This is a genomic window from Tabrizicola thermarum (assembly GCF_003574395.1).
GTDB lineage: Bacteria > Pseudomonadota > Alphaproteobacteria > Rhodobacterales > Rhodobacteraceae > Tabrizicola > Tabrizicola thermarum.
Map to the genome: position 1 here is coordinate 1 of NZ_QMJY01000080.1, position 54163 is coordinate 54163.

A 54163-nucleotide genomic window follows, 5' to 3' on the forward strand; every position below is an offset into this window, starting at 1 on the left:
AGATTTTCCGAACCGTCGCTTCCGTTCCCGTCCGCTTCCGTCCGTCACCGTCGCCGTTCCGCTTCGGTGAGGCGGTATTTACGGACGAGGCGCGGAACCCGCAAGAGCAAAAAACACCTCTGTCGCAAAATTTTTGCAGCAGTCCGAAAACACCGCAAAATCTGGTGGTTGGCGCAAGAAAGCCCACAACGGACGCGGCGTTGCGGCAATTTTCTTGCGATTGCAGCACAGCCGGAGGCCCGATCAGACCGATGCGCGCCGCCCTGCCCGGGCCTTCGGCATCAGGCGCAGGGCCAGAAGCCCCAGTGACAGGCCGAAATAGACCAGAACCTCGGTCGTCCACACTTTGGACAACAGCGCCAAATGCACCGCCCCGGCCAGAATCGCCACATAGGCCAGCCGGTGCAGCCGGTTCCATGCCGCCGAGCCCAGCCGCCGGATCGCCCCATTCCACGAGGTCGCCGCCAGCGGAATCATCACGAGGAACCCGATCATCCCCACGATCACGAAGGGCCGCTTCGTGAGGTCGGCCAGCATCTCGCCCCAGCGCAGGCCCATGTCCAGCCAGACCCAGGCCACCAGATGCAGCGCGACATATGCAAAGGACAGCAGTCCCAAGGCGCGGCGAAAGCGCAAGAGGTTCAGCCCCACCCGCCGCAGGGGCGTGATGGCCAGCGAGGCCAGCAGGAATTGCAGCCCCCGTTCGCCGAGACCCCGCTCGATCGCCTTGACCGGATCGGGACCCAGCCCCCCGAAGACCGCGCCCCAGACCAGAAGGCCCAGGGGCACCAGGCCCAGAAGGTAGACCACCCAGGTCGGAACGCGGCGCGCCTGCGCGTTCAGCCAGTCCATCAATAGTCCTTCGCCAGGTCCTGACCTGCGTACAAGGACGCCACCTCGGCCTCATAGCCGTTGAACATCAGTGTATCCTGCCGTCCGCCGAACAGGCCCGCACCGATCCGGCGTTCCGAGGCCTGGCTCCAGCGCGGGTGATCCACCTTCGGGTTCACGTTGGCATAGAAGCCGTATTCCTGCGGCTGCAACATGTTCCAGGTGGTGGGCGGCATCTCTGCGGTCAGGCTGATGCGCACGATCGACTTGATCGACTTGAACCCGTATTTCCACGGCACGACCAGCCGGATCGGCGCGCCGTTCTGTTTGGGCATCGGCTCGCCGTAAAGGCCGGTCGCCAGGATGGTCAGAGGATGCATCGCCTCGTCAAGGCGCAGCCCCTCACGATAGGGCCAGTCGATGAACGGGCTTTTCTGCCCCGGCATCTCCTCGGGCCGGACCAGCGTCTCGAAGGCGACGAACTTCGCGGACGGCTGCACGCCCACCCGCTTCAGCAGCCCCGCCAGCTCGAACCCGATCCAGGGCACGACCATCGACCAGGCCTCGACACAGCGAAAGCGGTAGATCCGCTCTTCCAGCGGCTGGCCCTGCATGACATCCGCCAGGTCGTAAGTGCCGGGCTTGTCCACCAGCCCGTCGATGACGATCGACCAGGGGTCCAAAGTCAGCCCGCCCGCATAGCGCGCCGGGTCGCTCTTGTCGGTGCCGAATTCGTAGAAGTTGTTGTAGCTGGTGATGTCCTCCAGGCTGTTCGGCTCGGCATCGGTCGAATAGGCGCTGGAGGCCGCCTCGATCCGGGCGAGGGCCGGGGTCGCGGTCAGGGCCGCAGCCCCGGCGATCAGCTGGCGGCGGTTCAGCCACAGCGGCTTTGGCGTGACATCGGACCAGTGCAGACGCATCAGAAAACTCCGTTTCGGGTTCGCGGAAGGATGCGCCATCTTGCAGGAAAGGCAAACCAAGGCGCGTCACGTGTGCGGCAAGGCCCTGAAACATTGCTTCAGATCGGTCACGTGATCTGAACTCTTCTCACGGAGCTTTTACTGGAAATCCTGAAACGACGCGGCTTAGGGCGCGGCGCCCGGGGGTCAAGGGCAACTCACGGAAATGTCGCACTGATCCGATGTCGCATCCCGCGACTATCCCTTCTGCCAATGACGGCATGACCGATCATCACGGGAGTGACACCACATGATCCGCAGAACCTTTCTTGCCCTGACCGCCGCCACCGCCTTTGCGATGCCTGCCTTCGCACAGGACAAAGACATCGTCGATACCGCCGTCGCCGCGGGCTCGTTCAACACCCTCGCCGCGGCGCTGACTGCGGCTGGTCTGGTGGAAACGCTGAAGGGCGAAGGCCCGTTCACCGTCTTCGCGCCGACCGATGCCGCCTTCGCCGCTCTGCCCGCGGGCACCGTCGAGGACCTGCTGAAGCCGGAAAACAAGGACAAGCTGGTTTCGATCCTCACCTACCACGTCGTGCCGGGCAAGGTCATGTCGACCGACCTGACCGAGGGCATGAAGGCCAAGACCGTGAACGGCGCGGAAGTGACCATCACTCTGGACGGCGGGCCGAAGGTCAACGGCGCCGTGATCTCGATGCCGGACGTTGCCGCCTCGAACGGCGTGATCCACGTCATCGACAGCGTCATCCTGCCGCCGATGTAAGGCAGGTTCGGGGGGCGCCGGTGGCGCCCCCCGTTCCGTTCCGGACCAGCTATCCATCCAACAGGGGACACCACATGAACCGCCGCACCATCCTCCGCCTTGCCGGAGCCGTTTCCGTCGCTGCCCTGCTTTCCGCCTGCGTCGCCACGCCGAAGGAACCCGATATCGTCGACATCGCCTCGTCGAACGAGGACTTCTCGACCCTCGTCGCCGCCGTGAGCGCGGCGGGCCTTGTCGACACGCTGAAGGGCGACGGCCCCTTCACGGTCTTCGCGCCCACCAACGCGGCCTTCGCCGCCCTGCCGAAGGGCACGGTGGAGAACCTGCTGAAGCCGGAAAACAAGGACCAGCTCATCAAGGTGCTGACCTACCATGTCGTGCCGGGTGCGGTGACCTCGGACCACCTGGCGGGCAAGCGGATGGACGTGGCGACCGTGCAGGGCCAGACGGTCCACATCGACGGCCGCAATGGGGTGAAGGTCAACAAATCCCGGGTGACGACGGCGGACATCATGGCCTCGAACGGGGTGATCCACGTCATCGACAAGGTCCTGCTGCCGAAGTGAGCGCGCGCGCTGCCCACATGTGGGCCGCTTTTCGACCTTAGTGAAATCAATGGCCTAGCTGTGGGCGTCAGCCACCCGTCGACCTTTGCCACGCCAGAAGAAAGGGGGCCCGAAGGCCCCCTTTTGCATCAGTGGACGACCGCCTGCGCAGGCCGTTCCCGGCGGCTTTGCACCACCCGGTCGCCGATGATCAGGCCATCCGGCCCCGCTGTCACCCGGATCGTCGTGCCGTCAAGCACCTCGCCGGCCAGAAGCATTTCGGACAGGGGGTCCTGCAACTGGCGCTGGATCACCCGCTTCAGGGGCCGGGCGCCGAAGACCGGATCATAGCCCTCATCCGCCAGCCAGGCCTTGGCGTCGGCATCCAGATCCAGCTTGATCTTACGCGCGGCAAGGCGCTGTTCCAGCCGTTTCAGCTGGATCTCGACGATGCCCGCCATATCCGCCCGGTTCAGCCGGTCGAAGATGATCATCTCGTCCAGACGGTTCAGGAATTCGGGCCGGAAATGCGCCCGGACCGCCTCCATCACCTCGGCCTTGGCCGCGCTGGCATCCGCGCCTTCCGGCAACTCGGACAGCGCCCGCGCCCCGAGGTTCGAGGTCAGGATGATCAGCGTCTGCTTGAAGTCCACCGTCCGGCCCTGACCATCGGTCAGACGGCCATCGTCCAGCACCTGCAACAGCACGTTGAACACGTCCGGGTGGGCCTTTTCGACCTCGTCGAACAGCACGACCTGATAGGGCCTGCGCCGGACGGCTTCGGTCAGCACGCCGCCTTCGTCATAGCCGACATAGCCCGGAGGCGCGCCGATCAGCCGGGCGACGGAGTGCTTCTCCATGAACTCCGACATGTCGATGCGGACCATCGCGCTGTCGTCGTCAAACAGGTATTCGGCCAGCGCCTTGGTCAGCTCGGTCTTGCCGACGCCGGTGGGACCCAGGAACAGGAAGCTGCCCAGCGGCCGGTTTTCATCCGACAGCCCGGCCCGCGACCGCCGCACGGCCCGGCTGACGGCTTCCACCGCCGCCCGCTGCCCCACGACGCGCTTGCCCAGCTCCTCTTCCATCTTCAGGAGCTTTTCCTTCTCGCCTTCCAGCATCTTGCTGGTGGGAATACCGGTCCAACGCTCCACCACTTCGGCGATCTGCTCGGGGCGGACCGCTTCGGCGACCAGAGCCTCGCCCTCCCGGGCTTCGGCCTCGGCCAGCTTCTTCTCCAGTTCGGGGATGCGGCCGTATTGCAGCTCCCCGGCCCGGGCGAAGTTGCCCTCGCGCTTGGCCTGATCCAGTTCGGCGCGGGCGTGATCCAGCTGCTCCTTCAGGCTGCGCGCGGCCTCGAGACTGTCGCGCTCGGCCTGCCACTTGGCGGTCATCTCGGCCGATTTCTGCTGGAGATCGGCCAGTTCCTTCTCCAGCTTCTCCAGCCGGTCCCGCGAGGCCGCATCGTCCTCCTTCTTCAGGGCCTCGGCCTCGATCTGCAACTGAAGGATCTGGCGATCCAGCGCGTCCAGCTCTTCGGGCTTGGAGTCCACCTCCATGCGCAGACGGCTCGCGGCCTCGTCCACCAGGTCGATCGCCTTGTCGGGCAGGAAGCGGTCGGTGATGTAGCGGTGCGACAGCGTCGCTGCCGCAACCAGGGCCGAATCGCTGATCTTCACCCCGTGGTGAAGCTCATACTTCTCCTTGATCCCGCGCAGGATGCTGATCGTGTCCTCGACCGTCGGCTCGTTCACGAACACCGGCTGGAAGCGACGGGCAAGGGCCGCGTCCTTTTCCACATGCTTGCGGTATTCGTCCAGCGTGGTCGCGCCGATGCAGTGCAACTCACCCCGCGCAAGCGCCGGCTTGATGAGGTTCGCCGCGTCCATCGCGCCTTCGGATTTTCCGGCACCGACAAGGGTGTGCATCTCGTCGATGAAGAGGATGATCTCGCCCGCCGCGGCCTCGATCTCTTTCAGGATGGCCTTCAGCCGCTCCTCGAACTCGCCGCGATACTTGGCCCCCGCGATCAGCGCGCCCATGTCCAGCGCCATCAGCCGCTTGTTGCGCAGGCTCTCCGGCACGTCGCCGTTGACGATGCGCAGGGCGAGACCCTCGGCAATCGCCGTCTTCCCGACGCCGGGTTCGCCGATCAGCACCGGGTTGTTCTTGGTCCGGCGGGACAGGACCTGCATCGCGCGGCGAATCTCCTCGTCGCGCCCGATGATCGGGTCGATCTTGCCCTCGCGCGCCGCTTCGGTCAGGTCGCGGGCGTATTTCTTCAGCGCCTCCATCGTGTCTTCCGACGAGGCCGAATCCGCCGTCCGCCCCTTGCGGACTTCGTTGATCGCCGTGTTCAGCCCCTGGGCCGTCACCGCCCCCGCCGTCAGCGCATCCTTGGCCCGCGTGTTCACCAAGGCCAGCGCGGTCAGCAGCCGTTCCACCGGCACAAAGCTGTCGCCGGCCTTCTTCGCCACGGCCTCCGCCTCGTCCAGCACGCGGACAAGCTGCGGATCGACATAGGTCTGCCCGTCGCCGCCCGTGACCTTGGGCAGCTTGGCGATGGAGGCGTTGATCGCCTCGTTCACCCGTTCGGGCGAACCGCCCGCCTTGCGGATCAGGTTCGCCGCGAGGCCCTGGTCGTCATCCATCAGTGCCTTCAGCAGATGGTCGGGCAGCACGCGCTGGTGGCTTTCCCGCATCGCGATGGTCTGTGCGGCCTGAAGGAAACCGCGCGACCGTTCCGTGAATTTCTCCAAATTCATCGGTCATTCTCCTTGTGTTAAGCGCCCCGCCTGCGGTGCCCGGGTATCCAGCCCACCGCGTGAAGGCCTTGCGCTTCATCTGGGCGCGGCCCGAAAACTTTGCAATCCCTGCTTGCGCAAAAACCACAGCGCCGGAAAACCTGTCGCTGCGGCCGGATCTCGGCCTTTCCTTGCCGATCGCGTGCCCCGGCATCGGCGGTATCGGGCTTGCCCCACCGGCCACGGGGCAGGCTGCCCTTGCGCCCGGCCCCTTGGCCTCCCCATCCTCGGAGCTTCCGAACGAAAGGCCGAGGCCCATGAGCGACGCCAAACTTCCCCTGATCCACAAGGCCCCGGTCGAGGGTCTTGCCATCCATGTCGCCCGCACCGGCCTGGCCATCGGCGACAGCGCGCGGCTGGACCGGCTGTCGGACGGGCGCATCGGTGTCTTCGCCCGGCTGCGGAAACCGATCCTGGGCGTGATCCCGCATCACCGCGAAGGGCTGGTCGGCCATCTTGGCCCGGTGGCGGAGGAGATCGTTTCCCCCTCGCTGGCGCATGGCGACGACCTGCGGGTGCGGATCATCGACCTTGTGCCCGAGCATCTGGCGAACGGCTACCCGCCCGAGGTCTACATCTCGGTCTGGGGCGATCCGCGGCACCTGCAACCGATCCTGCAGACGGTAGACCTGCCGCTGCCCGACCCGAAACCCCGGCCGCCGAAGGGGCTCAGCGGCCTGCGGACCGCCTAGGGCTCATAGCGCACATAGGCGAAGGCGCTGCCGTCCGGCGCCCAGGAGGGGACGTTGATCGTGCCCTGACCGCCGATGAATTCGCGCACCCGTCGCCGGTTGCCACCCTCGGGGTCGCAGAGAACCAGAGCGACAGGCAGGTCGGGCGGATGCCCCGTGGTGCTCGGCGGATAGGCCAGATAGACCAGATGCCGCCCGTCCGGCGAAGGATGCGGGAACCAGTTCACCTGATCGTCCGCGAACAGTTGCCGCTGCCCCGACCCGTCCGCCGCCATCACCCAGATCTGCGCATGGCCCGTCCGGTCGCAGTTATAGTAGATGCGCGCCCCATCGGCGCTGAAATCCGGCCCGTCGCAATGCCCCTCGCCGAAGGTCAGCCGCTTCTCCTCCTCCCCCGGCACCAGAGTATGGACGTCGATCACCCGGCTTCCGCCCCGCGAGGCGACATAGGCCAAGGTCTTCCCATCCGGCGACACCCCATGCCACCAACTCGGGCTGTCGGGCGAGACCTTCACCGGCTCGCCCCCTTCCACCGGCATCAGATAGACCTGCGACCCCGCCCCCTCATGGTGCGAGGACAGGATGATCGTCCGGCCATCCGGGCTGATCCCGTGGTCGTTGTTGCATTTCACCGCCGCGCCCGTGTCCAGCGGCTCAAGCGCAGGCTTCGCCAAGGGCACCCGGAACAGCCGCCCCTCGCCGTTCACCAGCAGCCAATCCCCCGACGGCGCCCAGTTCGGCGCTTCGATCCGGCCCTCGACCGCCAGCACCTCGGTCACCCGGCCCGAACCCACCTCATAGGTCTCGATGATGCTGCGCATGGCCTGACCCCTTCAATTCGATTGAAATCGCACTTGCTCTTTTCACAAATACTCCGGGGTCCGGGGCAGCGCCCCCGGGCCAGCCACATGGCACCTAGCCCCGGTCCTTCGCGACCAGCAGCTTCTTCGGCCGCAACCCTTCTGCCGCCTTGAACAGCGAAAATGTCTGACTGACGTAGTTCACCACGCCCGAGAGGCTGTCCAGATAGGCCTGCACCTCTGCCGTCCGCTCCGCCTCGATCAGCTGCACCGGGCGCGAGGGGTCCATCCCCTCGAACTGGACATAGAACAGCGGCTCTCCGCGCCGCAGGATCAGGTCCTTCTGCGGCTCGTGCCACTCGAACGCCCACATCAGGGGGCGCGGCCAGATCGAGATCGGAAAGCGCCCGCCGAAGATCGTGCCGGGCAAGGGATCGGGCCGGTAATGCGCAAAGGCCGACAGTTGCGAGAGGTAAACCATCTCGTCGGCGATGAAGTAATAGGGCAGGTGAAGCTGCACCGTGGGCCGGTCGGGGAAACGCCACTCGGCCTCCGAAACCAGCGTCAGCACCTCGTTCAGCTTCGACGACCGGATGGGCGAGGCCGCACCGGCCTTGTTCACCAGCACCGCCTTGCCCTTCGCGTCGCGCTGGAACCCGATGTGCAGGTCGAAGGGGCATTTCACCAGGAAATACCGGCTTTCCAGCTGGATCACCGCCGGGCAGCGGCTGGCCGACTTGGCATGCGCCTTGTTCGGCGGGCGGATCTGCACCCGCTCGGGCGGGTCATAGAGCACCGCACCCTTGTCCTGCGCCAGGAACCAGCCCACGGTCAGCGGACCGGACTCCGGCCCGTCCTCGGGGCGCTCGAAAGTCAGAGAGATGTCCATGCCGCGCTCCTATGCCAAAGCCTTCCGCAGGGCCCGCACCTGATCCGCCGAGGTCTGCCGCCGGACCGGGGGCGCAAAGCCCAGCTCGACCACGCGGCCCGTGACCGGAACCGCAGCCGAACATGACGCGTGAATCTCGGTGATGCCAAGCCCCTTCAGCTTTGCCGCATTTCCCGGGGTCACCCCCGACCCCGGCATGACCGTGATCCGCCCCGCCGCCTGCGCGACCAGCGCCGCGATCCGCGCCGCGCCCGCCTCGGCCGTCACTGCCCCGCCCGAGGTCAGGATACGGTGAAATCCCAGCGCGACCGCCTCTTCCAGGGCCGCGCCCATGTCGGGCACAAGGTCGATGCAGCGGTGCAGCACCAGATCGGGGGCGTCCGGAGTTTTCGAAAACTCCGGACCGGAGCCTTCGAAGGCTCCGTCCCGATTTCTTCGAAGAAATCGGTCTCCGGCATCCGGCGTCGCCGCCGCCACCAGCCGCCGCAGCACCGGCACATCCAGCCGCCCATCCGGCAGGCTGGCCCCCAGCACCACCCCGGCCAGCCCCGCCGCGCGGACCGCCGCGATCTCGACTTCCATCATCGCGACCTCGGCCTCGGACCAGACGAAATCCCCCGCGCGCGGCCGGATCATCGCCACGACGGGCACGCCACAGCCCGCCGCCAGACCGATCAGCCCGGCCGAGGGCGTGAGGCCCCCCAGCGCCAGCGCCGCGCACAGCTCGATCCGGTCCGCGCCGCCCGCGACGGCCTGGGCCAGCCCCTCGGCCGTATCGACGCAGACCTCCAGCCTCAGCCCCATGCCGCCGCCCCCGCCAGCGCCGCGCCCAGCAGCCCGGCATCGGCCCCGCATTGCGCCGGCACCAGCAGCGGAGCCTTCGTCCGCCGCAGGATGCGCACCCGCACTGCCTCGTCCAGATATTCCACCAGCCCCGGCGCGCGGGACAGGCCGCCCCCCACCGGCACCACATCCGCGCCGAGGACGTTCAGCACCATCGCCAGCGGCCCCGCCACCAGCTCGCGCCAGAGCGCCATGGTCTCGCCCGCCTCGGCCTCTCCGGCCATCCAGCCCGCGATGATCGCCTCTGCCCCCAGAAGCGCGGCCGTCCGCTTGCGGTGCAGCCGCTCCAGCCCGCGCGCCGAGCCGACGGTATCAAGGCAGCCGACCTGCCCGCAGCCGCACCGGAAGGCGAACTCGCCCCGGATCACCGGCCCATGCCCCCATTCCCCGGCATAGCCGCCCGCGCCGGTCAGCACGCGCCCCGCATGGACCAGCCCGCCGCCGACACCCGAGCCCAGGATGACCCCGAAGACCGACCGCCGCCCCCGCCCCGCACCCTGCATCGCCTCGGCCAGCGCAAAGCAGTCGGCGTCGTTCTGGACCAGGACCGGCCGCCCCGTCGCCGCCTCCAGCGCGGGTGCCAGGGCCAGACCGTCGATCGCCGGGATATTGGCCACCCTGCCAACGCCCGTTACCGGATCGACGACACCTGCGATGGAGACCGCGATCCCGCGCTCGGCGCCCGTCGTGAACCGGGTGAGCGCCTGCATGAATGCCGCGGCGTCGCCCGACGGGGTTGCCGCCTCGCCCAGAGGCCGCAGCGCCCCGTCCCAGGCGGCCGCCTTGATCCGGCTGCCGCCGATGTCCAGTGCCAGGATCATCCCTCACCTCGGTTTTTCCGCCAGTCTTGACAGCCCTGTCCCGCGCCGTCAAACCGCCCCGACCCCTACAGGAGAGCCCGATGCCCGCAGATGACCGTCTGATCGTCGCCCTGGACGTGCCGAACGTGGTGCAGGGCCTCGACCTCGTCGCCCGGATCGGGGATGCCGCCGGTTTCTACAAGATCGGCCTCGGGATGCTGACCGGTGGCGGGCTTGCGCTGGCCAATGCGCTGAAGCACGAGCAGGGCAAGCGCGTGTTCCTCGACATGAAGCTGTTCGACATCGGCGCCACCATCGAGGCCGCCGTGCGGGGCCTTGCGCAATACGATCTCGACTTCCTTACGGTCCACGGCGACCCGCAGGTCGTCACCGCTGCGGCCACCGGCAAGGGCGGCACGGGGCTGAAGATCCTGGCGGTGACCATCCTCACCTCGCTGGACCGCGCCGACCTGGATGCGAACCTCATCAAGCCCGGCGACATCCACGCCATCACCCTGGAACGCGCCGCCCGCGCGCTGGAGGCGGGGGCCGATGGCGTGATCGCCAGCCCGCAGGAGGCCGCGATGATCCGCGCCCTGCCGCAGGCGCGGGGCAAGCTGATCGTCACACCCGGCGTCCGCCCGGCTGGCGCCGCCACCGGCGACCAGAAGCGGATCGCCACCCCGCATCAGGCCATCGCCGACGGGGCCGACCACATCGTCGTCGGACGGCCCGTCTGGCAGGCGAAAGACCCCGCCGCCGCCGCCCGCGCCATCCTCGCCGAGCTTCCCTGATCCTTCGCAAAAAGATCGCCGCCCGTTTCCCAAGTAAAAGAATCGGGTTTACAAACCCTAGCGTTTTTGTCAGACAATCGGCAGACAACCGAAGGTCCTGCCATGCGCCTCCTTGCCGCTTTCGTCCTCAGCGCCACCCCCGCCCTTGCCGTCACGCCCGAAGAGGTGACGCGACACTACGCCGACATCGGCCTTGCCACCTATCAGGACAGCCTGACCACCGCCCAGGCCCTGCAAGCGGCCGTCGAGGCCCTGATCGCCAACCCGTCGGAGGACACCCTCCAGGCCGCCCGCGCCGCCTGGATCGCCGCCCGCGTTCCCTATCAGCAGTCCGAGGCCTTCCGCTTTGGCAACCCGGTCGTCGACGACTGGGAGGGCCGGGTGAACGCCTGGCCGCTGGACGAAGGTCTGATCGACTATGTCTCGTCCGACTATGGCAACGAGGAAAACGCCCTTGCCAGACTGAACGTCATCGCCACCCCGACCTTCACCCTGTCGGGTGTCACGATCGACGCCACCACCATCACCCCCGCGCTGATTGCCGGGACCCTGCATGAAGCCGACGGGATCGAGGCCAATGTCGCCTCGGGCTATCACGCCATCGAATTCCTCCTTTGGGGGCAGGACCTGAACGGCACCGGACCGGGCGCAGGCAACCGTCCCTTCACCGACTTCGTGGCGGGCGAAGGCTGCACCGGCGGCAATTGCGACCGCCGCGCCGCCTATCTTCGGGCCGCAACCGACCTTCTGGTGCAGGATCTGACCGAGATGGTGGACAACTGGGACGCCGATGGCACCGCCCGCGCCCGTGTCACCGCCGATCCGCAGGCCGGGCTTCTGGCCATGCTGACCGGCATGGGCAGCCTGTCCTACGGCGAACTGGCCGGAGAGCGGATGAAGCTGGGCCTGATGCTGAACGACCCCGAGGAAGAGCAGGACTGCTTTTCCGACAACACCCACAACAGCCATTTCTACGACGCCGTGGGCATCCGCAACGTCTATCTGGGCCGGTATACCCGGGTGGACGGCACGGTTCTTGAAGGCCCTGCACTGTCCGATCTGGTCGCCGCCGCCGACCCGGCCGTGGACAGCCGGCTCCGGTCCGAACTCGACGCCTCGGTCGCGGCGCTTGGCGCCGTGAAGGCGGCTGCCGAGTCCGGGTTCGCCTATGACCAGATGCTTGCGCCCGGCAATGCGCGGGGCGAGGGGCTCATCATGGCCGGGGTCAATGCCCTGGTGACGCAGACCGCCTCGATCGACCGCGCGGTGACGGCCCTTGGCCTGTCGAAGGTCAGCTTTGAAGGCTCCGACAGTCTCGACAATCCGGGCGCCGTCTTCCAATGATCGTCTGTCATTGCCAGTCCATCACCGACCACGACATCCGCGCGGCGGTGGACTGGATGCGCGCTGCCGATCCGCAGACGCTCATCACCCCCGGCAAGGTCTATCGCGCCTTGGGCAAACGGGCCGACTGTGGCGGCTGCATGCCCCTGTTTCTTGAAACGCTGCGGCTGACCCCGGCCTTCCACATCCCCGCCGCGCCCGATCTCGTCCGCAAGACGGGCTGAGGGAACCACCAACCGCACCCAGCCGTTCACCCGGCACCCGGCACGAAAGGAGTTGACATGAAGGGCGACAAGAAAGTCATCGACTACCTCAACGCGGCACTCCGGTCCGAACTGACCGCAGTCAGCCAGTACTGGCTGCACTACCGGCTGCAAGAGGATTGGGGCGTCGGCCATCTTGCCGACAAGTCCCGCGCGGAATCGGTCGAGGAGATGCACCACGCCGACCGTCTGATCGCGCGGATCATCTTTCTGGAAGGCCATCCGAACCTGCAGAAGCTGGACCCCCTGCGCATTGGCCAGACGGTGCGCGAAACGCTCGAGGCTGACCTGGCCGCCGAACACGATGCGCGCGCGCTTTACATCGAGGCCCGCAAATACTGCGATCAGGTCGGCGATTTCGTGACCCGGGCGCTGTTCGACGAACTTCTGGCCGACGAGGAAGGCCATATCGACTTTCTGGAAACCCAGCTTGGCCTGTTCGACAGCATCGGCGCCGAGAAATACAGTCTGCTGAACGCCAGGCCCGCCAGCAAGGCCGAGTAGCGCCGGGCGGGCGTCGGCTGACGCCCCCGGACGCCCCGTCGCCCTGTGGGTGGTGGTCTTCCGGTCGGGACATTTCGCGTCTTCCCATCGCAGGCTTGCCCCCTGTCGTCGTCGCCTTGACGGCGATGGGTCGGGCAGATCGCCGAGGAGGTGGGCCATGCCCCCGACCGCGCCGGACTGCGGCTGCCGACGGGGCGGACCCTGGGCGAGGACCCGCGCGCCCAACCGGGCGCCGATGCGATATGACGAACAGCCGGATGACCCGGAGTTTCTGTGATCCCGCACCGCAGGGGGTCCGACCGCGAGCTGCGGCAGGACCAGGTGCGTGAAGCAAAGCAGAACTCGTTACGCGCACCGTTCTGATGTCGCCATTGAATCGCAGGCCGCGTCGAAGGCAATCGTTTTCGGGCGGTTTCCGGCTGCGGCGAAGTGACCGCACAGGTCCGGCAGCTTGTCGGGCAGGCCATTGTCCGCGCGGGGAAAACGCCTTGCCGCGCCGCGGAAGCATTTTCCCGATTGAATCCGTCAGGAAATCAGGAGTATGACTCCCGCGACGGAGGCCACCATGCGTCTTGCCCTTCTGCTTTGCCTTGCCGCCGCGCCCGCCCTTGCCGAGGGCCTGGACGACCGCCACCTTGCCGTGATCCCCCGCACCGCAGCCGACGACGCCAGGATCGCCGCCGTTCTGGCCCCCCCTACCGATTTCTCCAGACCCGAGCCCTTCGAGGCCAGGCCCGCCGGCGCCGCCACCGTCCGCGCCATTGCCACCGCCGATGCCTTCAGCCAGCACTCCGCCAACATGCCCTTCGAGCGCGAGATGGACTTCAAGCTTGGCAACGCGCTGTTCCGCAAGACCTGGGTCGCCGCGCCGTCCTCCACGCTTGCCTCCGACGGCCTTGGCCCGCTCTACAACGCCCGCGCCTGCCAGGACTGCCACCTGAAGGACGGCCGCGGCCATACGCCCGCCGATGCCGACGCCTCTCGGGTGTCGATGTTCCTGCGGCTCTCGGTCCCCGGCGGCCCCGTGCCCGAAGGCATCGCCGACTGGATCGCCACCAGCCCGGACCCGACCTATGGCGGCCAGCTTCAGGACCTTGCCGCCCCCGGCCATGCCGCCGAGGGCCGGATGGACATCGTCTGGACGGAAACCCCCGTGACCCTTGCCGACGGCACCGTGGTCAGCCTCCGCGCCCCGACCTACAGCTTCGCCGCCCCCGCCTACGGCGCCCCGGCCGAGGGCCTCATGCTCTCTCCCCGCGTCGCGCCGCAGATGATCGGCCTCGGCCTGCTGGAGGCGATCCCCGCCGCCGACATCCTGGCCCGCGCCGACGAGGACGACAGGGACGGCGACGGCATCTCCGGCCGCCCGCAGATCGTGCCTTCGGTCGAATACGGCGTGCCGATGCTTGGCCGCTTCGGCCTCAAGGCCGGCGCTCCGACCGTGCGCGAGCAATCCGCCGGGGCCTTCGCGGGCGACATGGGCCTCTCCACCCCCCTCCACCCCGAGCCCTGGGGTGACTGCACGAAGGCCCAGCCGACCTGCATCGACGCCCCGCACGGCCAGGAACCGGGCATCCGCGACGGGCTGGAAGTCGATGCTGCCTCGCTCGACCTCGTCACCTTCTACGCCCGCAACCTGGGCGTCCCCGAGCGTCGCAACATCGACGACCCGCAGGTCCTGCGGGGCAAACAGGTCTTCTACAGCACCGGCTGCCAGTCCTGCCACACGCCGAAACACGTCACACACCGCCTGGAGGGCCAGCCCGAGCAGAGTTTCCAGCTGATCTGGCCCTACACCGACCTCCTCCTCCACGACATGGGGGAGGGCCTGGCCGACAACCGCCCCGAGGGTCGCGCAACGGGCAGCGAATGGAAGACCCCGCCGCTCTGGGGCATCGGGTTGACCGAACAGGTCTCCGGCCACAGCGAATACCTGCACGACGGCCGCGCCCGCAGCCTGCTTGAAGCCATCCTCTGGCACGGCGGCGAGGCCCAGTCCCAGCGCGACGCCGTCGCTGCCATGTCCACCGAGGACCGCAACGCGCTCCTCGCCTTTCTGGAAAGCCTCTGATGCGCGTTGCCCTCCTGGCCCTGCTTCTCGCCACCCCCGCGCTGGCCGACACCGCCGCCGTGGTCACAGATCACGCCCGCCCCGGCTTTGCCGCCTTTGCCGAAGCCGCCCAGAGCCTGGCAGACCTTGACACCTGCGACCCTGCGACGCTCCGCCCCGCCTTCCACGCAGCCTACGACGCCTGGATGGCGGTCGATCACCTGCGCCTCGGACCCGCCGAAGAGGACGGCCGCGGCCTGGCCGTGCTTTTCTGGCCCGACCCGAAAGGCGCAGGCTGGAAGGCCCAGCGCGCACTTCTCGCAGCCCCCCCGACGGCCGAGGCGATGGCGCAGCAATCCGTCGCCGCCCGGGGCCTTCCCGCGCTTGAACGCCTGCTCTACCCCGCCGAGACCCTGCCAACCGACCCCTGCCCGCTGATCCGGGCCACCGCTGACGATCTTGCCGCCACGGCGTCACGCCTCGCCGCCGACTGGGGGCCCTTTGGTGCGCTGATGCTGGGTGCGGGCGCGCCCGACAACCCCCGTTTCCTGAAACCGGACGAGGCGACCCAGGCCCTGTTCACCCAGCTTGCCACCGGCCTTGAAGCCCTGGCCGACCGCCGCATCGGCCGACCGCTCGCGAGCCTGGACAAGCCCCGACCCGACCTTGCGGAAGCCCATGCCTCCGGCCGCTCGATCCGCAACATCGCCCTGTCGCTCGCCGCGCTGAAACAGCTCGCGCTGACGCTGAACCCCGACAGCCCGCGCAGTCTTGCGGCCTTCGATCAGGCGCTGGCGCTGGCGCAAGGTCTCGACCCCGACATCGACCGCATCGCCGACCCGCAGGCCTGGCTGAAACTCGAAATCCTGCAACAGGCCGTGCGCCAGACCCGCGACACCGTCCTGGCCGAGCTTGGCCCCGCCCTGGGCGTCGAGCTTGGCTTCAACGCGCAGGATGGCGACTGATGCGGCGCCGCGCCTTCCTGGCCACGCTGGCCGCAAGTCTTGCCCCGCGCCTGACCTGGGCCGACATCGGAGCCCCGGCCTTCCTGGCCGCCGGGAAGGCGGGCGAGGCCTATGTCCTGCACGGCCTCTCCGCCGCCGGCACCAGCCTGTTCCGGGTCGCCCTGCCCGGTCGCGGCCATGCCGCCGCGGCCCACCCCGTGCGCGCCGAAGCCGTCGCCTTCGCCCGCCGCCCCGGCACCTTCGCTCTTGTCATCGACTGTGCCACCGGCACCACCCGACACCGCCTGACCCCGCCCGACGGCATGCAGTTCAACGGCCACGGCGCCTTTTCGGCGGATGGCACGCTTCTGATGACCTCCGAAGTCGTGGCCGAAACCTCCGAAGGGCGCATCGGCCTTTGGAACACGCAAGGCTACACGCGCCTGACCGACTGGCCCAGCCACGGCATCGGGCCGCATGAAATCAGGCGCCTGCCCGACGGCCGCCTTGCCGTCGCCAATGGCGGCATCCGCACCGACCCGGTGGACCGCACCAAGCTGAACATCCCGGACATGGCGCCCAACCTGACGCTGCTGGCGGAAGACGGCGCGCTTCTTGACCAGATCGACCTCCCCGACCTGCGCCAGAACTCCATCCGCCACCTTGCACTGTCCGGCAGCGCCATCGCCTTCGCCATGCAATGGGAAGGCGATCCTGCCGAACCCGTCCCGCAGCTTGGCCTCTGGACCCCCGGCACAGCACCCCTGCTGTGCGCGCCGCCCGAAGCAGAGGCCTTCACGATGCAGGGCTATGCCGGGTCCATCGCCGCAACGCGGGACCGCGTTCTCATCACCTCGCCGAAGGGCGGCGCGCTGATGCTGTTCGATGCCAAGGGTCGCCACATCGCCACCCACCACCGCGCCGATCTCTGCGGCGCGGCCAGCACCGAAGGCACCTTCACCGTGACCGACGGCAGCGGCGCGGTCTGGACCGCCGACGACACGGGCCTCACCCCCCTCGCCCGCGCAGACACCCGATGGGACAACCATCTGGTCGCCCTAGGCTGACCACACCCCTTGCTCTTGCCCTTTGCCAAATACTCTCCGGGGGTCTGGGGGGCGAAGCGCCCCCAGGTCCCGAGGAGGAGGCGCAGCCCGACGACGAGACAAAAGGCTTGCGCGGAACGCGCTCCGGTTCACCAGCGCCGCCACCCGCGATACCGTCACCGGACCCGGTGCCGTCATCCCCGCTCTCACCACCCCGGAGTGAGGCCCTGGGCAAACGGAAGCGAACCCGGAAAAGGTAAACGTTTTCCTGACGCCCACAGGCAAGCCATTGATTTCCCAGAGGCTGACCGCCTGTCCGCACGCGGCGCGTCAAACCAGCAGCCGCGCCCCGTCCTGGCCCGCGATGCGGACCTCCAGGATCGTCCCCTCCGGCTGGTCGGCGGCGAAGGCCACCTCGGCGAAGCCCTCGGTCCGCCCGACTCTCGCCCCCTCGGTCAGCACCCGGTGGACCCGCCCCACCTGAGCCGCCAGATGCTCGGCCAGCACCCGGTCCCCCAGGGCCCGCAGCCGCGCCGCCCTTTCCCGGATCTCGGGCCCCCGGACCTGCGGCATCCGCGCCGCCGGGGTGCCCTTGCGGGGCGAGAAGGGAAAGACATGCAGGAAGGTCAGACCGCAGTCCTCGACCAGGTCCAGCGACCGCTGGAACATCGCCTCGGTCTCGGTCGGAAACCCCGCGATGATGTCCGCCCCGAAGACGATCTCGGGCCGCTGCGCGCGGACCTCCTGGCAGAAGCGGATCGCATCGTCCCGCAGGTGCCGCCGCTTCATCCGTTTCAGGATCAGGTCGTCTCCGGCCTGCAAGGACAGGTGCAGATGCGGCATCAGCCGCGGTTCGGTCGCGATGGCCTCGATCAGCGCGGGATCGGCCTCGATGCTGTCGATCGAGGAAATCCGCAGCCGGGGAACCTGCGTCAGCTTCAGGATCCGCCGCACCAGATCGCCAAGCCGAGGCTCCCCCGGCAGGTCCGCGCCCCATGAGGTCAGGTCCACCCCGGTCAGCACCACCTCGTTGAAGCCGCGATCCACCAGACGGCTGATCTGCTCGACCACCACCCCCGCCGGGACGGATCGGGAGTTTCCCCGCCCGAACGGAATGATGCAGAAGGTGCAGCGATGGTCGCAGCCGTTCTGGACCTGGACATAGGCCCGGTGCCGCCCGAACCCGTCTATCAGGTGGCCCGCCGTCTCGCGCACCGACATGATGTCATCGACCTGCACCTTCTCGGTCGTGCCGATCAGGTCGGGGGCGGCGATGGCCGTCCAGGTCTCGGCCTGCATCTTCTCGTGGTTGCCGACGACCCGCGTCACCTCGGGCATCGCCGCGAAGGTCTCGGGTTCGGTCTGGGCCGCGCAGCCGGTGACGATGATCGCCGCCCCCGGATTTTCGCGCGCCAGCCGCCGGATTTCCTGTTTGGCCTTGCGCACCGCCTCGCCCGTCACGGCGCAGGTATTGACCACGACCGCCCCGCCCAGACCGGCCGCGGCGGCCAGTTCCTTCATCGCCTCGGTCTCGTAGGCGTTGAGACGGCAGCCCAGCGTCGCAAAGACCGGGGGCTTCTGCGGCGCGTTCATCGGTACGCCGCCAGATAGTCGGGCGACAGCATCCCGTCGAAGACCCGCGCCACCGGGCCGGTCAGCCAGACCCCATCCGCGCGCCAGTCCACCTCCAGCTCGCCGCCATCGACCGTCAGCGCCACGCGCCGGCCCGTCATGCCGCGCAGATGCGCCGCCACCGCCACGGCGCAGGCGCCCGAGCCGCAGGCCAGCGTGATCCCGGTGCCGCGTTCCCAGACGCGCATGCGGATGCGCCCGGGCGAGATCAGCGAGGCAAACTCGACGTTGGTGCGCTGGGGAAACAGCGGATCATGCTCGATCCGCGGCCCGAGGGTCGCAAGGTCCACCGCCTCGGCATCCGGCACGAAATGCACGCAATGCGGATTGCCCATGCCCACGGCCACCGGATCGCCCGGCAGGGGCAGATGCAGATGGTCCACCTCGCGCGCGAGGGGAATCGCGGTCCAGTTCAGCTGCGGCGGACCCATGTTGACCCAGATCCGGCCATCCGCTGCCCTCTCGGCCCGCAGACCGCCCCGCGCCGTCACCAGCGAGACGCGATCGGCCCCGAGCCCCCGCATCACATGGTCCGCGACACAGCGCGTCGCATTGCCGCAAGCCCCGGCCTGCGAGCCGTCGCTGTTCCAGAACACCAGACCGAAATCGGCCTGGTCGGAGTCGGTGATCTCGGCCAGTTGGTCGAAGCCGACACCCCGATTCCGGTCCCCCAGCGCCTGCGCCAGGGCAGCCGTCATCACCGCCCCGCGCCCGCGCGAGTCGATCACCACGAAGTCATTGCCCGCGCCGTGCATTTTCATGAACGGCAGGCCGGTCTGCGCCCGGGTATCCATCATGGTCCGGCATATACGCCTGCGCTGCACGATTTGCCAGTGCGGCACGTTTTTGCCCTTGACCCCCGGTGCGGCCTTGCCTAATCAGCCGCCTCGTGGGGCCGGTAGCTCAGTTGGTAGAGCAGCTGACTTTTAATCAGCGGGTCACAGGTTCGAATCCTGTCCGGCTCACCACCCGCACGAAAGGCCCGAGGGAAACCTTGGGCCTTTCGCATTCAGATCATCCTGATCGTGTCCTTGCCGACGGCCAGCATGTAGCCGCGCCGGGCGATCGTCTTGACCAGCAGTTCACTGACCAGCTGGTTGCCCAGGGCATCGCGCAGCCGCTTGACCCGGGTCGCACCCGCCGCCTCGTCGCAATCGGCCTCGTTCCGGCCCGAGATCACCGCCTCGATCTGGGCGCCGGTCAGGACCTCGTCATCCATCCGCGCCTCGGCCAGAACGGCCAGGGTTTCCAGCGCGGCTTCGGTCAGCTGGAATTCAAGGTCGTTGATGTAGACCGCCCTCGCCTCGCGGGAGATCATCAGGCTGGCGACCTGGATGCCCGAGCGCTGGATCGCCGAGATGCGCCGGTTCAGCGCGATGATCATCACCAGAAACACCAGTGCTGCGATCAGAAGGGCCGTCGAGAACACCAGAAGGACGAAGATCACCGACCGATAGCTGGTCAGCACCTCGGAAAACGCGGTGCCCGACTGCGCCAGAATCTCCAGAAGCTTGATCTGCGCGTTCGAGGTCAGATCGTTGTTTTCGACGAAGATCCGTTCGACCCGCGCGTTGAAGGCATTCGCATCCGGCAGGTTCAGGAACAGGAAAAGCGCCGCACCCAGAAGGATGAGGACGATGGCCGCAATTCCGAAGGCGACGACGCGGTTGCCGGCTTTCAGGCTTTCAGTAACGGAGGAAGTAGTCTCCGGCACTCGCTTTCCTTTCCTCGAGACCTTCGGGCCCGAATGTGGACAGAACGTTCAGAAGCGTCCAGCCCGCGGCCGCCAGTCTCGGCGCCAATTCGCCTTCGGCCGCGCCGGGGCTGCAGTTGGCGTCCGACACCCGCGCGACACCGTAATGCAGTTGCAACGGCTCGTCACGCTTGGCCTTGTAGTCCGCATAACACTCTGCCGCGGCCGGACCCGCAAGGGCCAGGGCAAGGGCGACAGTGGTGACAAGTCTTTTCATTTTACCGCTCCGGCAAGGAGGCTGCTCGATCACGACGGACAATGCGCCGACGCAGGGTGATATTCAATATCACGCCAGAGTTTGCCGCCCTGTTATCGGATAGCAAGTCGGCATTCCCCAACCGTTATTCCATAGCGGGCGGGCGATATTGCTTACCGGGCGGGCCGAGGGCGAGGGTTGGCCATCGGGGTCGCACGGCAGGTCGGGTGGCCCTCCGGGACCAAGACATCCGTATCAGGAGGCAACCATGTCCGTAGAGTTCAGAAGCAAGTCGCATCGCGTCAGTTCGCAGGGAATCTCTGAAAGCAACCTTTCCGGGCGCCGGTTCGCGGCGATGCTGACAGGCGGTGCGGCAGCGCTGGCGCTGGTCCTGGCGACGGCCATCCCGGCCAAGGCCGACAAGAAGGATGACCTGACGAAGGCGCTGATCGCGGCGCTGGTCGTGGGGGCCATCGCCCATGAATTGAACGACAACCGCAAGCCCGCCCCGGCCCCCGTGCCCGAGCCCGAGCCCGAGCCGGTCAGGTCGAAGCGCGTCCCCTCGGTCTGCGCAATCTCGATCGACGGGGCGGATCGTTCGGTGACGCTGTATTCCGAAAGCTGCCTGCGCGGGGAAGGCTTTGGCCATCGCCTGCCGCGCGGCTGCGCCAACAGCGCGACGATCTTCGGCGAGCGCGACCGGGTCTATTCGGCGCAATGCCTGCGCGATGCCGGGTTCCGGGTGACGGGCCGCTGAGGCGCTCCATCCACAGCACGGGGCGCCGAGGTGCCCTGACCGAAGCGGGATTGCCCTGTCCCGCTTCTTCTGAGGGGGTGGGAGGGTGAGCAGCTTCCACCCCCTTTTTCTGTCGGTGTTTCCGGGATAGTCCGGGGCATGGCCGCACCGATCCCCGATCTTGCCCATGAGACCGCAGCCCTGGCGCGTGGCGCGCTTCGGGTTGTGGGGGTGGACGAGGTGGGCCGGGGTCCGCTTGCAGGCCCGGTGACCGCCTGCGCCGTGCGGCTGGATCCGGACCGGGTGCCGCAGGGCCTGCGCGATTCCAAGCAGCTGACGGCCGCGCGGCGCGAGGCCCTGTTCGACGAGATCATGGCGGTGGCCGAGGTTTCCGTCGCCCATGCCAGCGTCGAGGAGATCGACAGCCTGAACATCCTGCGGGCCAGCCACCTGGCGATGGAGCGGGCCGTCGCCGGCTTGCAGGCCGACCATGCGCTGATCGACGGCAACCTGATACCGCGCGGGCTGCGCTGTGCGGCGACCGCGATCGTCAAGGGTGACGCGAAGTCCCTGTCCATCGCCGCAGCCTCGATCGTGGCCAAGGTGACGCGCGACCGGATCATGGTGGATTTGGCGCAACAGCACCCCGGCTATGGCTGGGAAGCCAATGCCGGCTATCCGACTGCCGCCCATCTGAAGGCCCTGCAAACTTTGGGCGTGACCCCTTGGCATAGACGTTCCTTCAGACCCGTCCACAACATCTTGTATCAAGAGAATTCTGTAAGCTGTTGATTCAAAAAAGAATTTGACGGCGATTCGGGTCTGACTCATGATTCCGGGCAACATCGGCACGACAGAGGCCGGGGGCAGAGGCAGAAGACATGACGACCAGGAATACCACGGCGGGGGTAGCTCTTCCGCTGAACCAGATCCTTGCGGGTGACTGCGTGGAGGTGATGAACACCCTTCCGGCGGGCTCTGTCGATCTGATCTTTGCCGACCCGCCCTACAACCTTCAGCTGAAGGGCGAGTTGCACCGCCCGGACAATTCCAGGGTCGATGCGGTGGACGACCACTGGGACCAGTTCTCCAGCTTTGCCGCCTATGATGCCTTCACCCGCGACTGGCTGGCGGCGGCAAAGCGGCTGTTGAAGCCGAATGGCGCGATCTGGGTGATCGGGTCCTATCACAACGTCTTCCGCCTGGGGACCGAGTTGCAGAACCAGGGCTTCTGGCTGTTGAACGACGTGGTGTGGCGAAAGTCGAACCCGATGCCGAACTTCAAGGGCAAGCGCCTGACCAACGCGCATGAGACGCTGATCTGGGCCAGCCGGGACGAGGCGGCGAAATACACGTTCAACTACGAAGCGCTGAAGGCCCTCAATGACGGCGTGCAGATGCGGTCGGACTGGGTGATCCCGCTGTGCACCGGGCATGAGCGTCTGAAGGACGAAAACGGCGACAAGGCGCATCCGACGCAGAAGCCCGAGGCTCTGCTGCACCGCGTGATCGTGGCGACGACGAACCCCGGCGACGTGATTCTGGACCCGTTCTTCGGGACCGGGACGACGGGGGCGGTGGCCAAGATGCTGGGGCGCGACTTCATCGGGATCGAACGCGAAGAGGCCTACCGCAAGGCCGCCGCCGAAAGGATCGCGCGGGTGCGCCGGTTCGATGCCTCGGCGCTGGAGGTCTCCGGATCGAAGCGGGCCGAGCCGCGGGTGCCCTTCGGGCAAGTCGTGGAACGGGGGATGCTGCGGCCGGGGGAGGAGCTGTTTTCCCTGGGCAACCGGTTCAAGGCCAAGGTCCGCGCCGACGGCACGCTGATCGGCAACGACGTGAAGGGCTCGATCCACCAGGTCGGCGCGGCGCTGGAGGGGGCGCCGTCGTGCAACGGCTGGACCTACTGGCACTTCAAGCGCGACGGGAAGATGGTGCCGATCGACATCCTGCGCCAGCAGATCCGCGCCGAGATGGAGGCCGACGGCAGCCGAACCCACTGAGTTTCCGCAACACGCCTGTCCCCCGGACCGCCTGGGGGACACCTTCACCCCGCCGGGATGTCCCGGCGGGGTTTTTTCCGTTTCCGGCGGTGGAGTTGGTTGATCCCGGCACCCATGTTTCCTATCCCGGTTCCGACAGGATTGGAGAACGGATGGTCTTTCGCCGTCGAACACCGCTGAACCTGATGCAGAAGCTGCGCGCCCTGGTCTTGCCTAAAGGCGGCTGGGGCCGGGCGTTCCGCTATCTGCGCCATCGCGCCAGCCGCATTCCCGACGCGCCGCACCGGATCGCCCGGGGGATTGCCTGCGGCGTCTTTGCCTCGTTCACGCCGCTGTTCGGGCTGCATTTCTTCCTCGCCATCTTCCTGGCCTGGATCGCGCGGGGCAATGTCATCGCCGCGCTGATCGGCACGGCGGCGGGCAATCCGTTGACCTTCCCGTTCATCGCGGTCCTCTCGATCGACCTTGGCCACATGATCCTGGGGTCGCGGGCCGATGGCGTGCCGGTGTCGCAGATCATGACGGCCTTCGGCCAGGCCGGGGACGAGATCTTCCGCAACATCCGCGCGATCTTCGGCGCCGAGGAGATGCGCTGGGACCGGCTGGAGCGGTTCTTCCGCGGGGTGTTCCTGCCCTATCTCGTCGGCGGGCTGGGACCGGGGCTGGTCGCGGCCCTGGTATCCTACTGGCTAAGCCTTCCCGCCCTGAACGGGTATCAGAGGCTGCGGGCCGCCCGGCGCGAGGCGCGGGCGCGCAAACCGGCAGAGAAACCCGCCCCGTCGAAGGAAGAGGACAGGACATGAACGGTGCCGAGACCCTGGTGCAGACCTTGCTGGCCAGCGGCGTGCGGGTCTGCTTTGCCAACCCCGGCACGTCCGAGATGCATTTCGTCGCTGCACTGGACCGACACCCCGAGATGCGCTGCATCCTGTGCCTGTTCGAGGGCGGGGTTTCGGGCGCGGCGGATGGCTACTACCGGATGTCGGGCCAGGTGGCGGCAACGCTGCTGCACCTGGCGCCGGGGTTCGGCAATGCCTTTGCCAACCTGCACAACGCCCGGAAGGCGCAGAGTGGCGTGCTGAACATCATGGGCGACCATGCCGACTACCACCTGCGGTTCGAGGCCCCCTTGAAGGGCGACACGGTGGGGGTGGCGCAGGCGGTGTCGCACTGGACGCGGGTCTGCTCTTCGGCCGAAAAGGTCGCCAGCGACGCGGCCGAGGCGGTGCAGGCGGCGCGGGCCAAGGGCGGGCAGATCGCCACGCTGATCCTGCCGGCGAACACGGCCTGGGAGGAGGCGTCGGGCCTTGCGGTGGCGGCCCCGGCCCCCGCCTTGCGGCGCCCGTCGCCGGGCGAGGTCAGGGCGGCAGCCCATGCGCTGCGCCAGCCGGGGGCGATCCTGATGATCGATGGCCCGGCGCTTTTCACCGATCTCGGCCTTTTGGCCAAGCGGATCGCCAAATCCTGCGGTGCCCGGCTGATGCAGCCCTTCTTCGTCAGCCGTTTCCGCCGCGGCGCGGGCTCGGTCCTGATCGAGCGGATGGCCTATCGGATCGAGGACAACATCAGGCTTCTGGCCGGGGCATCGTCGCTGGTCCTGTGCGGCACGGCGCGGCCGGCCGGGTTCTTCGCCTATCCCGGTCTGCCTTCCACCCCCGATGACCCTCAGACGCGGCTGATCGAGTTGTGCAGCCGGGACATGGACATCGAGGGAACGCTGAGGGCGCTGGCGGAAGAGGTGGGAGAGGCGGAACTGGGACCGGAGGATTTCGTGCCCCTGGACCTGCCCACGCTGCCGCAGGGCGAGCTGACCGTGACCAGGGTCGGCGAGGCGATTGCCGCGCTGATGCCCGAGAATGCGGTGGTGGTGGATGAAGGGATCTCGGCGTCCTACTACCTCGCGCCGGGGCTGAAGCGGGCACGGGGGCATGATGCGCTGACGATCACCGGGGGGTCGATCGGCTTTGGCCTGCCGAATGCGGTGGGCGCGGCGGTGGCCTGCCCGGACCGCAAGGTCGTGGTGCTGGAGGGCGACGGGTCGGGGATGTACACGCTGCAGTCGCTGTGGACGATGGCGCGCGAGGGGCTGGACGTGACCACGGTGATCTTCGCCAACCGCGGCTATCAGATCCTGCGCGACGAATTGGCGGCGATGGGGGTGAACGAGGTCGGCCGCAACGCCCGGCGGATGTTCGATGTCGAGAGACCTCTGCTCGACTGGGTCGCGCTGGCCCGGGGACATGGCGTGCAGGCGGTGCGGGTCGACGACATGGGCGCGTTCAACGCGGCCTTCGCCGCAGCGATGGGCCAGCGCGGGCCTCGGCTGATCGAGGTGGTCTGCTGACGCAGCCGCTGCGGAGAGGCGCAATCTGGCGCCGGGTTTGCCGGTCAACCGGCGACCGGGTTCAGCGCCTTGTTGTAGGGATGCCAGTCCGTGATGTCGGGGTAATGCTGGCGGCGCCAGTCCTTGACCCGCCGGTTCATCACCCGCTTCCACAGCGGCGGGACCATCGCGATCATGGTCATCAGGGGATAGCCGAAGGGCAATTGCGGCGCATCGCTCTTGCTGTAGGTCTGGAGGACTGGAAACCGGCGGTCGGGCTTGTAATGATGGTCCGAATGGCGCTGGAGGTTGATGAGAAGCCAGTTCGACGCCCGATGATCGGCATTCCAGCTGTGGCGCGGCAGGACATGTTCATACCTGCCCCCGCCCAGATGCCGGCGGGTCAGGCCGTAGTGTTCGATGTAATTCACCAGCTCCAGCTGCCAGATCGCCGTGAAGGCCTGGACCAGGAACAGACCGAGGCCCGGCAAGCCACCCAGGGCAAGCGCCAGGGCAAGGAATGCCGCCTGAAGCCCGGCATAGCGCCAGAAGGGATTGCTGCGGTGCCAGGCGGGCAGGCCCTTGCGGGCCAGCATCGCCACTTCGGCCCGCCAGGCCGAGGCCGGGCACTGCACCAGTACGCGGGGGAAAAAGCGGTGGAACCCTTCATTGTAGCGCGCCGTGACCGGGTCCCTTGGCGTGCCGACGTGGATATGGTGCACGCGCAGATGCTCTGACCTGAAATGCGAATACAGGACCGAGGCCAGCAGAAGGTCGGCCAGCCAGCGTTCCAGCCGCGACTTCTGGTGCATGAGCTCGTGGCTGTAATTGATGCCGATGGTGCCCGACAGGACGCCCATGCCGAAGAACAGGGCAATCCGCTCTCCCGTGGCAAGATGCGGGGCCTGCGGCACATGCCACAGCATCGCGGCCAGCAGGGCGAACTGGAGCGGTGGCCAGATCAGCGTGACCAGACGGTAGGCGGTCAGCGCATCCTCGGGCGTCCGGGGGTCCGGGTTGGCGGTGTTGTGGCCGGTGATCGCGTCGAGAACGGTGAACAGACCCCAGGTCGAGATCGGCAGGAGCGCGATGGTCCAGCCGCCCTGGGCCATGCCCAGAACGGCCAGAGGCAGCAGGCAGAGGGACATCCAGAACGGCAGCGCGGCGGGAAGCGGGCTCATGCGGGCGAGTGTAGCGGAAGCGGGGGGCGGCGTGAACTGTCGGATGATGCGGCTTCCGCGCGATCTTCCGCAGCGGTGGTCGGGGTCAATTCAGCCGGTCGCGGGCAAGGTCCCAGGCCTTGCGCATGACCGTGGGCAGGTCGGAGGGCCGGAAGGACTGGCGCGGGATCAGGTCGCCGCGGCTGGGCGGGCCGTCCAGAGGCGCGACAAGGACGGCAAGGATCAGGTGGAAATGGGTGAAGGTGTGGCGGACCTCGCCGATCCTTTCCCATTGCGCGGGGGCCGGGGCCGGGCCGCCCTGCCCGTCCCAGCCATCCCCCGGAATACCCAGCATCCCGCCAAGAAGGCCCTTGTCCGGGCGGCGCTCCAGCAGGATCGCCCCGTCCCGGTGGCCCAGCCAGAGCGTGCCATGGCGGGTCGGTTTCTCGGGCCTGGGCGACTTGCGCGGCAGGTCGGCCTGGATGCCTGCGGCCCGGGCGATGCAGGCGTGTGACCAGGGACAGATTCCGCAGGCAGGCGAGCGCGGCGTGCAGATCGTGGCGCCAAGGTCCATGATGGCCTGGGCATGGTCGCCCGGTCTTTGGCTGGGCGTGAGGCGGGCGGCGAGATCGGTCAGCTCGGGCTTGGCGGCGGGCAGCGGGGTTTCCACCCGGAAAAGCCGGGAAAGGACGCGCTCGACATTGCCGTCGACCACGGTCGCCGGTTCGTCATAGGCGATGGCGGCGATGGCCGAGGCCGTGTAGGGGCCGATGCCGGGGAGGGTCAGGAGGCCCTCACGGCTTGTCGGGAACTGGCCGCCGTGGTCGGCAACGACGGCGCGGGCGCATTTCAGCAGGTTCCGGGCGCGGGCATAATAGCCAAGACCCGCCCATTCCCCCATCACTTCGGCATCCGGCGCGGCGGCCAGCGCAGCCACGGTCGGCCAGCGGGCGGTGAAGCGGTGGAAATAGTCCTTAACGGCGGCCACGGTGGTCTGTTGCAGCATCACCTCGGACAGCCAGACGCGATAGGGGTCGGGGCGGACACCCTTTGCCCGGTCCCCTGGCGACACGCGCCAGGGCATCACGCGGGCATGACGGTCATACCAGGCAAGCAGCCGGGCAGAGAGGGATTCGGGGTCGTCCATCGCGGCGAAGATAGCCGAGCCGGGGCGGGCGGCCAGTCCCGTCTTCCCGGCATCAGGTAAACCCTCGCTAACGCAATGTTTATTCCTGTTTCAGCCTTGCCACTGGCGGGGGGCGGGCCTTGCGGTAGAATGCAGCCCAAGGAACCGGAGCAGATGAGCCGCAAACCCCTTCCCTCGCCCAGCGCCGATCACCGGATGCGCGGGTTCGAACCGGCCTTCGGGCTGATGAAGGAGGCTGTCCGCGCGGCGGGGGAATCGCGGGGCTTTGCGGTGGCACGGCTGCTGACGCACTGGGCCGAGGTGGCGGGCGAGGAGATGGCGCGCAAGACCCGGCCGGTGAAGATCGGTTACGGCAAGGGTGGCATGGGTGCGACGCTGACGCTGCTGGTCAAGGCAAGCGAGGCACCGATGGTGCAGATGGCGCTGCCGGTGCTGAAGGAACGGGTGAACGCCGTCTACGGCTACAACGCCATCAACCACATCCATCTGACCCAGACCGCCGCCACCGGATTTGCCGAAGGCCAGGCAGAGTTCGCTCCGGCCCCGAAGGTGGGCAAGACCCCCGATCCCGCCACGCTGGCCAAGGCGCAGGCCGTGGCCGAGGGCGTGACTGACCCAAGCCTGCGCAGCGCGCTTGAACAGCTGGCGCAAAACATCTTAACTCGCCCCCGATCCTGACCATCGGGCTGACAAAGGACGCCGACCCATGATGAAGCTGAACCGCCGGGCGATGATTGCCCTTGCCGCTGCCGCGACTGCGGCCATGACGCCGGCCCTGGCGCAGGAAACCGCCACGGCCGCCACCGCACCGGCGGTTGGCGATTATTCCCTGGGCTCACCGGACGCCAAGGTGAAGATCGTCGAATACGCCAGCTTCACCTGCCCGCATTGCGCGCATTTCCATGATACGGTCTTCAATCAGCTGAAGACCGACTACATCGACACCGGAAAGGTCCACTTCACCCTGCGCGAAGTGTATTTCGACCGCTACGGCCTGTGGGCCGCGCTGATCGCCCGCTGCGGCGGCGAGATGAAGTATTTCGGCATCCACGACATGCTGTTTGCCAAGCAGAAGGAATGGGCCGCCGCCGAGAGCCCGCAGCAGGTGGTCGACAACCTCAAGACCATCGGCCGGGCGGCAGGGCTGGAAGATGCGGCAATGGATGCCTGCCTGAACGACACCGCCAATGCCGAGGCGCTGATCAAGCAGTTCCAGACCAATTTCGAGGCCGACGGGGTTCAGGGTACTCCGACGCTGTTCATCAACGGGACCAAGTATTCGAACATGGCCTACGCCGACCTGAAGGCCATCCTCGACGCCGAGCTGGCCAAGTAGCATGGCGGCACCGCTGGAGGGCATCCGCGTCATCGAACTGGCGCGGATCCTGGCTGGCCCCTGGGCCGGGCAGACCCTGGCTGACCTGGGCGCCGATGTCATCAAGGTCGAGGCCCCCGAAGGCGACGACACAAGGCGCTGGGGGCCTCCGTTCATCGAGGCAGGGGGCGAACGGACCGCAGCCTATTTCCATTCCGCGAACCGGGGCAAGCGGGGGATCACCTGCGATTTCCGCACGGCCGAGGGGCAGGAAACCGTCCGTCGGCTGGTCGCCGATGCGGATGTGGTGATCGAGAATTTCAAGGTCGGGGGCCTGGCGAAATACGGGCTCGACTGGGAATCCCTGCGCAAGGTGAACCCCCGGCTGATCTACTGTTCGATCACCGGCTTCGGGCAGGACGGACCCTATGCGCATAGGGCGGGATACGACTTCATCATCCAGGGCATGTCGGGGCTGATGTCGGTCACCGGCCCGGCGGATGGCCAGCCGCAGAAGGTGGGCGTGGCGGTGACGGACATCTTCACCGGCGTCTATGCCGCAACCGCGATCCTGGCCGCGCTGGTGCAGCGCGGACGGACCGGCGAAGGCCAGCAGATCGACATGGCCTTGCTGGACGTGGCGACTTCGATCATGGCGAACCAGGCGATGAACTATCTGGCTTCGGGCAAGGCGCCCGGACTGATGGGCAACGCGCATCCGAACCTCGCGCCCTATGCGGTTTTCGACTGCAAGGACGGCTGGCTGATCCTGGCCACCGGCAACGACGCGCAGTATCAGCGGCTGTGCAGGATTCTGGGGCTGGAGGCGATGGCGAACGAGCCCGCCTTCCTGACCAATGCCGATCGCGTCGCCAACCGGGCCGCCTTGACCGAGCGGTTGACGGCTGCGACGAAGACCTGGCCCAAGGCGGACCTGCTTGCCGCTTGCGAGGCCGAGGGCGTTCCTGCCGGACCGATCAACAACCTCGCCGAGGTCTTTGCCGACCCGCAGGTGGTGGCGCGGCGGTTGCAGATCGCGCCCGAAGGCGTGCCGGGGGTGCGCAGCCCGATGACATTCTCGGGTGCCAGTCTGGCACTGGACCGGCCAGCACCCCGGCTGGGGCAGCACCAGGATGAGGTTCTGGGCAGGAAAGACTAGGGGGCGGGTTCCGCCTCGAGAAGGTCGCCCGGCTGACAGTCCAGCGCAGCGCAGATGGCGGCGAGGGTGTCGAACCGGATGCCCTTCACCTTTCCCGACTTCAGCAGGCTGAGATTCTGTTCGGTGATACCGATCCTTTCGGCCAGTTCGCGCGACCGCATCTTGCGGCGGGCCAGCATCACGTCCAGCCGGACGACGATCTGCAAGCTCGGCTGTGCCATCAGACGAACCCCGCGTTCTCGGCCTTGACCGCAGCCGCCTCGCGCATGGCCCAGCCGATCACGGTCAACAGGCCCGCCGCCAGCAGAAAGCCCAGTGTGCCATCGTCAAGCGCGATGGATAGCGTCCTGTGCGGAGCGTTCCAGCTGAGGATCAGCAGGCGCAGCGTCGGTCCGATCACGGTAAACAGGGCGACGACCACCATGGCCCGACCGATCCTCAGGATGGTCTCGGCATTTTCAAGGCTGAGGACCTCGGCCATCCGGTAGCGCCCGAAGAGCCGCACCATGCCACGCAGAGCGGCCACCATGGGCAGGACCGAGACCAGCGCCACCGCGGCCACCAATCCGGCCTGCACCGCCGTCACCGTGGTTCCCGGCGGCGCATCCGCGCCGACAAGCGAGCCCGGATCGGCCACCCATTTCCCGGCTTGGACAAGGACAAGCAGCGGCAGGGCCACCGACAGGACCAGGGCGACCCAGTACAGGATTCCGGACAGCGATTGCAGGCGGCTGCGATCTTTCATCTTTACCTCTTTTCACAGCGATAAATTATCGTATTACAGTAAAATATATCTGTCAAAGGAGAATCCTATGCGTTTGACCCCTGCCTGGCTGGCCAGTCTGGCCCTGGCGGCCTGCTCGGCCATCGTGCCCTCGACGGCTGCGCGGCTTGCGGCGATCGACCCGCTGACGGCCGACCCGGCCGCGATCGAACTGGTGGTGATCCTGCCGCCCGGCCTTGCGATCAGCCCGGGGACGGCGGAGCTGAGGCTTGGGGCAAGCCGTGGCAAGGACCAGCTGGCCCAGAGTTTCCGGCTGGAGGATCGCCCCGTTGTCCCGGGGATCGACCTGCCCGAAGGCGCGACGGCGCGGCAGTTTGCGCTGGCCGAGCCCGAGGTCGCGCAGATGCGGGCCTTGCAGGCGAGGATCGGCAAGTGGAAACAGGAGGGGAATGCGCAGGGGACCTTCGGGCTTGGCATCGGCGGCTGCGCCATCGGGGCGGGGCCTGCGCCCGAGGCCCGCGGCTCGGTGCTGATCCGCCTCGCTAAGGACGCGCCCTTCCTGCCGCTGATCGCGGATGGAAAGTTGTCCGACCTCCTGGGGGCGGAAACGCTGGCGGCGATCAAGCCTTGCCAAGGCGCCGAATAAGGCGTAGGCGCCCGCCTCCGGTTGAGATTGCCCCGCCCGGGTGCTAGTCTGAAACCATGGCCCGGCGCGGGGGCCGAGTGGACCGCGCTTCGTTGGAGGACCCGGTCCTGTCGCATTCTGATCCTGCCACCGGCCTGCCGGTCGGTCCGCGCCCGACGCCCGCCGAAGGCACCGCCGGCCCGGAAGGGCACAACTCGCAAGCCGTTCTGGACCTTGTTCTGAAATCCGTCGATGACGACAAGGCCGAGGACATCGTCCAGATCGACCTGCGCGGTCGGTCGGACGTGGCGGATTACATGGTGATCTGCTCGGGCCGGTCCTCGCGGCAGGTCGCCTCGATCTCGGAAAAGCTGGCCGACCGGCTGAAGCAGGAGATGCGGATTTCCGTCCGCATGGAAGGCAAGGAAACCGGCGACTGGGTGCTGATCGACGCGGGCGACGTGATCGTCCATGTCTTCCGTCCGGAAGTGCGCGAATTCTACCAGCTGGAAAAGATGTGGCTTCCGGCAGGGTCTTCCCTGGCCGCCAAGGCCTGATGCGCCTGCATCTCTGCGCCGTGGGCCGCCTGCGGGCGGGGCCAGAGCGCGATCTGGTGGACGACTACCTGGCACGGCTGGACCGGACCGGGCGGCCCCTGGGGCTTGGCCCGGTGATCGAGCATGAAGTGGAAGACCGGAAGGGCGGCGGCATGGCGGCCGAAGGCGCGCTCCTGTCCCGTGCGATCCCCGAAGGGGCGGCGCTGTGCGTGCTGGACGAACGCGGCAAGACGCTCTCCAGCCCCGAATTTGCGCAGACCCTGGCCCAGTGGCGCGACGGCGGTCGGCAGGACGCAGCCTTTGTCATCGGCGGAGCGGACGGCGTCGATCCCGCCCTTCGCGCGCGCGCCGATCTGACGATCAGCCTGGGCCGGATGGTCTGGCCGCACATGCTGGTGCGGGTCATGCTGGCCGAACAGCTTTACCGAGCGGCAACCATCCTTGCCGGGTCGCCCTATCACCGCGCCTGAGCAGCGGCTCTATCGCAGCGCCCGTTCCGCCGCCGCGCCCAGCTTCAGCAGCCGCGCTTCCTGCCCTGGTCCGGCCATCAGGCTGATTCCGCAGGACGGTTGCGACGTGGGCAGGGTCAGCGCGCAGACGCCCAGCATGTTGCCGACCCGCGTGTTGCGCAGGGCAAGGAGGTTTTCGGTCACATAATAGGCGTCGTCCGTCAGCAGGCGGTCGGCCGAGGGCGGCAGGATCGGCGAGGTCGGCACCAGAACGGCATCGAAAGCTGCGGTCTCGGCGGCCCAGTTGCGGCGGATCGCCTCAAGCCTGCGCCACCCTGCGACATAGTCCATGCCAAGGACGTTTGCGCCGGACCGGAAGCGTTCGAGGATACGAGGGAACATCTTCTGCGGCGCGGTTTCGATGATGTCGCGCCAGATGCCATAGGCTTCGGCGGTGAACAGGGCGGCGGAAAGCGCCATCGCTTCGGCGGCTTCGGGAAAGCTGAGGCGCGCAATGCTGGCCCCGGCCCTGCCAAGGCGCGCGACGGCGTCGTCGAAGCCCTGTGCCGGGCGGTCGCGGAGGTCATCCAGCGCGACGGTTTCCAGGATGGCAAGCCGCTTGCCCGACAGCGTCGCCCCGGCAAGGTCGGTCGGCGCGCCACCGGACAGGGCCGCCAGCAGCAGCGCGCAATCCTCGACCGAATGGGACAGCGGGCCGATGGTGTCAAAGCGTTCGCACAGGGGCAGAACGCCACCCATCGGCAGGCTGCCGACGCTGGTCTTGAGCCCGACAAGGTCGTTCCAGGCGGCGGGAACCCGCACCGACCCGCCGGTATCGGACCCGATGGCCGCCGGAGCCAGCCCGAAGGCAACCGAAGCTGCCGCCCCTGACGACGACCCTCCCGGAACGGCTCTGTCGTCGTTCAGGCAGGGCGGCGTCGCCGTCACCGGGTTCAGACCCAGGCCCGAGAAGGCCAGTTCCGACATGTGCGTCTTGCCCAGGCAGACAAGGCCCTGCAGCGTCGCGGTTTCCAGCACCGTTGCGTCCCGGTCCGGTATGCGACCCTTGAGCAAGGCCGATCCGCCCTCGGTCGCCACGCCGGCACTGTCGAACAGGTCCTTCCAGCTGATCGGCACCCCGTCCAACAGGCCCTTGCGCAGCCCCGTCTTGGCGCGTGAGGCAGCGGCCATCGCCTCGGCCCGCGCGCGGGCCGGGGTGGCACGGGCATAGATGCGCGGCGCAAGCGGGTGGCTTTCGATCTGGTCGAGGAAGGCCTCGGTCAGTTCGACCGGGTGGATGCGGCCCTTGCCGATCTCGCGTCCAAGCTCGGCTGCCGTCATGTGCGCCCAGGTTCCGGTCATCTTTTCCCCCTTGTTGCCGCAAGGGTAGCGGCTTGGCGACGCATGGACAATCCGCCTGCGCGGGGTATGTAAGGCCGATGGAAAGAGATACCGACATCCTGATCGCGGGCGGAGGGCTGAACGGCCCGGCGCTGGCCCTGGCGCTGGCGCAAGGAGGGTTTCGCGTGACGGTGGTCGATGCGCGCCCGGCGCCCTTGCGGGCCGAAGCCGGGTTCGACGGGCGGGCCTATGCGCTGGCGATCGCGTCGGTCAGGCTGCTGACCGCGATCGGGGTCTGGCCGCTGGTCGCCGACAAGGCGCAGCCGATGCTGGAGATCAAGGCCTCGGACGGGCGCGCGGGCGAAGGGGCGGCTCCGTTCTTCCTGCACTTCGACGCGGCCGAGATCGAGGAAGGCCCGGTGGGGCACATGCTGGAGGACCGGCATCTTTATGCGGCCTTCCTGGCGGCGATGCGGGACACCCCGGGCATCACGCTTCTGTCGGGCGAAACCGTTGTCGCGCAAGAGGTTGCGCCTTCCGGCGTGACGGTGAGCCTGGCATCCGGCCGGACGCTGACGGCGGGGCTGCTGGTCGGCTGCGACGGTCGCGGGTCGGGCGTTGCAGCGCGGGCCGGGATCCGCAGGGTGGGCTGGGGCTATGGCCAGACCGCGCTGGTCACGGCGATCCGGCACGAGAAGGACCACCACGGCGTAGCGCAGCAGTTCTTCATGCCCTCGGGTCCGCTGGCGATCCTGCCGCTGAAGGGCGGGCATCATTCCAGCATCGTCTGGAGCGAGACGGACGCGAACGCGGCGGCGATCCAGGCCTTGCCGGACGCCGAATATCTGGAGGCGCTGCGCCCCCGGTTCGGCGATTTCCTGGGCGAGATTTCCCTGGCCGGCGAACGGTTTACCTATCCGCTTTCGCTGTCCCTTGCCGAACGTTTCATCGCCCCGCGCGTGGCTTTGGTGGGCGACGCGGCGCATGGCGTCCACCCCATCGCCGGCCAGGGGCTGAACCTTGGCCTGCGCGATGTGGCGGCGCTGGCCGAAGTGCTGATCCTGGCCCGCCGCCGCGGTGAGGACCCCGGCAGCCCCACATCGCTGGAGGAGTATCAGCGCTGGCGGCGGTTCGACGCGACGGCGCTGGCCCTGGGCATGGATACGGTCAACCGGGTATTCTCCAGCGACAATCCGCTGCTGCGGTTGGGCCGCGACCTTGGCATGGGCGTGGTCAGTGCCTTGCCGTCCCTGCGCCGCGGCTTCATGCGGCAGGCGGCGGGACTGTCGGGCGAGCTTCCGAAACTTCTGACGGGGCGTCAGGTCTGACCTCGGCGCCTTCCGGGGCTGGCTCCGCCACGGTCGCCTTGCGCGCCCAGCGCAGGTCGAGAAGGTGGAACAGAAGCGGGTTCGCGAGGATCGAGATCATGGCACCGGCCACCACCAGATCGCGCGCCTCGGTCGCGACGATGTTCAGCTTGACGCCCATGCTGATGAGAATGAAGGAAAACTCGCCGATCTGCGCCAGGCTTGCCGCGATGGTCAGCCCCTGGTCGTGACCGCGCCCGAAGGCCTTCACGATGTAATAGGCCGCGACCGACTTCACGATCAGGATGATGGCGACCGTTCCGATCAGCGCAAGCGGCGAGACGACGACGATGCCGGGGTTGAAGAGCATACCCACGGACACGAAGAACAGAACGGCAAAGGCGTCGCGCAGGGGAAGCGTTTCGCGCATGGCCTGCTGCGACAGGGTCGAGGAGGACAAGACCATGCCGGCGAAGAACGCACCCAGTGCGAAGGAGACGCCGAAGAAATGGGTGGCCCCGTAGGCGACGCCCAGGGCGATGGCGAGGACCGACAGCCGGAACAGCTCGCGCGAACGGGTCTGGGCGACGAAGTGCAGGATCCAGGGGATCACGCGCTGGCCGACGATCAGCATCAGCGCCACGAAGGCCGCCGCCTTGGCCAGCGTGATGAGGACCGTCGCCGCGATGGGGCCGATGCCGATGGTGCTGGTCACTTCCGCGACGGCCTCTGCCTCTTCTCCGACCGGCAGGGCATTGCCGCCCAGAAGCCCCGCCAGGGGCGGGATCAGGACCAGAGCGATGACCATCACCAGGTCCTCGACGATCAGCCAGCCGACAGCCACCCTGCCCTTTTCGGTGGTGACAAGGTCACGGTCCTGCAACGCGCGCAGAAGCACCACGGTCGAGGCGACCGAAAGGGCGAGGCCGAAGATCAGCCCGGCCCCGATGCTCCAGCCCAGGGCCCAGCCCATCGCGGTGCCGAAGGCTGTGGCGACGGCGATCTGCCCCAGCGCACCCGGAACCGCGATCGCCTTCACCGCCATCAGGTCGCGGGGGGAAAAGTGCAGACCCACGCCGAACATCAGCAGGATCACCCCAAGCTCGGCCAGTTCGGTGGCAAGCCCCATGTCGGCGACATAGCCCGGCGTGAACGGACCGATCACGACGCCCGCCAGAAGATAACCGGCGATCAGCGGCAGTTTCAGCCGCTGGGCCAGCAGGCCGAACAGAAAGGCCAGGCCGAAACCGGCGACCAGAGTGGTGATGAGGGGCGTGTCGTGGGGCAATGCGCTTCGGGTCCTTGCCGGCCCGCACCTCCGGGGTCCGGGTGCGGCCAAACGGGTTGCGGGAAAGGTGTCGGGAGACAGGGAAAGAGTAAGGGCCGGGACCCGCATTGCAAGCTTCGGAGCCGACCGTTTCGGCAAAATTCCGTCCTTTTGCCGAAACACTTTGCAATGATAGGTCTTGGCGATGCTGCCCGTGATCCCGAACCCCCGCGCCCGCCGTCTGTTCCTGGACCGCCACGCCCTGTCGGAAGCCCCGACCGGGGCGGCCTCCGGGCAGGCGCTGCACGATCTGATCGAGCGCATCGGCTTTGTTCAGGTCGACAGCATCAACACCGTGGCCCGGGCGCATGACATGATCCTGTGGTCGCGGCGGCAGTCCTATCGCCCCCCGGCGCTGAAGCGGTTGCTGGAGAAGGATCGGAGCCTTTGGGAGCACTGGACGCATGATGCCTCGATCCTGCCCACACGGCTGCATGGGGTCTGGCAGCACCGGTTCCAGCGCGATGCGGTGCGGCTGGAAGCAAACTGGAAGCGCTGGTTCCGGGATGGCTATGAGGCGCAATTCGACAATATTCTCAACCGGATAGCACGCGACGGTCCGGTGGGGACGGCGGATGTGGGCGAAGGCGAGGTGCGGGGCAAAGGCGGCTGGTGGGACTGGCATCCGTCGAAGACCGCGCTGGAATGGCTGTGGCGGACGGGGCGTCTGGCGATCACCCGGCGCGAGGGGTTCGCCAAGATCTACGACCTGACCGAACGGGTGATCCCCGACGTCCACCGCGCACCGGTGCCCGAGGAAGAGGTCTGCGACTGGGCCTGCCGAAGCGCCCTGCGGCATCTGGGGTTCGGCACCAGCGGCGAAATCGCGGCCTACTGGAATGCGGTCAGCCCGCAGGCCGCGCGGGACTGGTGCCGCGCGGCGCAGGCCCGGGGCGAGATCATCGAGGCGGAGGTGGAGGGATCGCGGGGCCAGCGCCGCAAGGTGTGCATTTTCCCCGACATTCTGGATGAAGCTCCCCCCGACCCTTGCGCCCGGCTGCGCATCCTGTCGCCGTTCGACCCGGCCCTGCGCGACCGCGACCGGGCGGAGTTCCTGTTCGGTTTCCACTACCGGATCGAGGTCTTCGTGCCCGAGCCGAAGCGGGTTTACGGCTACTATGTCTTTCCGGTTCTGGAGGGCGACCGACTGGTGGGCCGGATCGACGTGAAGGCCTTCCGCGATGCAGGCGCGCTGCGGGTCAGGGCGTTCTGGCCCGATGCGAGAGTGGCGCTGACCAAGGGGCGCCGGGCGAAGCTGGAGGCGGAGCTTGACCGGCTTGCGCGGTTTGCGGGGTGTGAGCGGGTGGAGTTTCAGGACGGGTGGGAGAGAGAAACGCTGGCGCGGCCAAGTGTCTGAGAACGCTGTGGTAAACTTGTCACCCCGTGAAAGACCAGAGAGGTGCATCCGGCATGCAGGGCGTGTTCGTTCCCTGCATCGGCGGGGGCAGACGGCAATGCGTTGACCATCAACACGAACCTATTGGCAAGCCACAGGGCACGCGGTTAGCTTGTCGGACATTCGATGCGCCCAACCTGTCCGATTGCGATGACCGAACAGACTGCCTTCCCGTTGCTGATTGTCGCCGCCCTGATCGCGGTCTTCCTGATCCTCTGGAAAAAGCGGCGCGGCGCGAAAGCCGATGCGGCCTCTGATGAATCCTGGGTTCTGGTGGACGGATCGAACGTCATGCACTGGCGCGACAACCTTCCCGACCTCGATACGGTCCGGCAGGTCGTGCAGGTCCTGTCCGACGACGGTTGGGTCCCCGGAGTCGTCTTCGATGCCAACGCAGGCTGGAAACTGTTCGGCCGCTATCTGCATGATGGCGACTTTGCCAGGCTTCTTGGTCTGGAGAAGCGACAGGTTCTGGTGGTCGAAAAGGGCACGCAGGCCGATGGCTTTCTCTTGCGCACCGCGCGGGAATTCGGTGCGCGGATCGTGACCAGTGACCGCTTCCGCGACTGGGCAGAGGCCCACCCCGAAGTGAAGGACCCGGGGTTTCTGATCCGGGGCGGGATGCGCGACGGGCGGGTCTGGCTGACGGGGCTGGACGCCGGGCACGCGGCCGGGAAAGGTGCGCTGTAGCGCACCCTACGAGGGCACCCAGCCGTCGATCGCCGCGACCGCCTCTTCCGCGGTTTCGACCATGGAGAACAGCGACAGGTCCCCGGGGCTGATGACCCCGGCTTCGGCAAGCTGCTGCCAGTTCACCACCCGTTCCCACCAGTCGCGGCCGAAGAGGAGGAAGGGCACCTGCTTCATCCGACCGGTCTGGATCAGGGTGAGCGATTCGAACATCTCGTCCAGCGTGCCGAAGCCGCCGGGAAAGACGACGATGGCGCGGGCGCGCATCAGGAAATGCATCTTGCGGATGGCGAAGTAGTGGAAGTTGAACGACAGGTCCGGCGTCACATAGGCGTTGGGCGCCTGTTCGTGCGGCAGGACGATGTTGAGGCCGATGCTCTGGCCCCCGGCCTCGTCCGCGCCGCGGTTGCCGGCCTCCATCACGCCGGGGCCGCCGCCGGTGCAGATCACCCAGTCGCGGCCATAGCTGGCGACGCTGCGTTCGGTGATCGCCTTCGCAAAGCGGCGCGCCTCGTCATAGTAGTGCGACAGGCTGGCGAGGATCGGCGTGGCGGCCTGGTCGCGGTGTTCGGGCGCGGGGATGCGGGCGCCGCCGAACATGACCACGGTCGTCTCGATGCCGCGTTCGTCCATAACCATCTGCGGCTTCAGAAGCTCCAGTTGCAGCCGCACCGGGCGCAACTCGTCGCGCAGCATGAAGTCGCGGTCCAGGAAGGCCAGCCGGTAGGCGGGTGCGCGCGTCTGGGCGGTGTCGGGGATGCGGCGGACGGCGGCGGCGTCCTCGATGCTGTCACGGAACTTGTGGCTGCGGTGGTCTTCGGTCATCAACTCGCTCGGATTGCGTGGCATTGGCCCAAGGCTTATAGGGTCGGCGGAGCCTTGACCAACCGAAAAGGGAAGCCCCATGTCGAACGCCGCGCTGGAGACCGCCATCGAAGCCGCCTGGGAGGCGCGCGACGGTATCAGCCCGGCGACGAAGGGCGAGGTGCGCGATGCCATCGAGGCGACGCTGACGGCGCTGGACAATGGCAGCCTGCGGGTGGCGGAAAAGCGCGGCAATGACTGGCATGTGAACCAGTGGGCGAAGAAGGCGGTGCTTCTGTCGTTCCGGCTGACCGACATGCACGAGATCTCCGGGTCGAACGGCGGCGGGAACTGGTGGGACAAGGTCCCGTCTAAGTGGCAGGGCTGGACGGCGGAGGACTGGCGCAAGGCGGGGTTCCGGGCGGTGCCGGGGTCGATCGTGCGGCGGTCGGCCTTCATCGGCAGGAACGTGGTGCTGATGCCCAGCTTCGTGAACATCGGCGCCTATGTGGACGAGGGCACGATGGTCGATGGCTGGGCCACGGTGGGATCCTGCGCGCAGATCGGGAAGAACGTGCATCTGTCGGGCGGCGTGGGCATCGGCGGGGTGCTGGAGCCGATGCAGGCGGGCCCCACGATCATCGAGGACAACTGTTTCATCGGCGCGCGGTCCGAGGTGGTGGAGGGCTGCATCGTCCGCGAGGGATCCGTCCTTGGCATGGGCGTCTTCATCGGCAAGTCCACCAAGATCGTGGACCGGGAAACCGGCGAGGTGATGTATGGCGAAGTGCCTGCCGGGTCGGTCGTGGTGGCAGGCTCGATACCGTCGAAGGGGGGCGTGAACCTTTACTGCGCGGTGATCGTGAAGAAGGTCGATGCCCAGACCCGGGCCAAGACCAGCATCAACGAATTGCTGAGGGACTGACCATGCGCGGCGCGATGGCGGGGCTTTTCCTGGCAGTTTCGGCAACCGCGGCCGCCGCGGGTCCGTTCGACGGGCTATACGCCCCGGAGGGCTGGGACTGCCGGACCGTGGGATCGGACGGCGGGGCGATCATGGTGCAGGACGACCAGTTCCATGGGGTCGAAAGCCTGTGTCGGCTCAAGAACCCGACCCGGGTGAACGGAATGTCGGCAGTGCTTTACGACGCGGACTGCGACGGCGAAGGCATGTCCTATGGCTATCGGATGATGCTGATGAAGGTGCCCGAGGGGCTTGCCGTGATCCAGGATGGAAACGTGAGCCTGCTGAGGACCTGCCCATGACCCATCAGCCGGATCAGGACAAGCCGAAGCGCCCGCAGCAGGTCTATTCGCTGATCGTGCAGGTCGGCCGCAAGGAGGGCGACGGGCTGCCGCCCCGGGCCACGGGGGCGGCGCTTCTGTGCTATGCCTCGGGCGTGGACGAGGCCGAGGCGGTGCGCGAGACGGTGGCGATCCTGAAAGAGGCCGACATGGCGCCGTTGGAGGTCCAGGGGCTGGGCACGCTGGAAGAGCGGCTGAGCGCAAGCGACGAGATCGACGACGAGGAGCGGTTCCTGATGGAACGCGCGCTGAAGGAGAACTCGGTCATCGTGGCCGAGGTCACGCCGTTCTTCGACTGACCGGGCGCGAACGCCTTCTGGTTGCAGGCGCCGGGCCAAGCGGCTAGGGATCCTGCGCGCCCCAACCCGGACCTGACAGATGCCCTTCGAACCCGTTGACCCGGTCGAGCTGACCGCCAAGCTGATCCGCTGCCCTTCGGTCACTCCGGCCGAGGGTGGAGCGATTGCCCTGCTGGCCGAGGTTCTGGGCGAGGCGGGCTTTGACTGCACGCGGGTGGACCGGGGCGGCATCGCCAATCTTTACGCGCGCTGGGGCAAGCGGGGGGCGAACCGGGCCTTCGGCTTCAACGGGCACACGGACGTGGTGCCGGTGGGCGACCGGGCGGCCTGGCGGTTCGATCCGTTCGGGGCCGAGGTGAAGGACGGGGTGATGTATGGCCGGGGCGCCTGCGACATGAAGTCGGGCGTGGCGGCCTTCGTCGCGGCGGCGGTGGATTTCGTGCGCGAGACGCCGCCGGACGGCGCGGTGATCCTGGCGATCACGGGCGACGAGGAAGGCGAAGGCAAGGACGGCACCGTGGCGATCCTGGACTGGATGGCCTTCAACGGCGAGCGGATGACGCATTGCCTGGTGGGCGAGCCGACCTGCCCGAACCAGATGGGCGAGATGATGAAGATCGGCCGCCGCGGCAGCATGACGGCGCGGATCACGGTGACGGGGGTGCAAGGGCATAGCGCCTATCCGCATCGGGCGAAGAACCCGCTGTCGGCGCTGGTGAAGCTGTTGGCGAAGCTGGACGCGGAACCGCTGGACCGGGGGACGCAGCATTTCGACCCCTCGACCCTGGCGATCACCACGATCGACTGCGGCAATCCGGCGTCGAACGTCATTCCGGCCGAGGCACGGGCCACGGTCAACATCCGCTTCAACGACACCCATTCCGGTGATACCCTGTCAGCCTGGCTGCGGCATGAGGCGGAAGCGATGGCCGAGGCCACGGGCTGCGAGATCGGGTTGCAGATCAGCGTCTCGGGCGAGGCGTTCCTGACCCCTCCGGGCGAACTTTCGGCGCTGGTCGCGCGCGCGGTGCAGGCCGAGACGGGCCGGAAGCCGGTGGCCTCGACGTCCGGGGGCACGTCGGATGCGCGGTTCATCAAGGACCATTGCCCGGTGATCGAGTTCGGGCTGGTCGGCAAGACGATGCATCAGGTCGACGAAAGGGTGGAGATCGCGCATATCCTTCAGCTGAAGGCAATCTATGGCCGCATCCTGCGGGAGTATTTCGCGTGAGCCTGTCAGAGACGGTGAAGATCGAGGTGACGGGCGACATCCCGACCTGCCAGGCGCTGCGCCGGGTGGTGTTCATCGACGAGCAGGGGGTTTCCGAGGCCGACGAGGTGGACGGGCTGGATGGGCAGGCGATTCATCTGCTGGCCTGGGACGGGGACTGTCCGGTGGGCACGGCGCGGCTTTTGGTGAAGGGCGCGGTCGGCAAGATCGGCCGGGTCTGTGTGCTGCCGGAAGTGCGGGGGGCGGGCCTTGGCGCGGCGCTGATCCGCGCGGCACTGGAGGTGCTGCGGGGTCAGCCGGGGGTGACCGAGGCCTATCTCGGCGCGCAAAGCCATGCGACCGGGTTCTACGAGAAGCTGGGCTTCGTGATCGAGGGCGAGGAGTTCCTGGACGCCGGCATCCCGCACCGCCACATGCGCCGCACCTTGTGACCGGCGGCTTTCAAGCGGAGCGCCGGAGGCGCAAGTCTTTTGTCTCGTCGTCGGGCTTGCGCCTCCTCCTCGGGGTGAAGATGAGTATTTGTGAAAAGGGCAAATGGGGGTCGGGTAGTCTTGGGGGATGGGGCGTGCTAGCTAGGCGAGCATGAAACCTTTGCCCTCCAAGGATGAAATCCGTCAGTGGATTTCCGAGAACCCCGGCCTTGCGGCCAAGCGCGACATTGCCAGGGCCTTTGGCATCAAGGGCGATGCGCGGATCGCGTTGAAGGCGCTGTTGCGTGAACTGGAAGGCGAAGGCGTGGTGGAGAAATCCGGGCGCCGCTTCCGCGCGCCGGGGATCCTGCCTCCGGTGGCCGTCTTGCAGGTTCTGGCCCCGGATGCGGCGGGAGATCTGTTTGCCCGGCCCCTTGAAGAGGGCGTGGAGGAGGGACCGCGCATCCTGATCGTGCCGAAGAAGGGCGATCCGGCGCTGGGGGCCGGGGACCGGATTCTGGCGCGGCTGGCGAAGGTCGAAGCCGAGGATCGCGATTATGAGGCGCGGCTGATCCGCAAGCTGGGGTCGAACCCGGCGAAGGTGCTGGGGGTGTTCCGGCAGGGCGCCGAAGGCGGGCGGATCGTGCCCATCGAGAAGGGCTCGGACCGCGAATGGCGGGTGGCGTCGGACATGACCGGGGGGGCCAGGGATGGCGAGCTGGTCGAGGCCGAGGCGGTGGGCGGGCGGCGGCTGGGGCTGCCGGCGGCGCAGGTGGTGGCGCGGCTGGGCGATCCGGCGGGGCCGCGGGCGGCGAGCCTGATCGCCATTCACCAGCACGGCATCCCGGATGTGTTCCCGGATGCGGTGATTGCCGAGGCGGATCGGGCCGAGCCGGTGGGCATGAAGGGGCGCGAGGACTTGCGTGATCTGCCGCTGGTCACCATCGACCCGGTGGACGCGCGGGACCGGGACGATGCGGTTTATGCCGAGGCGGATACTGACCCGGGCAATCCGGGCGGGTTCGTGATCTGGGTGGCCATCGCCGACGTGGCGCATTTCGTGACTCCGGGGTCTGCCCTGGACCGCGAGGCGCGGCGGCGGGGGAATTCGACCTATTTCCCCGACCGGGTGGTGCCGATGCTGCCGGACATCCTGTCGGGGGACCTGTGCAGCCTGCACGAGGGCGTGGACCGGGCCTGCATCGCGGTGCGGATGGTGATCGACAAGGATGGCCACAAGCGGAGCCATCGCTTCGTGCGCGGGATGATGCGGTCGGTGGCGTCCTTGCACTATGCGCAGGTGCAGGCAGCGGTGGACGGGGCGCCGGATGAGAAGACGGCCCCACTGGTCGATTGGGTGCTGAAGCCGCTGTATGCCGCCTATGCGGCGCTGAAACAGGCGCGGGAGCAGCGGCAGCCGCTGGATCTGGAGCTGCCGGAGCGCAAGATCGAGCTGGGCGAGGACGGGCGTGTCGTCTCGGTCGCGTTCAAGGAGCGGCTGGAAGCGCACAAGCTGATCGAGGAGATGATGATCCTCGCCAATGTCGCGGCGGCGGAGGAGTTGATCCGGCTGAAGCGGCCCCTGCTGTTCCGGGTGCATGAGGAGCCCTCTCCGCTGAAGCTGGAAGGCTTGCGCGAGGTTGCGGAAGGCGCGGGGCTGACGCTGGCCAAGGGGCAGGTGTTGCAGACGAGGCACCTGAACCGACTTTTGGCGCAGGCCGAAGGGACGGAGTTCGACGAGCTCATCAACCTGTCCACCCTGCGGTCGATGACGCAGGCCTATTATCACCCGGAGAATTTCGGGCATTTCGGGCTGGCGCTGCGGAACTATGCGCATTTCACGTCGCCCATCCGGCGCTATTCCGACCTGATCGTGCACCGCGCGCTGATCTCGGCGCATGGCTGGGGGCAGGACGGGTTGTCGGCCTGGGACGAGGAGAACCTCGAGGAGACGGGCAAGCTGATCTCGGAAGCCGAGCGGCGCAGCATGGCGGCAGAGCGGGATACCAATGACCGCTATCTGGCGGCCTATCTGGCCGACCGGGTGGGGGCGGAGTTTGCCGGGCGGATTTCCGGGGTGCAGCGGTTTGGGGTGTTCGTTCGGCTGGACGAGACCGGGGCGGACGGGCTGATCCCGGTACGGGCGCTGGGGCGGGAGTATTTCAACTACGACGAGGGCAGCCAGACGCTGAGGGGGTCGGAGACCGGGCTGGTGCTGGGGATCGGGCAGAAGGTCATGGTGCGGCTGGCCGAAGCCGTGCCGGTGACGGGCGGGCTGATCCTGGAGCTTCTGTCGGTCGAGGGGGCGGCGATGCGGCCGTCGCGGCGTTCGGGGGGGAAGTATCAGCCCCGGAAGCCTGCGCAGGCGGCGGCGAAGCGGCGGCTGGTGCGCAAGCGGCGATGAGGGGCGGGGCAAGACTTTTCGAAAGGTTTTGCAAGATCCTTCGAAGGATTCTGGTGGCGCTTTGGGTGGCCGGGGTGCCTGGTCTGGCAGCCGCGCAGACGATCCTGCCCGATCCGGTGGCGGGGGTGGAGGGTGTGATGGGGTCTCAGGCCGGGCTTGACGCATGGGTGAAGGACTTCCGGCCTCGGGCGCTGGCGGCGGGGGTGTCGGCGGCGACCTTCGACGCGGCACTGCGGGGGGTGGAGTTCAACCCCAAGGTCGTAGAGCGCGACCGGAACCAGAACGAGTTCACCAAGACGATCTGGGACTACCTGGACACCGCCGTGTCGGAGGACCGGGTGGGGCTGGGGTTGAAGGCCATCGCGAAGCACCGGGACGTTCTGGAGCGGATCGAGGCGGAGTACGGGGTGGAAAAGGAAGTCGTCGCGGCGATCTGGGGACTGGAAAGTGCCTATGGAACCTACCGGGGTGATCTGCCGGTGTTGGGGTCGCTCGCGACGCTGGCCTATGAGGGGCGGCGGGGGGCGTTTTTCGAGGCGGAGCTGATCGCGGCGCTGCGGATCGTCGAAGGCGGGCATGTGGAGCGTTTTGTCGGCAGTTGGGCGGGGGCGAGCGGGCATACGCAGTTCATGCCGTCCAGCTGGGAAAAGTTCGCGGTCGATTTCGATGGGGACGGGAAGCGGAACCTTTGGGGGGAGGATCCAGCGGACGCTTTGGCCTCGACGGCGAATTACCTGCGGCACTGGGGCTGGGCCAAGGGGCAGCCCTGGGGGGTGGAGGTGCGCCTGCCCCAGGGGTTCGACTATGACCAGACGACAGAGCGGGTGGTGAAACCCGTGGCGGAGTGGCAGGCGATGGGGGTGCGGACGGTGTTCGGCGCGGACCTGCCGGACCATGGGCCGGGGTCGATCCTGTTGCCCGGGGGGTATCGGGGGGCGGCCTTTCTGATCTGGCCGAATTTCCAGGTGATCGAGCATTACAACACGGCGGATGCCTATGTGGTGGCGATCGGGTCGCTGTCGGACCGGCTGGCCGGGGGCGCGGCGATCCAGTCCGGGTGGCCGCGCGAGTTGCGGGCGCTGACGCTGGAGGAGCGGCGGGAGTTGCAGGATTTGCTGACGAAGGCCGGGTTCGATGCGGGGGGTGTCGACGGGCGGATGGGGCCGAAGACGGTGGCCGCGGTGAAGGCCTTCCAGAATGCGCGGGGGCTGGTGCCGGACGGCTATCCGTCGCTGGAGGTGCTGGAACTGTTGCGCTGATGTCTTCGCACGGGACCGGAACGGCGCGCTGACGCGCAGGTCCACTGTCTCGTCGTCGGGCTGCGCCTCCTCCTCGGTCGTTGGGGCGCTTCGCCCCCAAACCCCCGAGAGTATTTGGAAAAGGGCAAGACCGGGTGGTCAGGCGACCTTGCGCAGGCGGGCGAGGAAGAAGCCGTCCATGCCGCCCCTGTCCGCCCAGTAGTCGGGGCGCAGGCGGAGGGCGCTGTCCGGGGTCCACCAGGCGGGGTCGATGCCTTCGAGCTGGGCGCGTTCGGTGGTGAGGCCGGGGTGGCGGCTCAGGGCGGCGGCGAGTTGGGCCTCGCCTTCCTCGGGCAGGAGCGAGCAGGTGGAAAAGACGAGGCGTCCCTGGGGTTTCAGCCAGCCGAGGGCGCGGTCGATGAGCTGGGATTGCAGGCTGGTGAGGGAGGGGAGTTCGGATCCGTCCTTGACGAAGGGCAGGTCCGGGTGGCGGCGGATGGTGCCGGTGGCGGAACAGGGGGCGTCAAGGAGGATGGCGTCGAAGGGGGCGTCGGGCTGCCAGCAGAGGGCGTCGGCGGTGATGGGGGTGGCGGTCAGGCCGGTGCGGGCGAGGTTGGCCTGGACGCGGGCCATGCGGGGGGCGGAGATGTCGAGGGCTGTGACTTCGGCCCCGGCGGCGGCGAGTTGCAGGGTCTTGCCTCCCGGTGCGGCGCAGAGGTCGAGAATGCGTTCGCCCGGCCGGGGTTGCAGGAGTTTGACAGGCAGCGCGGCGGCGGCGTCCTGGACCCACCAGCCGCCTTCGGCGTAGCCGGGGAGCGTGGAGAGCTGGCCGGGACTGCGGAGGCGGAGGCTGCCGGTGGGCAGGAGGTCTCCGTCCGGGTGCGGGAAGCCGTCGCGGAGGGTGAGGTCGAGCGGGGGTTCCTGGGCGTGGATGGTCTCGATGGCGGTGACAGTGTCGCGGCCGAAAGCGTGGACGAGGGGTTGGCGGAGCCAGCGGGGGAGTTTCTGCGGCGGGAGGGTGAGGTCTTCGGGCAGGGCGCGGAGGACGGCGTTGACGAGGCCGGTGAGGTGGGCGGTGCGTTTGCCGCCCTGGCGGGTGATCTCGACCGCCGCGTTCACCGTGCCGTGGGCGGGGGCGCCTTGCGCGCGTTCGACGACGGCGAGGCGGAGGGTGTTGCGGACGGTGAGGGGCGGGGACTTGCGGAGGTGTTTGTCGAGGAGCTTGTCTGCGGGTTCCAGGTGGCGGAGGGTGGTTTCGGCCAGGCGCAGCGCGCGGGCGCGGTCGGCGGGGGCGAGGTGGTCGCCGGAGAAGTCCGACAGCATCCGGCCTTCGCCGAGGACGCCGTCCAGGATTGCGACTGCTGTGGCGCGCGCAGTGAGGCCTTCAGCCATTCCGGTCCCCTTGTTGGTTCGCAGAGGGGCCTATATCAGGACGCAGGGCCATACAAGGAAGGGGTCAGTCATGGACGACGATCTGCCACCCGCGGCGAAGCGGGCGCTGGCCGAGGCCGAGGAACGGCGGAAGGCGGCGGCCGTGAAGGCCCCCCTGCCGAAGGAGCTGGGGGGCCGGGACGGGCCGGAGCCGGTGCGCTATGGCGACTGGGAGAAGAAGGGGCTGGCGATCGATTTCTGAGGGTTTGCCTGCGGGGCAGCTCTTGCGTCGCGCCTTCCGCGTCTCGTCGCTTGTCCGCGCGCGGGCAGTTTTTCGTGACCTTTGATTTCAATCACTTGGCTGTGGACGTTAGGGATTTGGCAAGCATTGCCGAGGGGAGCGCGGCTGAGGGCTGCGCCTGGATACCGCGCCTCGTCGGTGCGCCTGGGCCTGCAGACAGGCAGGTGCCTCCGGCGGGAGTATTTGGGAAAAGAGCAAGCCGGAGCCTGGTCAGGCTGGCGCTGCGGTGCGCTTGTGAGGGATGGGCAGGCGCTGCGGTCGCTGGCCCGGGCCGGCGGGCCGCCTACCCTTCCGGTGCGGCTGCGTAGTCGGTGTCGCTGACCGGCTCCATCCAGTCGACGCTTCGTCCGTCCTGGACCTCGTGGATGGCGATGTGGGACATGCCCCTGTCGGGGGCGGCGCCGTGCCAGTGGCGTTCGCCCGGGGCGAAGGTGACGACGTCACCGGGGCGGATCGCGCGGACAGGGCCGCCGTCCGACTGGCAGAGGCCGAGGCCTGCGGTGACGATCAGGGTCTGGCCGAGGGGATGCGTATGCCAGGCGGTGCGGGCGCCGGGGTCGAAGGTGACGAGCGCGCCCTGCACGCGGTCGGGGGCTTCGGGGTTGAACAGGGGGTCGAGGCGGACGCGGCCGGTGAACCAGTCCGGGGCGCCGGGGCGGGAGGGGGCGTGGCCTGCGGGGTAGATCTTCATGGGCGTCTTCCGATGGGTCTGGCGGGAGCTTGGCAGGGATCGGGAGAGTGAGCACCGTGTTTGCGGGCCTGTCGAGCGCCTTCGTCGTCTTGTCGCCCGGGACGCGATGGAGGTGGTTCTGCCCTGTCGCCGGAGCAAGACCTGCCTTGGCTTCACGGAAGCGACGGGTCGCGCAAGGCAGAAGGCCGGCGAGGCGCGGCGCAGCCTTCGCCGCGCGTCACCGCAGGCGGAACGTCGCAGAGTCGCCCTGTCCCTGATCGACCGTGAAGCGGAGTTTCTCGGCCCCCTGTGCCTCGACCAGCTGGCAGTTGTAGCGGATGGGCATCCCGCTCCAGTCCATCTCGCGGCAGAAGTAGCCGTCTTTCCAGGACCAGTTGCCGGTGATCTTCCAGCCGAGCGCCGAGCCGTCGATGCGGCCGTCGGGCAGGACCTTGATCGACAGGTTGTAAAGGCCGATGCGCAGGGTGCGGTCCTTGACCAGGGTCAGGAAGCGGTCCTTTTCCTTCACCGGCTCGAAATCGTTTGCTGCGGCCGTGACCGGGACCGACAGCACAAGCAGCATTGCAGCCAGACGCAGCATGACATCCCCCGGGTGACAGAGATGCGACTGTTACGCCGCGGGACGCGGATCGGATCATCCGGTCAGATGCCGAGCACGTCCATCATGTCGTACTGACCGGGTTTCCGGCCCTGTCCCCAGAGTGCGGCGCGCAGCGCGCCCCGGGCGAAGATGGCGCGGTCGGTGGCGACATGGCGCAGGATCACCCGCTCGCCTTCGCCGGCGAAGATCACGTCGTGTTCGCCGACGATGTCGCCGCCGCGGATGGCGGAGAAGCCGATGCTGCCCCGCGCCCGCGCGCCGGTGATGCCGTCGCGGCCCGAGACGCGCGCGTCGTCCAGGCTGATGCCCCGGCCTTCCGCGGCGGCCTGGCCCAGCATGAGCGCAGTGCCCGAGGGGGCGTCGACCTTCATGCGGTGGTGGGCCTCGACCACTTCCACGTCCCAGTCGGCATCCAGCGCGGCGGCGACCATCCGGGTCAGCCGGACAAGGAGATTGACGCCCAGCGACATGTTCCCGGCGCGGATGATGGTGGCGTGGCGGGCGGCGGCCTCGATCTTCGCCAGGTGCTGGGGTTCAAGGCCCGTGGTGCCGATGACATGGACAGCGCGGGCCTGGGCGGCCAGCGCGGCGAACTCGACCGTGGCGGCGGGGGCGGTGAAGTCGATCACGGCCTGCGCCTGTGCAAAGGCCTCGAGCGCGTCGTCGGTGACCTTGACCCCGATCGGGGCGCCGCCCATTGCCTCGCCCACGTCGCGGCCGATCCAGGGATGGCCCGCGCGTTCGACGCAGGCCACGAGGCGCAGGCGGTCGGACCCCTGCGACAGGCGGATCAGGGTCTGTCCCATCCGCCCCGAAGCGCCTGTCACCACCAATCCCGGAGCGTCGGTCATGCTTGTCTCCCTTGCGATGCCTCTCCGTAGCCGGTTCCCGCAGGCGTGAGAAGCCCGGCGTTGCGGGCGCGGGTGAAAGGGCATAAAGGGGCGGCATGGGGAACAAGCGCTTCAACACCGGGACCGGCCCGTCGCAACGCCAGTTGCGCGTGGGCGAACTGATCCGCCGCACGCTGTCGGATGTGCTGAACCGGGCCGAAATCCATGACCCGGACCTGAACGCCATGTCGATCACGGTGGGCGAGGTGTCATGCTCGCCCGATCTGAAGGTGGCGACGGTCTATGTGATGCCGCTGATGGGCTCGGTCCCGGTGGAGAATGCCATCGCGGCGCTGGCGCGCAACAAGGCAGAGCTGCGGCATCTGGTGGCGGCGCAGCTGACGCTGAAATACGCGCCGGACCTGCGGTTCCGCCCGGACGAGACCTTCGATCGGCTGGACGAGACGCGGCGGCTGTTCGCGGACCCCGCGGTGCAGCGCGATCTTGGCGCGCCCGATCCCGACCCCGCGGACGGTGCGGAATGAGGTGGCTGGCTGCTGTCTTCCTGCTGACGCCGGTGGCGGCAGGGGCGGCGGACTGCCGGGATACACGCTTCGAGGGTGCGTCCTACACGGTCTGCGAGGTGCAGGCGGGCGAGGATCTGCGGCTGTTCCATTCCGGGCCGGAGGGTGCCTATGGCAGCTTTCGCAAGGTCGATGAGGCGCTGGCCGCCGAGGGCAAGGCGCTGGGCTTTGCGATGAATGCGGGGATGTATCACCGCGATCTTTCTCCGGTAGGGTTGTATGTCGAGGACGGGGTGGAGGTGTCGAAACTGGTCACGCGCGCCGGACCGGGGAACTTCGGGCTGCTGCCGAACGGGGTGTTCTGCATCGGCGACGGGTTCCGGGTGATCGAAAGCCGGATCTTCAAGGCGGAGAAACCCGCCTGCCGCTATGCGACCCAGTCCGGTCCGATGCTGGTCATCAAGGGCAGGCTGCACCCGAAACTTCTGCCGGGGAGCGACTCGACCTATGTGCGAAACGGGGTCGGAGTCAGCGAGGATGGCAGCCGGGCGGTCTTTGCGATTTCCAACGATGCGGTGAACTTCCATGCCTTCGCCCGGTTCTTCCGGGATGAGCTTGGCCTGCCGGATGCGCTGTATTTCGATGGCAACATCTCGCGGCTTTATGCGCCGCAGCTGGCGCGGCATGACGGCGGGTTTCCGATGGGGCCGATCGTCGGCACCGTGGTTCCGAAGGGCTGAGGGATGGGTCGGGGGAAGAAGGGCCGCGCGGTCAGCGGCTGGCTGATCGTGGACAAGCCCGCCGGGGTGACCTCGACGGCGGTGGTGAACAAGGTGAAATGGGCGCTGGGGGCCGCGAAGGCGGGGCATGCCGGGACGCTGGACCCGGATGCGACCGGCGTGCTGGCGGTGGCGCTGGGCGAGGCGACGAAGACGATCCCCTATGTCACCGACGCGCTGAAGTGCTACCGGTTCCGGGTGGTTCTGGGGGCGGCAACGGAGACCGATGATGCCTCGGGCCGGGTGATCGCAACGTCCGGGCTGCGCCCCACGGATGCGCAGATCGAGGCGGCGCTGGGGGCGTTCAGGGGGCAGATCGAACAGGTCCCGCCGCAGTATTCGGCGGTCAAGGTCGATGGCGAGCGGGCCTATGACCTGGCGCGGGAGGGCGAGACGATGGAGCTTGCCGCGCGGCCCCTGTGGGTGGAGCGGCTGGTGATGCTGGGCCGCCCGGATGCGGATCACGTCGATCTGGAAATGGTCTGCGGCAAGGGTGGCTATGTGCGGTCCATCGCGCGGGACCTCGGGCGGGCGCTGGGGTGCCTGGGGCATGTGGAATGGCTGCGGCGGGAGTGGTCGGGGCCGTTCAACGCGGATCAGGGTGTGACGCTGGAGGTGATCGACGCCGAGGCAAAGACCGAAGCTCTGGACGCGCGGCTGTTGCCTTTGGAGCTGGGCTTGCAGGACCTGCCGGAGTTCACCGCGACACCGGAAGGTGCGGTGCGGTTGCGCAACGGCAATCCGGGTCAGGTGATCGGCCACGCGGATTGGGGCACCGAGGGGTGGGCGAGCCTGGATGGGCAGGCGGTGGCGGTGGGGCACTACAGGGGTGGGGAGTTGCACCCGAGCCGGGTGTTCAACCGCTGAACGGCCGCCTTGGCCCGAGACCTGAGCCGGGGCCTGCGGGTGACACGGGAGGTCCCGGGTCAGGCCCGGGACGGGGAAAAGGAAAAGGCCCCGCTGCGAGGCGGGGCCTTTCCACATGCGGAAGGATCCGACCGATCAGGCCAGCGCGGCCTTGGCCTGGCCGGCGATGGCGTTGAACGCCTCGGGCTCGTGGACGGCGAGGTCGGCGAGCACCTTGCGATCGACTTCGATCCCGGCTTTCGACAGGCCGTTGATCAGACGCGAATAGGTCATCTCGGCGTCGAACAGACGTACGGCGGCGTTGATCCGCTGGATCCACAGCGCGCGGAACTGGCGCTTGCGGACCTTGCGGTCGCGGGTCGCGTACTGGTTGGCCTTGTCAACGGCCTGAGTGGCGGTGCGGAAATTGGTGGAACGGGCGGCATAATAGCCAGCCGCCTGCTTGATCACCTTGCGGTGACGGGCATGCGTGACCTTGCCGGATTTGACGCGGGACATCTTGTGCTCTCCTTACCGGTCGTAGGGCATGTATTTCTTGACGATCTTCGCATCGCTGTCGTTCAGGATCATGGTCCCGGCCGAGTTGCGGACGAATTTCGCCGTGCGCTTGATCATGCCGTGGCGCTTGCCGGCGGGACCGGCCTTCACCCGACCGGTGGCCGTGAAGCTGAAGCGCTTCTTCGCCGCCGACTTGGTCTTCATCTTGGGCATTTCCATCTCCGTGGTTTCAGGCACGACTCGGCATGCCACTCTGGCCGGCCGTGCGGGTAAGAAGCCGCCCCTATAGGGGCAGCCGGGCAAAGGTGCAAGAGCCGAAAGCTAGCGCAGGAACCCGGCGACGACCTTCAGCATCACGCCGGGCACCTCGTTGAAGGCATAGCCGCCCGGCTTGGTCATGATGGCGGCGACGATCAGGCCCAGCGCGGCGATCGACATGATCGCGCCCATACGCGGCGCGCGGCCTTCGACCCAGGCGGACAGAAGCGACGGGACGGACAGGACAATCAGGATGATCCCGACCGTCAGCATCAGATCGACATCGGCGTCCATGACCCCTCGCCCAACCGGTTGCAGGCGGAGAGGTTACTCCGGGTCGACCCGTGAGATCAATCGCTCGTCGCAGGGGGCGACGCGCAGGATGTTCGTGGTGCCCTTGACGTTGAACGGCACCCCGGCGGTGACGACGATCTGGTCTTCCTCGGTCGCAAAGCCATCGGCGCGGGCGGCGCCCACGGCGGCCAGAACGGCGCCCTTGAAGCGGTCCTGCGGCGGGGTGATGACGCAATGCGCCCCCCAGGTCAGCGCCATGCGCCGCGCGGTGGACAGGAGCGGCGTCAGCGCCAGGATCGGCACATGCGGGCGTTCGCGGGCCACCAGTGCTGCGGTCGTGCCGGTCTGGCTGAAGCAGCAGATCGCCTTGATGTTCGTCGCCTCGGCAATCTCTCGCGCGGCGGCGACGATGCCGTCGGCCACCGATTCCCGGCGGACGACGCGGCTGGCCTCGATCACCGAGCGGTAGGTCGGATCCTTCTCGACGCTCATCGCCACGTCGTTCATCGTGGTGACGGCCTCGACCGGATATTTCCCGGCGGCGGATTCGGCCGAGAGCATGATCGCATCGGCGCCTTCATAGATCGCGGTGGCGACGTCCGAGACCTCGGCCCGGGTCGGCACGGGCGATTCGATCATCGATTCGAGCATCTGCGTCGCCACGATCACCGGCTTTGCCGCCGCCCGGGCACCCCGGACAAGGCGCTTCTGGATCGGCGGCACCGAGGTGACGGGCAGTTCCACGCCCAGATCGCCGCGCGCGACCATGATCCCGTCCGACAC

The 54163-nt window shown here is 67.8% G+C and carries 61 protein-coding genes and 1 tRNA gene (1 of these 62 cut by a window edge); 36 read left to right on the forward strand and 26 right to left on the reverse strand.

The window, feature by feature from the left end:
• Positions 1–243 precede the first annotated feature (243 nt).
• Together msrQ and msrP are read right to left on the reverse strand one after the other, a co-directional pair.
• Positions 244–852, reverse strand: a complete 609-nt coding sequence (gene msrQ / locus D5084_RS13545) for a protein-methionine-sulfoxide reductase heme-binding subunit MsrQ (RefSeq protein WP_128516035.1) — start codon at positions 850–852, stop codon at positions 244–246.
• Positions 852–1751, reverse strand: a complete 900-nt coding sequence (msrP, locus tag D5084_RS13550) for a protein-methionine-sulfoxide reductase catalytic subunit MsrP (protein WP_128516036.1) — start codon at positions 1749–1751, stop codon at positions 852–854. The genes msrQ and msrP overlap by 1 nt, the downstream gene beginning before the upstream one ends.
• A 289-nt stretch (positions 1752–2040) precedes the next feature.
• Between msrP and D5084_RS13555 the strand changes: the two genes are divergently transcribed.
• Both D5084_RS13555 and D5084_RS13560 read left to right on the forward strand, forming a co-directional pair.
• The gene (locus D5084_RS13555) at positions 2041–2517 is read left to right on the forward strand and encodes a fasciclin domain-containing protein (protein WP_128516037.1); all 477 of its coding nucleotides are present in this window, start codon (positions 2041–2043) and stop codon (positions 2515–2517) included.
• A 74-nt stretch (positions 2518–2591) separates the two neighbouring features.
• Positions 2592–3083 carry a fasciclin domain-containing protein gene (locus tag D5084_RS13560; RefSeq protein ID WP_128516038.1) on the forward strand — a complete coding sequence of 164 codons (492 nt, stop codon included), beginning with the start codon at positions 2592–2594 and terminating at the stop codon, positions 3081–3083.
• 128 nt (positions 3084–3211) lie between these two features.
• On the opposite strand, the gene clpB is transcribed toward D5084_RS13560, so the two are convergent.
• The gene (gene clpB, locus D5084_RS13565) at positions 3212–5827 is read right to left on the reverse strand and encodes an ATP-dependent chaperone ClpB (protein ID WP_128516039.1); all 2616 of its coding nucleotides are present in this window, start codon (positions 5825–5827) and stop codon (positions 3212–3214) included.
• A gap of 296 nt (positions 5828–6123) precedes the next feature.
• On the opposite strand from clpB, the gene D5084_RS13570 reads away from it, so the two are divergent.
• On the forward strand, positions 6124–6558 hold the full coding sequence (locus D5084_RS13570) for a hypothetical protein (protein WP_128516040.1): 435 nt from the start codon (positions 6124–6126) through the stop codon (positions 6556–6558).
• Here D5084_RS13570 and D5084_RS13575 read toward each other — a convergent pair.
• The 4 genes from D5084_RS13575 to D5084_RS13590 all read right to left on the reverse strand — a co-directional run bounded on the left by D5084_RS13575 (position 6555) and on the right by D5084_RS13590 (position 9911).
• Entirely contained in the window at positions 6555–7379 is an 825-nt protein-coding gene (locus tag D5084_RS13575; RefSeq protein WP_128516041.1) for a TolB family protein, read from the reverse strand. The genes D5084_RS13570 and D5084_RS13575 overlap by 4 nt on opposite strands.
• A 94-nt stretch (positions 7380–7473) precedes the next feature.
• Entirely contained in the window at positions 7474–8247 is a 774-nt protein-coding gene (locus D5084_RS13580; RefSeq protein ID WP_128516042.1) for a hypothetical protein, read from the reverse strand.
• A gap of 9 nt (positions 8248–8256) precedes the next feature.
• On the reverse strand, positions 8257–9051 hold the full coding sequence (locus D5084_RS13585) for a copper homeostasis protein CutC (RefSeq protein ID WP_128516043.1): 795 nt from the start codon (positions 9049–9051) through the stop codon (positions 8257–8259).
• Positions 9042–9911 (reverse strand): ROK family protein, encoded by an 870-nt coding sequence (locus tag D5084_RS13590; protein WP_128516044.1) that lies wholly within the window; start codon positions 9909–9911, stop codon positions 9042–9044. Before D5084_RS13590 ends, D5084_RS13585 begins: the two co-directional genes overlap by 10 nt.
• An 80-nt stretch (positions 9912–9991) precedes the next feature.
• On the opposite strand from D5084_RS13590, the gene pyrF reads away from it, so the two are divergent.
• The 7 genes from pyrF to D5084_RS13625 all read left to right on the forward strand — a co-directional run bounded on the left by pyrF (position 9992) and on the right by D5084_RS13625 (position 16856).
• Positions 9992–10684 carry an orotidine-5'-phosphate decarboxylase gene (gene pyrF / locus D5084_RS13595; protein WP_128516045.1) on the forward strand — a complete coding sequence of 231 codons (693 nt, stop codon included), beginning with the start codon at positions 9992–9994 and terminating at the stop codon, positions 10682–10684.
• A 102-nt stretch (positions 10685–10786) separates the two neighbouring features.
• Positions 10787–12028 (forward strand): imelysin family protein, encoded by a 1242-nt coding sequence (locus tag D5084_RS13600; RefSeq protein WP_128516046.1) that lies wholly within the window; start codon positions 10787–10789, stop codon positions 12026–12028.
• Positions 12025–12252, forward strand: a complete 228-nt coding sequence (locus D5084_RS13605; protein ID WP_128516047.1) for a (2Fe-2S)-binding protein — start codon at positions 12025–12027, stop codon at positions 12250–12252. Before D5084_RS13600 ends, D5084_RS13605 begins: the two co-directional genes overlap by 4 nt.
• Positions 12253–12309: 57 nt before the next feature.
• The gene (bfr, locus tag D5084_RS13610; protein ID WP_128516048.1) at positions 12310–12795 is read left to right on the forward strand and encodes a bacterioferritin; all 486 of its coding nucleotides are present in this window, start codon (positions 12310–12312) and stop codon (positions 12793–12795) included.
• A 565-nt stretch (positions 12796–13360) separates the two neighbouring features.
• Positions 13361–14866, forward strand: a complete 1506-nt coding sequence (locus D5084_RS13615; RefSeq protein ID WP_128516049.1) for a di-heme oxidoreductase family protein — start codon at positions 13361–13363, stop codon at positions 14864–14866.
• Positions 14866–15810 (forward strand): imelysin family protein, encoded by a 945-nt coding sequence (locus D5084_RS13620; RefSeq protein ID WP_128516050.1) that lies wholly within the window; start codon positions 14866–14868, stop codon positions 15808–15810. The genes D5084_RS13615 and D5084_RS13620 overlap by 1 nt, the downstream gene beginning before the upstream one ends.
• Complete coding sequence (locus D5084_RS13625) at positions 15807–16856, forward strand: DUF1513 domain-containing protein (protein WP_128516051.1); 1050 nt, start codon at positions 15807–15809, stop codon at positions 16854–16856. The genes D5084_RS13620 and D5084_RS13625 overlap by 4 nt, the downstream gene beginning before the upstream one ends.
• A gap of 309 nt (positions 16857–17165) precedes the next feature.
• Here the strand turns inward: D5084_RS13625 and mtaB are convergent, their stop codons facing one another.
• Both mtaB and dapF read right to left on the reverse strand, forming a co-directional pair.
• Complete coding sequence (gene mtaB, locus D5084_RS13630; RefSeq protein WP_128516052.1) at positions 17166–18428, reverse strand: tRNA (N(6)-L-threonylcarbamoyladenosine(37)-C(2))-methylthiotransferase MtaB; 1263 nt, start codon at positions 18426–18428, stop codon at positions 17166–17168.
• The gene (gene dapF, locus D5084_RS13635) at positions 18425–19264 is read right to left on the reverse strand and encodes a diaminopimelate epimerase (protein WP_128516053.1); all 840 of its coding nucleotides are present in this window, start codon (positions 19262–19264) and stop codon (positions 18425–18427) included. Before dapF ends, mtaB begins: the two co-directional genes overlap by 4 nt.
• A 95-nt stretch (positions 19265–19359) precedes the next feature.
• Here dapF and D5084_RS13640 point away from each other — a divergent pair.
• A tRNA-Lys gene (locus D5084_RS13640) sits at positions 19360–19435 on the forward strand.
• Between the two features lie 41 nt (positions 19436–19476).
• On the opposite strand, the gene D5084_RS13645 is transcribed toward D5084_RS13640, so the two are convergent.
• Positions 19477–20181 (reverse strand): winged helix-turn-helix domain-containing protein, encoded by a 705-nt coding sequence (locus tag D5084_RS13645; RefSeq protein ID WP_128516054.1) that lies wholly within the window; start codon positions 20179–20181, stop codon positions 19477–19479.
• The gene (locus D5084_RS13650) at positions 20153–20437 is read right to left on the reverse strand and encodes a hypothetical protein (RefSeq protein ID WP_128516055.1); all 285 of its coding nucleotides are present in this window, start codon (positions 20435–20437) and stop codon (positions 20153–20155) included. The genes D5084_RS13645 and D5084_RS13650 overlap by 29 nt, the downstream gene beginning before the upstream one ends.
• A gap of 334 nt (positions 20438–20771) precedes the next feature.
• Here D5084_RS13650 and D5084_RS13655 point away from each other — a divergent pair, with 334 nt between their 5' ends.
• From D5084_RS13655 to D5084_RS13675, 5 genes are all read left to right on the forward strand, one after another.
• Entirely contained in the window at positions 20772–21173 is a 402-nt protein-coding gene (locus tag D5084_RS13655) for a hypothetical protein (RefSeq protein ID WP_128516056.1), read from the forward strand.
• Between the two features lie 138 nt (positions 21174–21311).
• Positions 21312–21944: a ribonuclease HII gene (gene rnhB, locus D5084_RS13660; RefSeq protein WP_128516057.1), complete on the forward strand. Its 633-nt coding sequence runs from the start codon at positions 21312–21314 to the stop codon at positions 21942–21944.
• 89 nt (positions 21945–22033) lie between these two features.
• Positions 22034–23155 carry a site-specific DNA-methyltransferase gene (locus D5084_RS13665; RefSeq protein ID WP_128516058.1) on the forward strand — a complete coding sequence of 374 codons (1122 nt, stop codon included), beginning with the start codon at positions 22034–22036 and terminating at the stop codon, positions 23153–23155.
• A 152-nt stretch (positions 23156–23307) separates the two neighbouring features.
• On the forward strand, positions 23308–23958 hold the full coding sequence (locus D5084_RS13670; protein WP_238382653.1) for a DUF2062 domain-containing protein: 651 nt from the start codon (positions 23308–23310) through the stop codon (positions 23956–23958).
• Positions 23955–25499 carry an acetolactate synthase large subunit gene (locus tag D5084_RS13675; protein WP_128516059.1) on the forward strand — a complete coding sequence of 515 codons (1545 nt, stop codon included), beginning with the start codon at positions 23955–23957 and terminating at the stop codon, positions 25497–25499. Before D5084_RS13670 ends, D5084_RS13675 begins: the two co-directional genes overlap by 4 nt.
• Before the next feature lie 44 nt (positions 25500–25543).
• Here the strand turns inward: D5084_RS13675 and D5084_RS13680 are convergent, their stop codons facing one another.
• Together D5084_RS13680 and mutY are read right to left on the reverse strand one after the other, a co-directional pair.
• The gene (locus D5084_RS13680; protein WP_128516060.1) at positions 25544–26659 is read right to left on the reverse strand and encodes an alkane 1-monooxygenase; all 1116 of its coding nucleotides are present in this window, start codon (positions 26657–26659) and stop codon (positions 25544–25546) included.
• Positions 26660–26744: 85 nt separating this feature from the next.
• Positions 26745–27785, reverse strand: a complete 1041-nt coding sequence (mutY, locus tag D5084_RS13685) for an A/G-specific adenine glycosylase (RefSeq protein WP_128516061.1) — start codon at positions 27783–27785, stop codon at positions 26745–26747.
• Positions 27786–27938: 153 nt separating this feature from the next.
• On the opposite strand from mutY, the gene D5084_RS13690 reads away from it, so the two are divergent.
• The 3 genes from D5084_RS13690 to D5084_RS13700 are packed head-to-tail and all read left to right on the forward strand — an operon-like array spanning position 27939 to position 30259.
• Complete coding sequence (locus D5084_RS13690) at positions 27939–28463, forward strand: DUF721 domain-containing protein (protein WP_128516062.1); 525 nt, start codon at positions 27939–27941, stop codon at positions 28461–28463.
• A 52-nt stretch (positions 28464–28515) separates the two neighbouring features.
• Positions 28516–29121, forward strand: coding sequence for a DsbA family protein (locus D5084_RS13695; RefSeq protein ID WP_238382661.1), 606 nt, complete (start codon positions 28516–28518; stop codon positions 29119–29121).
• Between the two features lies 1 nt (position 29122).
• Positions 29123–30259 carry a CaiB/BaiF CoA transferase family protein gene (locus D5084_RS13700; protein ID WP_128516063.1) on the forward strand — a complete coding sequence of 379 codons (1137 nt, stop codon included), beginning with the start codon at positions 29123–29125 and terminating at the stop codon, positions 30257–30259.
• On the opposite strand, the gene D5084_RS13705 is transcribed toward D5084_RS13700, so the two are convergent.
• Both D5084_RS13705 and D5084_RS13710 read right to left on the reverse strand, forming a co-directional pair.
• Positions 30256–30480: a helix-turn-helix domain-containing protein gene (locus D5084_RS13705; protein ID WP_222929065.1), complete on the reverse strand. Its 225-nt coding sequence runs from the start codon at positions 30478–30480 to the stop codon at positions 30256–30258. The two genes, D5084_RS13700 and D5084_RS13705, sit on opposite strands and share 4 nt — an antisense overlap.
• Positions 30480–31004, reverse strand: a complete 525-nt coding sequence (locus D5084_RS13710; RefSeq protein WP_128516064.1) for a DUF2975 domain-containing protein — start codon at positions 31002–31004, stop codon at positions 30480–30482. Before D5084_RS13710 ends, D5084_RS13705 begins: the two co-directional genes overlap by 1 nt.
• A 67-nt stretch (positions 31005–31071) precedes the next feature.
• Between D5084_RS13710 and D5084_RS13715 the strand changes: the two genes are divergently transcribed.
• From D5084_RS13715 to rlmH, 3 genes are all read left to right on the forward strand, one after another.
• The gene (locus D5084_RS13715) at positions 31072–31629 is read left to right on the forward strand and encodes a hypothetical protein (protein WP_128516065.1); all 558 of its coding nucleotides are present in this window, start codon (positions 31072–31074) and stop codon (positions 31627–31629) included.
• Positions 31630–31763: 134 nt separating this feature from the next.
• Positions 31764–32165, forward strand: coding sequence for a ribosome silencing factor (gene rsfS / locus D5084_RS13720; RefSeq protein WP_494337067.1), 402 nt, complete (start codon positions 31764–31766; stop codon positions 32163–32165).
• Entirely contained in the window at positions 32165–32635 is a 471-nt protein-coding gene (gene rlmH, locus D5084_RS13725; protein WP_128516067.1) for a 23S rRNA (pseudouridine(1915)-N(3))-methyltransferase RlmH, read from the forward strand. Before rsfS ends, rlmH begins: the two co-directional genes overlap by 1 nt.
• 9 nt (positions 32636–32644) lie before the next feature.
• Here rlmH and D5084_RS13730 read toward each other — a convergent pair whose 3' ends face one another.
• Complete coding sequence (locus tag D5084_RS13730; RefSeq protein ID WP_128516068.1) at positions 32645–33976, reverse strand: amidase; 1332 nt, start codon at positions 33974–33976, stop codon at positions 32645–32647.
• A gap of 77 nt (positions 33977–34053) precedes the next feature.
• Here D5084_RS13730 and D5084_RS13735 point away from each other — a divergent pair, with 77 nt between their 5' ends.
• Entirely contained in the window at positions 34054–35283 is a 1230-nt protein-coding gene (locus D5084_RS13735) for a UbiH/UbiF/VisC/COQ6 family ubiquinone biosynthesis hydroxylase (protein ID WP_128516069.1), read from the forward strand.
• Here the strand turns inward: D5084_RS13735 and D5084_RS13740 are convergent.
• The gene (locus D5084_RS13740) at positions 35219–36550 is read right to left on the reverse strand and encodes a cation:proton antiporter domain-containing protein (protein WP_128516070.1); all 1332 of its coding nucleotides are present in this window, start codon (positions 36548–36550) and stop codon (positions 35219–35221) included. The genes D5084_RS13735 and D5084_RS13740 overlap by 65 nt on opposite strands.
• A gap of 184 nt (positions 36551–36734) precedes the next feature.
• Between D5084_RS13740 and D5084_RS13745 the strand changes: the two genes are divergently transcribed.
• Both D5084_RS13745 and D5084_RS13750 read left to right on the forward strand, forming a co-directional pair.
• Positions 36735–37946, forward strand: coding sequence for a winged helix-turn-helix domain-containing protein (locus tag D5084_RS13745; RefSeq protein ID WP_128516071.1), 1212 nt, complete (start codon positions 36735–36737; stop codon positions 37944–37946).
• Between the two features lie 189 nt (positions 37947–38135).
• Positions 38136–38675, forward strand: coding sequence for an NYN domain-containing protein (locus D5084_RS13750; protein WP_128516072.1), 540 nt, complete (start codon positions 38136–38138; stop codon positions 38673–38675).
• Between the two features lie 6 nt (positions 38676–38681).
• On the opposite strand, the gene D5084_RS13755 is transcribed toward D5084_RS13750, so the two are convergent.
• Entirely contained in the window at positions 38682–39500 is an 819-nt protein-coding gene (locus D5084_RS13755) for an LOG family protein (RefSeq protein WP_128516073.1), read from the reverse strand.
• Between the two features lie 79 nt (positions 39501–39579).
• Here D5084_RS13755 and dapD point away from each other — a divergent pair, with 79 nt between their 5' ends.
• From dapD to D5084_RS13790, 7 genes are all read left to right on the forward strand, one after another.
• On the forward strand, positions 39580–40404 hold the full coding sequence (gene dapD, locus D5084_RS13760; RefSeq protein ID WP_128516074.1) for a 2,3,4,5-tetrahydropyridine-2,6-dicarboxylate N-succinyltransferase: 825 nt from the start codon (positions 39580–39582) through the stop codon (positions 40402–40404).
• Between the two features lie 2 nt (positions 40405–40406).
• Entirely contained in the window at positions 40407–40745 is a 339-nt protein-coding gene (locus D5084_RS13765) for a hypothetical protein (protein ID WP_128516075.1), read from the forward strand.
• Positions 40742–41083, forward strand: coding sequence for a DUF8846 family protein (locus D5084_RS13770; RefSeq protein WP_128516076.1), 342 nt, complete (start codon positions 40742–40744; stop codon positions 41081–41083). Before D5084_RS13765 ends, D5084_RS13770 begins: the two co-directional genes overlap by 4 nt.
• Positions 41084–41162: 79 nt before the next feature.
• A complete protein-coding gene (gene dapE, locus D5084_RS13775) occupies positions 41163–42314 on the forward strand; it encodes a succinyl-diaminopimelate desuccinylase (RefSeq protein ID WP_128516077.1) in 1152 nt (383 codons plus the stop codon).
• 14 nt (positions 42315–42328) lie between these two features.
• Positions 42329–42745 carry a GNAT family N-acetyltransferase gene (locus D5084_RS13780; RefSeq protein WP_128516202.1) on the forward strand — a complete coding sequence of 139 codons (417 nt, stop codon included), beginning with the start codon at positions 42329–42331 and terminating at the stop codon, positions 42743–42745.
• Positions 42746–42896: 151 nt separating this feature from the next.
• On the forward strand, positions 42897–45128 hold the full coding sequence (gene rnr / locus D5084_RS13785) for a ribonuclease R (RefSeq protein ID WP_128516078.1): 2232 nt from the start codon (positions 42897–42899) through the stop codon (positions 45126–45128).
• Positions 45125–46387, forward strand: coding sequence for a lytic murein transglycosylase (locus D5084_RS13790; RefSeq protein WP_128516079.1), 1263 nt, complete (start codon positions 45125–45127; stop codon positions 46385–46387). The genes rnr and D5084_RS13790 overlap by 4 nt, the downstream gene beginning before the upstream one ends.
• Before the next feature lie 138 nt (positions 46388–46525).
• Here D5084_RS13790 and D5084_RS13795 read toward each other — a convergent pair whose 3' ends face one another.
• Complete coding sequence (locus D5084_RS13795) at positions 46526–47758, reverse strand: RsmB/NOP family class I SAM-dependent RNA methyltransferase (protein WP_128516080.1); 1233 nt, start codon at positions 47756–47758, stop codon at positions 46526–46528.
• Between the two features lie 70 nt (positions 47759–47828).
• On the opposite strand from D5084_RS13795, the gene D5084_RS13800 reads away from it, so the two are divergent.
• Entirely contained in the window at positions 47829–47999 is a 171-nt protein-coding gene (locus D5084_RS13800; RefSeq protein ID WP_128516081.1) for a DUF1674 domain-containing protein, read from the forward strand.
• Positions 48000–48321: 322 nt separating this feature from the next.
• On the opposite strand, the gene D5084_RS13805 is transcribed toward D5084_RS13800, so the two are convergent.
• The 3 genes from D5084_RS13805 to dapB form a co-directional block, all read right to left on the reverse strand.
• Positions 48322–48729 (reverse strand): (R)-mandelonitrile lyase, encoded by a 408-nt coding sequence (locus D5084_RS13805; RefSeq protein ID WP_128516082.1) that lies wholly within the window; start codon positions 48727–48729, stop codon positions 48322–48324.
• A 217-nt stretch (positions 48730–48946) separates the two neighbouring features.
• Positions 48947–49309 carry a dihydrodipicolinate reductase gene (locus tag D5084_RS13810; protein ID WP_128516083.1) on the reverse strand — a complete coding sequence of 121 codons (363 nt, stop codon included), beginning with the start codon at positions 49307–49309 and terminating at the stop codon, positions 48947–48949.
• Positions 49310–49371: 62 nt separating this feature from the next.
• On the reverse strand, positions 49372–50181 hold the full coding sequence (gene dapB / locus D5084_RS13815; protein ID WP_128516084.1) for a 4-hydroxy-tetrahydrodipicolinate reductase: 810 nt from the start codon (positions 50179–50181) through the stop codon (positions 49372–49374).
• A gap of 95 nt (positions 50182–50276) precedes the next feature.
• Between dapB and rbfA the strand changes: the two genes are divergently transcribed.
• From rbfA to truB, 3 genes are read left to right on the forward strand one after another with little or no spacing between them, the layout of a single operon-like run.
• Complete coding sequence (gene rbfA / locus D5084_RS13820; protein WP_128516085.1) at positions 50277–50705, forward strand: 30S ribosome-binding factor RbfA; 429 nt, start codon at positions 50277–50279, stop codon at positions 50703–50705.
• Positions 50702–51424, forward strand: coding sequence for a phosphodiester glycosidase family protein (locus tag D5084_RS13825; protein ID WP_128516086.1), 723 nt, complete (start codon positions 50702–50704; stop codon positions 51422–51424). The genes rbfA and D5084_RS13825 overlap by 4 nt, the downstream gene beginning before the upstream one ends.
• Positions 51425–51427: 3 nt before the next feature.
• Positions 51428–52330 (forward strand): tRNA pseudouridine(55) synthase TruB, encoded by a 903-nt coding sequence (truB, locus tag D5084_RS13830; protein ID WP_128516087.1) that lies wholly within the window; start codon positions 51428–51430, stop codon positions 52328–52330.
• Between the two features lie 135 nt (positions 52331–52465).
• Here truB and rplT read toward each other — a convergent pair whose 3' ends face one another.
• From rplT to pyk, 4 genes are all read right to left on the reverse strand, one after another.
• Positions 52466–52828, reverse strand: a complete 363-nt coding sequence (gene rplT, locus D5084_RS13835; RefSeq protein ID WP_128516088.1) for a 50S ribosomal protein L20 — start codon at positions 52826–52828, stop codon at positions 52466–52468.
• A gap of 12 nt (positions 52829–52840) precedes the next feature.
• Positions 52841–53041: a 50S ribosomal protein L35 gene (gene rpmI, locus D5084_RS13840; RefSeq protein ID WP_128516089.1), complete on the reverse strand. Its 201-nt coding sequence runs from the start codon at positions 53039–53041 to the stop codon at positions 52841–52843.
• Between the two features lie 108 nt (positions 53042–53149).
• The gene (locus D5084_RS13845) at positions 53150–53380 is read right to left on the reverse strand and encodes a hypothetical protein (RefSeq protein WP_128516090.1); all 231 of its coding nucleotides are present in this window, start codon (positions 53378–53380) and stop codon (positions 53150–53152) included.
• Positions 53381–53413: 33 nt separating this feature from the next.
• Positions 53414–54163: the 3' portion of a pyruvate kinase gene (pyk, locus tag D5084_RS13850; RefSeq protein ID WP_128516091.1), read on the reverse strand. It continues 696 nt past the right edge of the window; only the last 750 of its 1446 coding nucleotides appear in the window; its start codon lies off the right edge, out of view; the stop codon is at positions 53414–53416.

Coding starts and splice junctions, on each gene's coding strand:
- D5084_RS13555 (WP_128516037.1), top strand. CDS start 2,041: ATGATCCGCAGAACCTTTCTTGCCCTGACCGCCGCCACCGCCTTTGCG.
- D5084_RS13650 (WP_128516055.1), bottom strand. CDS start 20,437: ATGAAAAGACTTGTCACCACTGTCGCCCTTGCCCTGGCCCTTGCGGGT.
- rnhB (WP_128516057.1), top strand. CDS start 21,312: ATGGCCGCACCGATCCCCGATCTTGCCCATGAGACCGCAGCCCTGGCG.
- D5084_RS13655 (WP_128516056.1), top strand. CDS start 20,772: ATGCTGACAGGCGGTGCGGCAGCGCTGGCGCTGGTCCTGGCGACGGCC.
- mutY (WP_128516061.1), bottom strand. CDS start 27,785: ATGGACGACCCCGAATCCCTCTCTGCCCGGCTGCTTGCCTGGTATGAC.
- msrP (WP_128516036.1), bottom strand. CDS start 1,751: ATGCGTCTGCACTGGTCCGATGTCACGCCAAAGCCGCTGTGGCTGAAC.
- rlmH (WP_128516067.1), top strand. CDS start 32,165: ATGCGCCTGCATCTCTGCGCCGTGGGCCGCCTGCGGGCGGGGCCAGAG.
- D5084_RS13710 (WP_128516064.1), bottom strand. CDS start 31,004: ATGAAAGATCGCAGCCGCCTGCAATCGCTGTCCGGAATCCTGTACTGG.
- D5084_RS13620 (WP_128516050.1), top strand. CDS start 14,866: ATGCGCGTTGCCCTCCTGGCCCTGCTTCTCGCCACCCCCGCGCTGGCC.
- D5084_RS13670 (WP_238382653.1), top strand. CDS start 23,308: ATGGTCTTTCGCCGTCGAACACCGCTGAACCTGATGCAGAAGCTGCGC.
- D5084_RS13585 (WP_128516043.1), bottom strand. CDS start 9,051: ATGGGGCTGAGGCTGGAGGTCTGCGTCGATACGGCCGAGGGGCTGGCC.
- D5084_RS13615 (WP_128516049.1), top strand. CDS start 13,361: ATGCGTCTTGCCCTTCTGCTTTGCCTTGCCGCCGCGCCCGCCCTTGCC.
- D5084_RS13745 (WP_128516071.1), top strand. CDS start 36,735: ATGCTGCCCGTGATCCCGAACCCCCGCGCCCGCCGTCTGTTCCTGGAC.
- D5084_RS13605 (WP_128516047.1), top strand. CDS start 12,025: ATGATCGTCTGTCATTGCCAGTCCATCACCGACCACGACATCCGCGCG.
- D5084_RS13570 (WP_128516040.1), top strand. CDS start 6,124: ATGAGCGACGCCAAACTTCCCCTGATCCACAAGGCCCCGGTCGAGGGT.
- D5084_RS13705 (WP_222929065.1), bottom strand. CDS start 30,480: ATGGCACAGCCGAGCTTGCAGATCGTCGTCCGGCTGGACGTGATGCTG.
- D5084_RS13825 (WP_128516086.1), top strand. CDS start 50,702: ATGAGGTGGCTGGCTGCTGTCTTCCTGCTGACGCCGGTGGCGGCAGGG.
- D5084_RS13700 (WP_128516063.1), top strand. CDS start 29,123: ATGGCGGCACCGCTGGAGGGCATCCGCGTCATCGAACTGGCGCGGATC.
- msrQ (WP_128516035.1), bottom strand. CDS start 852: ATGGACTGGCTGAACGCGCAGGCGCGCCGCGTTCCGACCTGGGTGGTC.
- D5084_RS13755 (WP_128516073.1), bottom strand. CDS start 39,500: ATGACCGAAGACCACCGCAGCCACAAGTTCCGTGACAGCATCGAGGAC.
- D5084_RS13590 (WP_128516044.1), bottom strand. CDS start 9,911: ATGATCCTGGCACTGGACATCGGCGGCAGCCGGATCAAGGCGGCCGCC.
- D5084_RS13680 (WP_128516060.1), bottom strand. CDS start 26,659: ATGAGCCCGCTTCCCGCCGCGCTGCCGTTCTGGATGTCCCTCTGCCTG.
- D5084_RS13600 (WP_128516046.1), top strand. CDS start 10,787: ATGCGCCTCCTTGCCGCTTTCGTCCTCAGCGCCACCCCCGCCCTTGCC.
- D5084_RS13690 (WP_128516062.1), top strand. CDS start 27,939: ATGAGCCGCAAACCCCTTCCCTCGCCCAGCGCCGATCACCGGATGCGC.
- rnr (WP_128516078.1), top strand. CDS start 42,897: ATGAAACCTTTGCCCTCCAAGGATGAAATCCGTCAGTGGATTTCCGAG.
- rbfA (WP_128516085.1), top strand. CDS start 50,277: ATGGGGAACAAGCGCTTCAACACCGGGACCGGCCCGTCGCAACGCCAG.
- bfr (WP_128516048.1), top strand. CDS start 12,310: ATGAAGGGCGACAAGAAAGTCATCGACTACCTCAACGCGGCACTCCGG.
- truB (WP_128516087.1), top strand. CDS start 51,428: ATGGGTCGGGGGAAGAAGGGCCGCGCGGTCAGCGGCTGGCTGATCGTG.
- D5084_RS13695 (WP_238382661.1), top strand. CDS start 28,516: ATGATTGCCCTTGCCGCTGCCGCGACTGCGGCCATGACGCCGGCCCTG.
- D5084_RS13765 (WP_128516075.1), top strand. CDS start 40,407: ATGCGCGGCGCGATGGCGGGGCTTTTCCTGGCAGTTTCGGCAACCGCG.
- D5084_RS13675 (WP_128516059.1), top strand. CDS start 23,955: ATGAACGGTGCCGAGACCCTGGTGCAGACCTTGCTGGCCAGCGGCGTG.
- D5084_RS13560 (WP_128516038.1), top strand. CDS start 2,592: ATGAACCGCCGCACCATCCTCCGCCTTGCCGGAGCCGTTTCCGTCGCT.
- D5084_RS13715 (WP_128516065.1), top strand. CDS start 31,072: ATGCGTTTGACCCCTGCCTGGCTGGCCAGTCTGGCCCTGGCGGCCTGC.
- D5084_RS13770 (WP_128516076.1), top strand. CDS start 40,742: ATGACCCATCAGCCGGATCAGGACAAGCCGAAGCGCCCGCAGCAGGTC.
- dapE (WP_128516077.1), top strand. CDS start 41,163: ATGCCCTTCGAACCCGTTGACCCGGTCGAGCTGACCGCCAAGCTGATC.
- D5084_RS13800 (WP_128516081.1), top strand. CDS start 47,829: ATGGACGACGATCTGCCACCCGCGGCGAAGCGGGCGCTGGCCGAGGCC.
- D5084_RS13845 (WP_128516090.1), bottom strand. CDS start 53,380: ATGGACGCCGATGTCGATCTGATGCTGACGGTCGGGATCATCCTGATT.
- D5084_RS13735 (WP_128516069.1), top strand. CDS start 34,054: ATGGAAAGAGATACCGACATCCTGATCGCGGGCGGAGGGCTGAACGGC.
- D5084_RS13810 (WP_128516083.1), bottom strand. CDS start 49,309: ATGCTGCGTCTGGCTGCAATGCTGCTTGTGCTGTCGGTCCCGGTCACG.
- clpB (WP_128516039.1), bottom strand. CDS start 5,827: ATGAATTTGGAGAAATTCACGGAACGGTCGCGCGGTTTCCTTCAGGCC.
- D5084_RS13575 (WP_128516041.1), bottom strand. CDS start 7,379: ATGCGCAGCATCATCGAGACCTATGAGGTGGGTTCGGGCCGGGTGACC.
- dapD (WP_128516074.1), top strand. CDS start 39,580: ATGTCGAACGCCGCGCTGGAGACCGCCATCGAAGCCGCCTGGGAGGCG.
- D5084_RS13580 (WP_128516042.1), bottom strand. CDS start 8,247: ATGGACATCTCTCTGACTTTCGAGCGCCCCGAGGACGGGCCGGAGTCC.
- rplT (WP_128516088.1), bottom strand. CDS start 52,828: ATGTCCCGCGTCAAATCCGGCAAGGTCACGCATGCCCGTCACCGCAAG.
- D5084_RS13795 (WP_128516080.1), bottom strand. CDS start 47,758: ATGGCTGAAGGCCTCACTGCGCGCGCCACAGCAGTCGCAATCCTGGAC.
- dapF (WP_128516053.1), bottom strand. CDS start 19,264: ATGATGGATACCCGGGCGCAGACCGGCCTGCCGTTCATGAAAATGCAC.
- D5084_RS13665 (WP_128516058.1), top strand. CDS start 22,034: ATGACGACCAGGAATACCACGGCGGGGGTAGCTCTTCCGCTGAACCAG.
- rpmI (WP_128516089.1), bottom strand. CDS start 53,041: ATGCCCAAGATGAAGACCAAGTCGGCGGCGAAGAAGCGCTTCAGCTTC.
- D5084_RS13790 (WP_128516079.1), top strand. CDS start 45,125: ATGAGGGGCGGGGCAAGACTTTTCGAAAGGTTTTGCAAGATCCTTCGA.
- mtaB (WP_128516052.1), bottom strand. CDS start 18,428: ATGAACGCGCCGCAGAAGCCCCCGGTCTTTGCGACGCTGGGCTGCCGT.
- pyrF (WP_128516045.1), top strand. CDS start 9,992: ATGCCCGCAGATGACCGTCTGATCGTCGCCCTGGACGTGCCGAACGTG.
- D5084_RS13730 (WP_128516068.1), bottom strand. CDS start 33,976: ATGACCGGAACCTGGGCGCACATGACGGCAGCCGAGCTTGGACGCGAG.
- D5084_RS13750 (WP_128516072.1), top strand. CDS start 38,136: ATGACCGAACAGACTGCCTTCCCGTTGCTGATTGTCGCCGCCCTGATC.
- dapB (WP_128516084.1), bottom strand. CDS start 50,181: ATGACCGACGCTCCGGGATTGGTGGTGACAGGCGCTTCGGGGCGGATG.
- D5084_RS13805 (WP_128516082.1), bottom strand. CDS start 48,729: ATGAAGATCTACCCCGCAGGCCACGCCCCCTCCCGCCCCGGCGCCCCG.